The 54,261-nt window shown below is 74.6% G+C and carries 58 protein-coding genes and 1 other RNA gene (1 of these 59 only partly in view); 27 read left to right on the top strand and 32 right to left on the bottom strand.

Features of this window, described 5'->3' with window-relative positions; translation table 11 throughout:
• Positions 1–239, top strand: partial view of an ABC transporter permease gene (locus ACFYNO_RS34090; RefSeq protein ID WP_388021402.1) — the end only. The gene continues 580 nt to the left of window position 1, outside the view; the window shows 239 of its 819 coding nt (coding positions 581–819); its start codon lies off the left edge, out of view; it ends in the stop codon at positions 237–239.
• Between the two features lie 53 nt (positions 240–292).
• Here the strand turns inward: ACFYNO_RS34090 and ACFYNO_RS34085 are convergent, their stop codons facing one another.
• Positions 293–3,646, bottom strand: a complete 3,354-nt coding sequence (locus ACFYNO_RS34085) for an ATP-binding protein (protein WP_388021401.1) — start codon at positions 3,644–3,646, stop codon at positions 293–295.
• A 113-nt stretch (positions 3,647–3,759) separates the two neighbouring features.
• On the opposite strand from ACFYNO_RS34085, the gene ACFYNO_RS34080 reads away from it, so the two are divergent.
• Positions 3,760–4,572, top strand: a complete 813-nt coding sequence (locus ACFYNO_RS34080) for a site-2 protease family protein (protein ID WP_388021400.1) — start codon at positions 3,760–3,762, stop codon at positions 4,570–4,572.
• Positions 4,573–4,615: 43 nt separating this feature from the next.
• On the opposite strand, the gene ACFYNO_RS34075 is transcribed toward ACFYNO_RS34080, so the two are convergent.
• Both ACFYNO_RS34075 and npdG read right to left on the bottom strand, forming a co-directional pair.
• A complete protein-coding gene (locus ACFYNO_RS34075) occupies positions 4,616–4,804 on the bottom strand; it encodes a hypothetical protein (RefSeq protein WP_388021399.1) in 189 nt (62 codons plus the stop codon).
• A 141-nt stretch (positions 4,805–4,945) separates the two neighbouring features.
• Positions 4,946–5,629 (bottom strand): NADPH-dependent F420 reductase, encoded by a 684-nt coding sequence (gene npdG, locus ACFYNO_RS34070; protein ID WP_388021398.1) that lies wholly within the window; start codon positions 5,627–5,629, stop codon positions 4,946–4,948.
• Between the two features lie 45 nt (positions 5,630–5,674).
• Here npdG and ACFYNO_RS34065 point away from each other — a divergent pair, with 45 nt between their 5' ends.
• A complete protein-coding gene (locus tag ACFYNO_RS34065) occupies positions 5,675–6,238 on the top strand; it encodes a hypothetical protein (RefSeq protein WP_388021397.1) in 564 nt (187 codons plus the stop codon).
• A 7-nt stretch (positions 6,239–6,245) separates the two neighbouring features.
• Here ACFYNO_RS34065 and ACFYNO_RS34060 read toward each other — a convergent pair whose 3' ends face one another.
• A complete protein-coding gene (locus tag ACFYNO_RS34060) occupies positions 6,246–6,473 on the bottom strand; it encodes a hypothetical protein (protein ID WP_388021396.1) in 228 nt (75 codons plus the stop codon).
• Between the two features lie 96 nt (positions 6,474–6,569).
• Between ACFYNO_RS34060 and map the strand changes: the two genes are divergently transcribed.
• A complete protein-coding gene (map, locus tag ACFYNO_RS34055) occupies positions 6,570–7,418 on the top strand; it encodes a type I methionyl aminopeptidase (RefSeq protein ID WP_388021395.1) in 849 nt (282 codons plus the stop codon).
• Between the two features lie 22 nt (positions 7,419–7,440).
• Here map and ACFYNO_RS34050 read toward each other — a convergent pair whose 3' ends face one another.
• Entirely contained in the window at positions 7,441–8,142 is a 702-nt protein-coding gene (locus ACFYNO_RS34050; protein WP_388021394.1) for a bifunctional DNA primase/polymerase, read from the bottom strand.
• 306 nt (positions 8,143–8,448) lie between these two features.
• Between ACFYNO_RS34050 and ACFYNO_RS34045 the strand changes: the two genes are divergently transcribed.
• A complete protein-coding gene (locus ACFYNO_RS34045; RefSeq protein WP_388021393.1) occupies positions 8,449–8,670 on the top strand; it encodes a hypothetical protein in 222 nt (73 codons plus the stop codon).
• A 21-nt stretch (positions 8,671–8,691) separates the two neighbouring features.
• On the opposite strand, the gene ACFYNO_RS34040 is transcribed toward ACFYNO_RS34045, so the two are convergent.
• A complete protein-coding gene (locus ACFYNO_RS34040) occupies positions 8,692–9,345 on the bottom strand; it encodes a PadR family transcriptional regulator (RefSeq protein ID WP_388021392.1) in 654 nt (217 codons plus the stop codon).
• A gap of 257 nt (positions 9,346–9,602) precedes the next feature.
• On the opposite strand from ACFYNO_RS34040, the gene ACFYNO_RS34035 reads away from it, so the two are divergent.
• The 4 genes from ACFYNO_RS34035 (at position 9,603) to ACFYNO_RS34020 (ending at position 11,888) form a co-directional block, all read left to right on the top strand.
• Positions 9,603–10,415, top strand: coding sequence for a class I SAM-dependent methyltransferase (locus ACFYNO_RS34035; RefSeq protein ID WP_388021450.1), 813 nt, complete (start codon positions 9,603–9,605; stop codon positions 10,413–10,415).
• Positions 10,416–10,558: 143 nt separating this feature from the next.
• The gene (locus ACFYNO_RS34030) at positions 10,559–10,897 is read left to right on the top strand and encodes a hypothetical protein (protein ID WP_388021391.1); all 339 of its coding nucleotides are present in this window, start codon (positions 10,559–10,561) and stop codon (positions 10,895–10,897) included.
• 120 nt (positions 10,898–11,017) lie between these two features.
• Complete coding sequence (locus tag ACFYNO_RS34025; protein WP_388021390.1) at positions 11,018–11,407, top strand: hypothetical protein; 390 nt, start codon at positions 11,018–11,020, stop codon at positions 11,405–11,407.
• Between the two features lie 85 nt (positions 11,408–11,492).
• Positions 11,493–11,888, top strand: a complete 396-nt coding sequence (locus ACFYNO_RS34020) for an ACT domain-containing protein (protein ID WP_388021389.1) — start codon at positions 11,493–11,495, stop codon at positions 11,886–11,888.
• 8 nt (positions 11,889–11,896) lie between these two features.
• Here the strand turns inward: ACFYNO_RS34020 and ACFYNO_RS34015 are convergent, their stop codons facing one another.
• Positions 11,897–13,369 carry a DUF2079 domain-containing protein gene (locus ACFYNO_RS34015; RefSeq protein ID WP_388021388.1) on the bottom strand — a complete coding sequence of 491 codons (1,473 nt, stop codon included), beginning with the start codon at positions 13,367–13,369 and terminating at the stop codon, positions 11,897–11,899.
• 167 nt (positions 13,370–13,536) lie between these two features.
• On the opposite strand from ACFYNO_RS34015, the gene hemC reads away from it, so the two are divergent.
• Entirely contained in the window at positions 13,537–14,493 is a 957-nt protein-coding gene (gene hemC / locus ACFYNO_RS34010; protein WP_388021387.1) for a hydroxymethylbilane synthase, read from the top strand.
• A 148-nt stretch (positions 14,494–14,641) separates the two neighbouring features.
• Here hemC and ACFYNO_RS34005 read toward each other — a convergent pair whose 3' ends face one another.
• The 4 genes from ACFYNO_RS34005 to ACFYNO_RS33990 form a co-directional block, all read right to left on the bottom strand.
• Complete coding sequence (locus tag ACFYNO_RS34005) at positions 14,642–14,809, bottom strand: hypothetical protein (RefSeq protein ID WP_388021386.1); 168 nt, start codon at positions 14,807–14,809, stop codon at positions 14,642–14,644.
• 67 nt (positions 14,810–14,876) lie between these two features.
• Positions 14,877–15,200 carry an AzlD domain-containing protein gene (locus ACFYNO_RS34000; RefSeq protein WP_388021385.1) on the bottom strand — a complete coding sequence of 108 codons (324 nt, stop codon included), beginning with the start codon at positions 15,198–15,200 and terminating at the stop codon, positions 14,877–14,879.
• On the bottom strand, positions 15,197–15,925 hold the full coding sequence (locus ACFYNO_RS33995) for an AzlC family ABC transporter permease (RefSeq protein ID WP_388021384.1): 729 nt from the start codon (positions 15,923–15,925) through the stop codon (positions 15,197–15,199). The genes ACFYNO_RS34000 and ACFYNO_RS33995 overlap by 4 nt, the downstream gene beginning before the upstream one ends.
• A gap of 49 nt (positions 15,926–15,974) precedes the next feature.
• Positions 15,975–17,411 (bottom strand): purine-cytosine permease family protein, encoded by a 1,437-nt coding sequence (locus ACFYNO_RS33990; RefSeq protein ID WP_388021383.1) that lies wholly within the window; start codon positions 17,409–17,411, stop codon positions 15,975–15,977.
• 124 nt (positions 17,412–17,535) lie between these two features.
• Here ACFYNO_RS33990 and ACFYNO_RS33985 point away from each other — a divergent pair, with 124 nt between their 5' ends.
• Both ACFYNO_RS33985 and ACFYNO_RS33980 read left to right on the top strand, forming a co-directional pair.
• On the top strand, positions 17,536–18,171 hold the full coding sequence (locus ACFYNO_RS33985) for a TetR/AcrR family transcriptional regulator (protein WP_388021382.1): 636 nt from the start codon (positions 17,536–17,538) through the stop codon (positions 18,169–18,171).
• A 38-nt stretch (positions 18,172–18,209) separates the two neighbouring features.
• On the top strand, positions 18,210–19,829 hold the full coding sequence (locus ACFYNO_RS33980) for an amidohydrolase (RefSeq protein WP_388021381.1): 1,620 nt from the start codon (positions 18,210–18,212) through the stop codon (positions 19,827–19,829).
• A gap of 30 nt (positions 19,830–19,859) precedes the next feature.
• Here ACFYNO_RS33980 and ACFYNO_RS33975 read toward each other — a convergent pair whose 3' ends face one another.
• The 5 genes from ACFYNO_RS33975 to ACFYNO_RS33955 form a co-directional block, all read right to left on the bottom strand.
• On the bottom strand, positions 19,860–20,198 hold the full coding sequence (locus tag ACFYNO_RS33975) for a P-II family nitrogen regulator (RefSeq protein ID WP_388021380.1): 339 nt from the start codon (positions 20,196–20,198) through the stop codon (positions 19,860–19,862).
• Positions 20,195–21,514, bottom strand: coding sequence for an ammonium transporter (locus ACFYNO_RS33970; RefSeq protein WP_388021379.1), 1,320 nt, complete (start codon positions 21,512–21,514; stop codon positions 20,195–20,197). Before ACFYNO_RS33970 ends, ACFYNO_RS33975 begins: the two co-directional genes overlap by 4 nt.
• 111 nt (positions 21,515–21,625) lie before the next feature.
• An RNA gene (rnpB, locus tag ACFYNO_RS33965) (RNase P RNA component class A) lies at positions 21,626–22,020 on the bottom strand.
• 55 nt (positions 22,021–22,075) lie between these two features.
• The gene (locus ACFYNO_RS33960; RefSeq protein ID WP_388021378.1) at positions 22,076–23,530 is read right to left on the bottom strand and encodes an RNB domain-containing ribonuclease; all 1,455 of its coding nucleotides are present in this window, start codon (positions 23,528–23,530) and stop codon (positions 22,076–22,078) included.
• A gap of 19 nt (positions 23,531–23,549) precedes the next feature.
• The gene (locus ACFYNO_RS33955) at positions 23,550–23,984 is read right to left on the bottom strand and encodes an SRPBCC family protein (protein WP_388021377.1); all 435 of its coding nucleotides are present in this window, start codon (positions 23,982–23,984) and stop codon (positions 23,550–23,552) included.
• A gap of 103 nt (positions 23,985–24,087) precedes the next feature.
• On the opposite strand from ACFYNO_RS33955, the gene yaaA reads away from it, so the two are divergent.
• Positions 24,088–24,885, top strand: coding sequence for a peroxide stress protein YaaA (gene yaaA, locus ACFYNO_RS33950; RefSeq protein WP_388021376.1), 798 nt, complete (start codon positions 24,088–24,090; stop codon positions 24,883–24,885).
• A gap of 18 nt (positions 24,886–24,903) precedes the next feature.
• Here the strand turns inward: yaaA and ACFYNO_RS33945 are convergent, their stop codons facing one another.
• The 3 genes from ACFYNO_RS33945 to ACFYNO_RS33935 form a co-directional block, all read right to left on the bottom strand.
• Positions 24,904–26,034, bottom strand: a complete 1,131-nt coding sequence (locus ACFYNO_RS33945) for a bifunctional RNase H/acid phosphatase (RefSeq protein WP_388021375.1) — start codon at positions 26,032–26,034, stop codon at positions 24,904–24,906.
• An 11-nt stretch (positions 26,035–26,045) separates the two neighbouring features.
• The gene (locus ACFYNO_RS33940; RefSeq protein WP_388021374.1) at positions 26,046–26,789 is read right to left on the bottom strand and encodes a zinc ribbon domain-containing protein; all 744 of its coding nucleotides are present in this window, start codon (positions 26,787–26,789) and stop codon (positions 26,046–26,048) included.
• Positions 26,790–26,854: 65 nt separating this feature from the next.
• The gene (locus ACFYNO_RS33935; RefSeq protein WP_388021373.1) at positions 26,855–27,700 is read right to left on the bottom strand and encodes a Nif3-like dinuclear metal center hexameric protein; all 846 of its coding nucleotides are present in this window, start codon (positions 27,698–27,700) and stop codon (positions 26,855–26,857) included.
• Between the two features lie 434 nt (positions 27,701–28,134).
• Here ACFYNO_RS33935 and lanL point away from each other — a divergent pair, with 434 nt between their 5' ends.
• Both lanL and ACFYNO_RS33925 read left to right on the top strand, forming a co-directional pair.
• Positions 28,135–30,957, top strand: a complete 2,823-nt coding sequence (gene lanL / locus ACFYNO_RS33930; RefSeq protein ID WP_388021372.1) for a class IV lanthionine synthetase LanL — start codon at positions 28,135–28,137, stop codon at positions 30,955–30,957.
• A complete protein-coding gene (locus tag ACFYNO_RS33925) occupies positions 30,954–32,972 on the top strand; it encodes an alpha/beta hydrolase family protein (RefSeq protein ID WP_388021371.1) in 2,019 nt (672 codons plus the stop codon). The genes lanL and ACFYNO_RS33925 overlap by 4 nt, the downstream gene beginning before the upstream one ends.
• A 135-nt stretch (positions 32,973–33,107) precedes the next feature.
• Here ACFYNO_RS33925 and ACFYNO_RS33920 read toward each other — a convergent pair whose 3' ends face one another.
• From ACFYNO_RS33920 to ACFYNO_RS33905, 4 genes are all read right to left on the bottom strand, one after another.
• Positions 33,108–33,602 carry a GNAT family N-acetyltransferase gene (locus ACFYNO_RS33920; protein WP_388021370.1) on the bottom strand — a complete coding sequence of 165 codons (495 nt, stop codon included), beginning with the start codon at positions 33,600–33,602 and terminating at the stop codon, positions 33,108–33,110.
• A 26-nt stretch (positions 33,603–33,628) separates the two neighbouring features.
• A complete protein-coding gene (locus ACFYNO_RS33915; protein WP_388021369.1) occupies positions 33,629–34,081 on the bottom strand; it encodes a TetR-like C-terminal domain-containing protein in 453 nt (150 codons plus the stop codon).
• A gap of 101 nt (positions 34,082–34,182) precedes the next feature.
• Entirely contained in the window at positions 34,183–34,974 is a 792-nt protein-coding gene (locus ACFYNO_RS33910; protein WP_388021449.1) for a thioesterase family protein, read from the bottom strand.
• Positions 34,975–35,073: 99 nt separating this feature from the next.
• On the bottom strand, positions 35,074–35,727 hold the full coding sequence (locus ACFYNO_RS33905; RefSeq protein WP_388021368.1) for a DUF4232 domain-containing protein: 654 nt from the start codon (positions 35,725–35,727) through the stop codon (positions 35,074–35,076).
• Between the two features lie 172 nt (positions 35,728–35,899).
• Here ACFYNO_RS33905 and ACFYNO_RS33900 point away from each other — a divergent pair, with 172 nt between their 5' ends.
• Both ACFYNO_RS33900 and ACFYNO_RS33895 read left to right on the top strand, forming a co-directional pair.
• Complete coding sequence (locus ACFYNO_RS33900; RefSeq protein WP_388021367.1) at positions 35,900–38,050, top strand: McrB family protein; 2,151 nt, start codon at positions 35,900–35,902, stop codon at positions 38,048–38,050.
• Positions 38,043–39,305, top strand: a complete 1,263-nt coding sequence (locus ACFYNO_RS33895; RefSeq protein WP_388021366.1) for a PE-PGRS family protein — start codon at positions 38,043–38,045, stop codon at positions 39,303–39,305. The genes ACFYNO_RS33900 and ACFYNO_RS33895 overlap by 8 nt, the downstream gene beginning before the upstream one ends.
• A 298-nt stretch (positions 39,306–39,603) precedes the next feature.
• Here the strand turns inward: ACFYNO_RS33895 and ACFYNO_RS33890 are convergent, their stop codons facing one another.
• Positions 39,604–40,365, bottom strand: coding sequence for a group II truncated hemoglobin (locus ACFYNO_RS33890; protein ID WP_388021365.1), 762 nt, complete (start codon positions 40,363–40,365; stop codon positions 39,604–39,606).
• 73 nt (positions 40,366–40,438) lie between these two features.
• Here ACFYNO_RS33890 and ACFYNO_RS33885 point away from each other — a divergent pair, with 73 nt between their 5' ends.
• Positions 40,439–40,843, top strand: coding sequence for a winged helix-turn-helix transcriptional regulator (locus tag ACFYNO_RS33885; protein ID WP_388021364.1), 405 nt, complete (start codon positions 40,439–40,441; stop codon positions 40,841–40,843).
• On the opposite strand, the gene ACFYNO_RS33880 is transcribed toward ACFYNO_RS33885, so the two are convergent.
• Together ACFYNO_RS33880 and ACFYNO_RS33875 are read right to left on the bottom strand one after the other, a co-directional pair.
• A complete protein-coding gene (locus ACFYNO_RS33880; protein ID WP_388021363.1) occupies positions 40,791–41,678 on the bottom strand; it encodes an aldo/keto reductase in 888 nt (295 codons plus the stop codon). The genes ACFYNO_RS33885 and ACFYNO_RS33880 overlap by 53 nt on opposite strands.
• 13 nt (positions 41,679–41,691) lie before the next feature.
• Positions 41,692–42,630, bottom strand: a complete 939-nt coding sequence (locus ACFYNO_RS33875) for an NAD-dependent epimerase/dehydratase family protein (RefSeq protein ID WP_388021362.1) — start codon at positions 42,628–42,630, stop codon at positions 41,692–41,694.
• Positions 42,631–42,700: 70 nt separating this feature from the next.
• Between ACFYNO_RS33875 and ACFYNO_RS33870 the strand changes: the two genes are divergently transcribed.
• Positions 42,701–43,609, top strand: coding sequence for a LysR family transcriptional regulator (locus tag ACFYNO_RS33870; RefSeq protein ID WP_388021361.1), 909 nt, complete (start codon positions 42,701–42,703; stop codon positions 43,607–43,609).
• A 21-nt stretch (positions 43,610–43,630) separates the two neighbouring features.
• Here ACFYNO_RS33870 and ACFYNO_RS33865 read toward each other — a convergent pair whose 3' ends face one another.
• From ACFYNO_RS33865 to ACFYNO_RS33845, 5 genes are all read right to left on the bottom strand, one after another.
• Positions 43,631–44,422, bottom strand: coding sequence for a GNAT family N-acetyltransferase (locus tag ACFYNO_RS33865; protein ID WP_388021360.1), 792 nt, complete (start codon positions 44,420–44,422; stop codon positions 43,631–43,633).
• A gap of 377 nt (positions 44,423–44,799) precedes the next feature.
• Positions 44,800–45,216: a hypothetical protein gene (locus ACFYNO_RS33860; protein ID WP_388021359.1), complete on the bottom strand. Its 417-nt coding sequence runs from the start codon at positions 45,214–45,216 to the stop codon at positions 44,800–44,802.
• Between the two features lie 151 nt (positions 45,217–45,367).
• Positions 45,368–45,550 carry a hypothetical protein gene (locus ACFYNO_RS33855; RefSeq protein ID WP_388021358.1) on the bottom strand — a complete coding sequence of 61 codons (183 nt, stop codon included), beginning with the start codon at positions 45,548–45,550 and terminating at the stop codon, positions 45,368–45,370.
• Positions 45,547–45,768 (bottom strand): hypothetical protein, encoded by a 222-nt coding sequence (locus ACFYNO_RS33850; RefSeq protein ID WP_388021357.1) that lies wholly within the window; start codon positions 45,766–45,768, stop codon positions 45,547–45,549. The genes ACFYNO_RS33855 and ACFYNO_RS33850 overlap by 4 nt, the downstream gene beginning before the upstream one ends.
• Entirely contained in the window at positions 45,765–45,977 is a 213-nt protein-coding gene (locus tag ACFYNO_RS33845; RefSeq protein WP_388021356.1) for a hypothetical protein, read from the bottom strand. The genes ACFYNO_RS33850 and ACFYNO_RS33845 overlap by 4 nt, the downstream gene beginning before the upstream one ends.
• 118 nt (positions 45,978–46,095) lie before the next feature.
• On the opposite strand from ACFYNO_RS33845, the gene ACFYNO_RS33840 reads away from it, so the two are divergent.
• Complete coding sequence (locus ACFYNO_RS33840) at positions 46,096–46,947, top strand: Scr1 family TA system antitoxin-like transcriptional regulator (RefSeq protein ID WP_388021355.1); 852 nt, start codon at positions 46,096–46,098, stop codon at positions 46,945–46,947.
• Entirely contained in the window at positions 46,923–47,129 is a 207-nt protein-coding gene (locus ACFYNO_RS33835) for a DUF397 domain-containing protein (RefSeq protein ID WP_388021354.1), read from the top strand. Before ACFYNO_RS33840 ends, ACFYNO_RS33835 begins: the two co-directional genes overlap by 25 nt.
• 41 nt (positions 47,130–47,170) lie before the next feature.
• Here ACFYNO_RS33835 and ACFYNO_RS33830 read toward each other — a convergent pair whose 3' ends face one another.
• A complete protein-coding gene (locus tag ACFYNO_RS33830) occupies positions 47,171–48,037 on the bottom strand; it encodes a LysR family transcriptional regulator (RefSeq protein WP_388021353.1) in 867 nt (288 codons plus the stop codon).
• A gap of 101 nt (positions 48,038–48,138) precedes the next feature.
• Between ACFYNO_RS33830 and ACFYNO_RS33825 the strand changes: the two genes are divergently transcribed.
• From ACFYNO_RS33825 to ACFYNO_RS33800, 6 genes are all read left to right on the top strand, one after another.
• Complete coding sequence (locus tag ACFYNO_RS33825) at positions 48,139–49,152, top strand: NADP-dependent oxidoreductase (protein WP_388021352.1); 1,014 nt, start codon at positions 48,139–48,141, stop codon at positions 49,150–49,152.
• A gap of 276 nt (positions 49,153–49,428) precedes the next feature.
• Positions 49,429–49,584, top strand: a complete 156-nt coding sequence (locus tag ACFYNO_RS33820; RefSeq protein ID WP_388021351.1) for a hypothetical protein — start codon at positions 49,429–49,431, stop codon at positions 49,582–49,584.
• Positions 49,585–49,729: 145 nt separating this feature from the next.
• Positions 49,730–50,377 (top strand): class I SAM-dependent methyltransferase, encoded by a 648-nt coding sequence (locus ACFYNO_RS33815; RefSeq protein ID WP_388021350.1) that lies wholly within the window; start codon positions 49,730–49,732, stop codon positions 50,375–50,377.
• A 138-nt stretch (positions 50,378–50,515) separates the two neighbouring features.
• Entirely contained in the window at positions 50,516–51,841 is a 1,326-nt protein-coding gene (locus tag ACFYNO_RS33810; protein ID WP_388021349.1) for a hypothetical protein, read from the top strand.
• Between the two features lie 4 nt (positions 51,842–51,845).
• On the top strand, positions 51,846–52,883 hold the full coding sequence (locus tag ACFYNO_RS33805; RefSeq protein ID WP_388021348.1) for an N-acetylmuramoyl-L-alanine amidase: 1,038 nt from the start codon (positions 51,846–51,848) through the stop codon (positions 52,881–52,883).
• A gap of 88 nt (positions 52,884–52,971) precedes the next feature.
• Positions 52,972–54,156 carry a hypothetical protein gene (locus ACFYNO_RS33800; protein ID WP_388021347.1) on the top strand — a complete coding sequence of 395 codons (1,185 nt, stop codon included), beginning with the start codon at positions 52,972–52,974 and terminating at the stop codon, positions 54,154–54,156.
• The last annotated feature ends 105 nt before the right edge of the window (positions 54,157–54,261 follow it).

Genomic DNA, 54,261 nt, shown 5'->3' with positions numbered 1-54,261 from the left:
TGCTGGCGCTGATGCCGCTGCAGTTCGGCTCCTCGATCTTCGCCCCGACCAAGACCATGCCGGGCTGGCTGGCGAGCTTCGCGGCCAACAACCCGCTCTCCAACCTGGCCGACGCCTGCCGCGCCCTGATCAACGGCCACCCGGCCGGCCACTCGGTGCTGGTGGTGCTGATCTGGTCGGTCGGGATCACGGCGGTCACCGCGCCGCTCGCGGTGCGCCGGTTCATCCGCCGGACCTGAGGATGACGCGCCCGGCTGACGGACCGTCCGGGGGACGGCCCGTCAGCCCGCGTTCAGAGCAGTTCCCGCAGCTCGTCCAACAGGGCCGCGACCTCGTCCCAGCCGAGGTCGCGGCCCTGCTCCACGATCCGGGCGAACTCCTGCTCGCCGAGCAGCGCGGTCAGCAGGTCGGTCCGGCGCTGCCGCTCGATCCGCTCCAGGTAGTGGCTCTGCAGGCCCATCCGGCCGCCGTGCGCGCCGAGCAGCAGCACCGCCCGGCGGGCCGGCTCCGCCTCGCCCGAGTCGCGGGCCAGCTCGGCCAGCACGCTGGCCACCATCGGCAGCAGCTGCAGGGTGACCTGCTGGGCGAAGACGGTGGCCGTCTCCGGCACCTCGCGCAGCGTCCGCAGCCCGACCCGCAGCCGGGCCACGCCCTGCTCCAGCTGGCCGCAGCGGACCCGGACGGTGGCCTCCGCGCAGGCCACCAGGCCGCCGATCAGGGTGGGCAGGAACCGGGAGAGCTGGAGGTGCCGGTCGCGCAGCACGTCCAGCTCGGCCAGCGCCGCCGCCAGGTCGCCGCGGTGGGTGTAGAGGCCGGCCAGCATCAGGTGGCCGTAGAGCTGGGCGCCGTCGGCCTGCAGGCCGCGCCGGGCCGCGCCGGAGATGCCCTCGCGGATCTGCCGCTCGCCCTCCTCCGGCTGGTGCTCCAGCAGCGCCTCGCCGAGCCGCACCTGGAGCATCGGCACCTCCTGCGGGGCGCCGAGCTCCAGCGACAGCTCGATCGCCTGCCGGTAGCGGGCCACCGCGACCAGGCTGTCCCCGGAGAAGCCCGAGGTCTCGGCCTGTGCGGCCAGCGCCTCGACCATGCCCCAGGAGTCGCCGAGCCGGGTGTAGATCTCCATCGCCTCGTCGCCGTCCCGGCGGGCCCGCTCCAGGCCGTCCACCTGGTCGTTGGCCATCTTGGCGCGCAGTTGCAGGGCCCAGGCCAGCTCGCCCTCGCGGCCGAACCGCCGGCAGCCCTCGACCGTCTCGTCGATCATGTCCTGCATCTCGTCGGCCCGGCCGGCCAGGAAGCCGGCGAAGATCCGCAGCATCGCCAGGTAGGTGTGCGACTGCGGCAGGTCGGGGGTGTAGGCGGCCAGCATCCGCGGCGCCCGCTCGACCAGCAGGGGGTCACCGATCACGTCCATGGCGCCCTCGAAGCGGGAGACCATGTGGTAGATCCAGGCCTGCCGGCGGGCCTCCTGCAGCACCGGCTCCGGCCAGGGCAGCGGATGGGACAGCAGGTTCCCGGCCAGCGGGACGGGCGCGGGCGCGCCGGGCGCGAACGGGTCCTCCTGGAGCGCGCAGAGCTGGTCCACCGAGGCGCGGGCCTCGGCCCGGTAGTCACGCATCACCCAGAACCAGCTCAGGCCCAGCACCAGCACCAGCGCGTCCTGCTCGGACCGGGTGGCCAGCGCGTGCCGCAACGCGGTGCGGATGTTCTCGGTCTCGCGGTCCAGCAGGGCCAGCAGCGCGACCTGCCCGGGGCCGTGCAGCCGCTGGTCGGTGAGCCGGACCAGCTCCCGGAAGGCCTCCAGATGGCGGTCGGCGGTCTCCGGTTCGGCGGCCTCGGCGAACCGGTCGGCGGCGTACTCGTGGATCGTCTCCAGCATCCAGTAGCGCGGCTCACCCGGCTGGTTGAGGCCCGCCACCACCAGCGACTTGTCGACCAGCGAGGCCAGCAGCTCGGCCACCTGGGACTGGCGCACCAGCTCGCCGTCGGCGCAGACCTGCTCGGCGTGCTCCAGGGTCCAGCCGCCGGCGAAGACCGAGAGCCGGCGCAGCACCGCCCGCTCCCGGGCGTCCAGCAGCTCCCAGCTCCAGTCCACCACCGCGCGCAGGGTCTGCTGACGGGGCAGCAGCACCCGGCTGCCGCCGGTCAGCAGCGCGAACCGGTGGTCCAGCCGGTCGGCCAGCTGGCGCGGCGTCAGCAGCCGCAGCCGGGCGGCGGCCAGCTCGATCGCCAGCGGCAGGCCGTCCAGCCGGTGGCAGATCTCGGCGCAGGCCGCCGGGTCCTGCTCGACGGCGAAGCCGGGGCGGGCGGCGGCGCCGCGCTCGGCGAGCAGCCGCAGTGCTATCGGGTCGGGCAGCGGCTCGACCGGCAGCACCACCTCGCCGGGCACGCCCAGCGGCTCCCGGCTGGTGGCCAGCACGGTCAGCTGCGGGCACTCGGTCAGCAGCAGGTCGGCGAACTCGGCGACGGACTGGATCAGGTGCTCGCAGTTGTCGAGCAGCAGCAGCATCTTGGCCCGGCCGCAGTGCTCGACCACCCGGCGGACCGGGTCGGCGGCGACCTCGCCGACCGAGTGGTGCACCACGGTGCGCAGGCCCAGCGCGGAGAGCGCCGCGCCGGGCACCGCCGCCGGGTCCTCGATCGGGGCCAGCTCGATCTGCCAGACCCCGTCCGGCCAGGCCCCGGCGGCCTCGGCCTGCCGGCCGGCCTCCACCGAGAGCCGGGTCTTCCCGGAGCCGCCCGGACCGGTCAGGGTGACCAGCCGGGTGCCGCGCAGCAGGTCGGCGACGGCGGCCAGGTCCTGCTCGCGGCCGACGAAGCTGGTCAGCCGGGCCCGCAGGTTGCCCGCGGGGGCGAGCGGCGCGGCGGGTGCGGCCGGTTCGGCGGCGGGCGGGGCGGGCGGGGCAGGGCGCGCGGCGGGGGCCGCCGGGGCGTCCGGCTCCGGCTGCAGCAGCTCCTGGTGCAGCGCCCGCAGCTCGGCGCCCGGGTCGGCGCCCAACTGCTCGGCCAGGTCGCGGCGGACCCGCTCGTACCGCTCCAGCGCCTGCGCGGTGCGGCCGGCCTGGCGCAGCGCCCGGATGCCCAGCGCCTGCAGCGGCTCGTCCAGCGGGTGGTCGGCGCAGAGCCCGGCCAGCTCGGCCAGCAGCTCGGCGCCCCGGCCCAGCGCCAGCTCGGCGGCGATCCGGGCCCGGCGGACCTCGGCCCGCTGCTCCTCCAGCCGGACCGCGTCGCCGGAGCGGTCCGGCAGGTCGGCCAGCGCCGGGCCGCGCCAGAGCGCCAGCGCCTCGCGCAGCAGCGGGGCGGCCTCGGCGGGGGCGCCGTCGGCCAGCGCGGCGGTGCCGGCGGCGGCCAGCTCCTGGAACCGGGTGAGGTCGCTGCGGTCCCCGGTCAGCCAGTAGCCGCCGGGCCCGGAGCCGATCTCGGTGCGGCCGATGGTGCGGCGCAGCCGGCCGACCAGGGTCTGCAGCGCCGCGGAGGCGTCCTGCGGCTGTTCCTCGGCCCAGACCTCGGCCACCAGCGCCTCGGCGGGCGCCGGCCGGCCCTGGCGCAGCACCAGGGCGGCCAGCAGTGCGCGCAGCCGCGCACCGCCCAGCGGGATGGGCGTGCCGTCGTCCTGCCGGGCCGTGGTCGTTCCGAGGATGCCGTAGTGCACCGCACCATTCTGCTGCCTCGATGCCCGCCCCCGTTCCAGTGGCCCGCCCCGCCGGGTTTACACGCCCTATACCCTCCCTACGTGAAACTGGGGACGTTGATCAGGGAGCTGAGATGAGTTTTGCCGACGCCCGCCGCTCCGGCAGCGAGGAGCGCCGGATCAGCCCGGTCTTCTGGGTGCTGCTCGCGATACTCGGCACCTCGGGCTGGGCGGTCTGGGAGGGCTACGGGGCGCCCGGCTTCGGCGTCTTCCTGCTGGTGGTCGCGGGCTGGATGGTCTCGCTCTGCCTGCACGAGTTCGCGCACGCCCGCACCGCGCTGCACGGCGGCGACATCACCGTCGGTGCCAAGGGCTACCTGACGCTCAACCCGCTCAAGTACGCGAACGGGCTGACCAGCTTCGTGCTGCCGGTGGTCTTCGTGCTGCTCGGCGGCATCGGCCTGCCCGGCGGCGCGGTCTTCATCGAGCGGCACCGGATCCAGGGCCGGCTCAAGCACAGCCTGATCTCGGCGGCCGGGCCGCTGGTCAACGTGGTCTTCGCGATCGCCCTGATGGTGCCGGTCGGCCAGGGCTGGCTGGACGACACCCCCGGCACCACCACGGTCGGCGGCATGTACCAGGTGCACCTGTTCCCGGTGGCGCTGGCCTTCCTGGCGCTGCTGCAGGTGAGCGCGGCGCTGCTGAACCTGCTGCCGGTGCCGGGCCTGGACGGTTACGGGATCATCGAGCCCTGGCTCTCGCCGCAGACCCGGCGGGCCGTCCAGCCGTTCGCCCCGTACGGCCTGCTGGCGGTCTTCGTGGTGCTCTGGCAGTCGCAGGTGAACGGCTGGTTCTTCGACCAGGTCTACCGGATCATGGGCTGGTTCGGCGTGAACGAGTACTACACCTACTTCGGGCAGCACCTGTTCCGGTTCTGGAACCAGTGAGGCGCTGGGGGCCGTCCGGCGCGAACCGTCGGACAGCCCGCCCCTAGCCCTGCTGCTGCTCGGCGGCCCGGGCCAGCTTCTCCTTGCGCAGGTGGAACCAGGCGATGTTGCTGGAGACGCCGGCCAGCAGCACCCAGATCACGCCGAGCCAGTTGCCCTGCACGAAGGAGACCACCGCGGCGGCCACCGCGAGGACGAAGACGATCGAGGCGTAGAGGGCGTTGCGGGGCATCTGTCCGGCTTCCGGTCGGGTCGGCGCGGCCGGCCGCGGAGGACCGGGGCGCGCGTGGTCGCCGTCCATTCTCGCCGACGGTCCGGGCCCACCCGTCACAGGGTGGCCCGGACCGTCGGCGTGCGGGGCGCGGTGGGCGGCTCAGACGTCGGTGATCCGCAGGCCGGCGTGCGCCTTGTAGCGGCGGTTGACCGAGATCAGGTTGGCCACCAGCGACTCCACCTGGTGGGCGTTGCGCAGCCGGCCGGCGAAGACGCCGCGCATCCCGGGGATCCGGGAGGCGAGGGCCTGCACCAGCTCGGTGGCGGCCCGGTCCTCGCCGAGCACCATCACGTCGGTGTCGATCCGCTCCACCGCGGGGTCCTGCAGCAGCACCGCGGAGAGGTGGTGGAAGGCGGCGGTCACCCGGGAGTCGGGCAGCAGGGCGGCGGCCTGCTGGGCGGCGCTGCCCTCCTCGGGCACCAGGGCGTAGGCGCCCTGCTTGTCGAAGCCGAGCGGGTTGACGCAGTCCACCACGATCTTGCCGGCCAGCTCGGCCCGCAGGCCGGCCAGGGTCTCGCCGTGCCCGTCCCAGGGCACCGCGACGATCACGATGTCGCTCCCGGCGGCGCAGGCCGCGTTGTCGGCGCCGCGCACGCCGTGGCCGATCTCGGCCGCGGCGGCCTCGGCCCGTTCGGCGCTGCGGGAGCCGATGATCACCTGCTGGCCGGCCAGGGCCAGCCGGTAGGCCAGGCCGCGGCCCTGGTCGCCGGTGCCGCCGAGCACGCCGACCACCAGGCCGGCGACCTCGTTCCCGGCTTTGGTCGCTGAATCGAGGGAAGTCATACCGAGATCCTGCCAAAGCCGACCGCCCGGCTCCATGCTTCGGCCATGGACGTCTCCGGAGTATCCGAACTGCGCGCCGCGCTCGCCGGCTCCCCCCTGCTGGACGCCACCCGTTCGTTCGCCGGCGCGCTGCGCGGCGCGGTCACCCGGCGCACCGCGCGCGGACTGCTGCTGGTCGGCCCGGCCGCGCACGAGCCGTGGCACCTGGCCGCGCACCTGGCGGACGAGGCCGCCTGGTCCGAAGTGCCGCAGCTGGCGCCCTCGCTGATCCGCCACCAGCCGGACCGGCCGGGCGGCCTGGACCGGCTGTCGGCCGCCCGGCGGGGCGAGACGGTGCTGGTGGTCACCCCGGAGGCGAGCGGCGGGGCGCTGCTGGAGCGGGTCGCGGACGCCCGGCGGGGCGGGGCCGTGGTGCTGGCGCTGGAGGCGGGCGACCCGGAGCTGGCCGCGCTGGCGCACGACCGGCTGACCGTGGAGGACCAGGACGGGCCGGGCTTCGAACTGGTGCAGCACCTGGTCAGCGCGGCGGCCGGGGAGCGGGCCAGGGCCCGGACCCGGCTGGCGCGGCTGGTGCGGCAGCTCTCGGTGGAGCCGGCGAAGCGCTGGTGACGGCCGGTCAGCTCCGGTCGTCCTCCGGGCGCTCGTCGTTCCAGGCCGGGTCGTTGCGCCATTCGCGATTGCGCTCGGCGGCGGTCTCCAGGGCGTGCGCCGCCTCCTCGCGGGTCTGGTAGGGCCCCAGCCGGTCCTTGGCGGCGCACTGCGGACCCTCTTCGACGGTCTGGTGCTTGAGGCAGAAGAACCACTCACCGGGCTTGCCGGTGGGCTGGTGGTGGAAGAGCGGCATGGGACCTCCTCGGACGTGCTCTGACCGGATCCTGCCCGGGCCGCGCCTTCGCACACACAGCCGGGCCGGGCCGACCCCGCGGGATAGACTCCGCGCATGGCTCACCTCGTTCCCGGCACGCAGTCCCCCGTCCGCAAGGTACCGGCGCACATCGCTCGTCCGGAGTACGTCGGCAAGCCGATGCCGACCCCGTACACCGGCCCCGAGGTGCAGGACGCCGAGACGGTCGAGAAGATGCGGATCGCCGGCCGGATCGCCGCGCAGGCGATGGAGGCGGCGGCGGCGCTGATCGCGCCGGGGGTGACCACCGACCGGCTGGACGAGGTGGCGCACGAGTACATGTGCGACCACGGCGCCTACCCGTCGGACCTGGGCTACCGGGGCTTCCCGAAGTCGATCTGCACCTCCGTCAACGAGGTGATCTGCCACGGCATCCCGGACTCGACGGTGCTGCAGGACGGCGACATCGTCAACATCGACGCGACCGCCTTCATCCACGGCGTGCACGGCGACCTCAACGCCACGTACCTGGTCGGCGAGGTGGACGAGGAGTCCCGGCTGCTGGTCGAGCGGACCCGGGAGTCGCTCAACCGGGCGATCAAGGCGGTCAAGCCCGGGCGGCAGATCAACGTGATCGGCCGGGTGATCGAGTCCTACGCCAAGCGGTTCGACTACGGCGTGGTGCGGGACTTCACCGGGCACGGGATCAACACCTCGTTCCACTCCGGCCTGATCATCCCGCACTACGACAGCGACCGGGCCACCCAGGTGATCAAGCCCGGGATGACCTTCACCATCGAGCCGATGCTGACCCTGGGCACCTACGACTACGAGGTCTGGCCGGACGGCTGGACCGTGGTGACCAAGGACCGCAAGCGGACCGCGCAGTTCGAGCACACCCTGGTGGTCACGGCCGACGGCGCGGAGATCCTGACCCTGCCGTAGCAGCCGCGGCGGCGGTGGCGGCTCAGCCGATCAGCCACTGCTCCTCGGCGACCGCGCCGACCTCGGTGCAGGCGTCCGTGAGCACGTCGAGCACCCGCAGCGGATCGGGCAGCGGGTGCTCGGGGCCGCGCAGCCAGCAGACCTCGCTGCCGTCCGGCAGCGCGGCCGGCGGCAGCAGGGTGTAGGAGCCGCGGCAGTGCCAGCGCATGCCGGGGTGCTCGGAGGCCGAGTCCGGGTGGCTGTCCAGCTCGGAGGACCAGAACTCGTCCTCGTCCTCCGGGGTGCCGCGGGTGGCGGTGAAGAAGAGGTAGCGGTCCTCGCCGACCGAGGCCACCGGGCCCTCGATGCCGAGTTCGGTGAGCCGGGCCAGCGCCAGCCGGCCCGCCTCGGCCGGCACGTCCAGCACGTCGTGGGCGCGGCCGGTGGCGGTGATGAAGTTGGCCTGCGGGTCGCGGGAGAGCCAGCGGCTCAGCTGCTCGGCGTCGGTGGTGGCCTGGGACTGCCAGGCGAAGGAGACCGGGTGCCGGGCGGGTGCCGGACAGCCGACCCGGTCGCAGGAGCAGCGGTGGCCGGCCGGGTGCGCGGCGGGCGCCAGCGGGAAGCCGGCCTTGACCGAGGCGAGCAGCAGGTCCAGTCTGGCCTGCGGAGTTCCGGCGCCGGATGCCGGTCCGGTGCGCTCCCGATCGCGCCGCAACCACGCCGTCCACCTGCCGCTGGCTACCATCGGGCCCCTTCCGCACGGCTGTGACTGGTGTGCCACAGCGTTCGACGCAACAACCGACGCAACGCCGGGTGCGGCCCGCTGCTTCCCAGGTCCCGCCCCAGCCGTCCACCGGGCAGCCGGCACCGGGGTCACCGGTCGGCCCACGCCCTCCGGTCCACTCGGTTCCACTCGCAGGGGATCGCCAGGCCCGGAGGCGTACTGAGCAGGATAAGGGAGCGGCGGGGCTGCTCCGTCCCAGGGGGGTTTGGGAGCCGGGCCCAGCTGGTGCGAAGCTGGACGGACCGGGCACGAGGAAGGGCGGGAGCGATGCGCAGTGCGGACACCGAGTTCGTCGGCGGACCACTGGACGGGCGGGTGCTGCCGATCCTGCTGAGTCCGTTCAACGCGGTGCCCAAGGTGTACCGGGTGCCGGTGCCGGCCTACGGCAACCGCGCGGCCGAGACCCTGGTCTACGACCGGGCCAAGGTGCACGACGCCAAGGGGCGGCCGCGGTGGCGGTACGAGTACCGGCCGCCCCAGGGCGCGTGATCGGTCCCCCGTCCTCGGGGTTCACTCCTGCCCGGCGTCGGTGACGCTGCCCGCGTCGCCGTCGGCGTCGGCCAGGATCAGGTAGAGCCTCTTGCGGGCGTCGGTGAGCACGGCCAGGCCCTTGGCGCGCTGCTCCTCGGTGCCGGTGGCCATCACCTGGCGGACCGCGTGGTCCAGCGAGGCCAGCGCCTGGCCGACCTCCTGCACCGCGGCCCAGTCGACCCCGCGGCCGGCCTCCAGCCAGGGCTCGTCGGAGCCCTGCTCGGCCTCCGCACGGCCGGCCTCGGTGAGCGTGAAGAGCCGCTTGCCGCCCGACTCCTGAGCCTGGATCAGGCCCTCCTCCTCCAGCAGCTGGAGGGTCGGGTAGACCGAGCCCGGGCTGGGCCGCCAGGTGCCCGCGGTGCGCTCACCGATCTCGGTGATCATCTCGTAGCCGTGCATCGGCCGGTCCTTGAGCAGTGCCAGCAGCGAGGCGCGGACATCTCCGCGCCGGGCCCGGCCGCCGTGCCGGCCGCGACCGCGGTGCGGCCCGCCGAAGCCGAAGGGGCCGCCGCCCATCGGCGGGAACGGCGGGCGGGGCGGGCCGAACGCCCCCCGCCGGCCGTCGAACTCGCCGTTCGCACTGTCTTCGAAGCGGGACCAGGGCCCGCGGCGGTGTCGTCGTTCCGTACGCATGGCGTGCCTCCTGGGTGTCTTGTCGATCGAGCGTTCTGCCGATCGAGTGTTCTGTCGATCAGGTGTCTCATCGATATCGCCCGCGCCTTCCGCGAACGCTCTCGATGTCTCGACGATATATCGCTGACTGTCGAGCGTCAACGATATATCGGGATCTGTCGCCGATGGCCTCTGTCGGCGAATCCCATGGGGGCAGCTGCTCCTGCGCCTAGGCTGGCGCGGTGACTGATGAGCAGGAGCAGGTGAAGCCGTCGGGAGTGTGGGCCACGGCGGTGGGGGTGGCACGGGTACGGGCTCTTGAGACCGAGCGGGAGAACGCGCTGTTCCGCGACCCGCTGGCACAGGCCTTCGCGACGGCCGGCGGCCTGTGGCCCTCCTCGCCGCCGCCCGGTGACGAGGGCGCGCAGCGCCGCCGGACGGCGGTGGCGTTCTCCATCGTCATCAGGACGAAGTTCCTCGACGACCTGTTGCGGGAGGCCTCCGCCGCCGGGGTCCGGCAGGTCGTGCTGCTCGGCGCCGGCATGGACAGCCGGGCCTTCCGGATGGACTGGCCCGAGGGCACCCGGCTCTTCGAGGTCGACACCGCCGAGCCACTGGACTTCAAGGCATCGGTGCTGCGCCAGGAGCGGGCCGCCGCGCGCTGCGAGCGGATCACCGTCGCGGTGGATCTGCGCGAGGACTGGCCGGGCGCGCTGGCCGCCGCGGGGCACGACCCGGCGGCGCCGACCGTGTGGATCGCCGAAGGGCTGCTGATCTATCTGCCCGAGGATGCGGTGGAGCTGCTGCTGGCCCGGATCAGCGCGCAGTCGGCGCCGGGCAGTCGGATGGGGCTCACGTTGGGCTCCCGGGGCGTGATCGAGCGCTTCGGCGCGGACGCCGTGCCGGGATCGGCGGCCTCCATGTGGGTCTCGGAGATGCCCGACGACCCGGTTGGCTGGCTGGCCGGGCACGGCTGGGAGGCCGAGTGCCACACCCTGCGTGAGCGCGCTGCCGCCTACGGCCGCCCGAGCAGCACTCCGCCGCAGCGCGAGGAGGGGCCCGGCGGACTGGTGTCGGCGATCCGCCGGTAGCGCGGAAGGCCGGGTGTGAGGCCCGTGGCCGCAACCGGTGCCGGGGGCGGGAGCGTCCGGAAGCAGTGGATCACGGGCTTCGGGGGGATGGCATGCGGCAGGTGCGTTGGCGCGGGGTGCTCGGTGGCTCGGCGTGGGGGGTCGTGGCGTTCGTCCTGGCCACGGTCGGCTTGCTCGTCGGCATCGACCGCGTCGCTGCGAGGTGGCACTGGTGTCTCACCCAGGATCACGAGACGAATCCGGACCTGGTCAGGGGGAACCGGGCCGCGTGGGTGATCATGCTCATCGTGCTGCTGGTGCTCATCGTGCTGCTCCGGCCGCTGCCGAGGAGCAGCTGGTATCTGCTGCCGGTCCTGGTCGCCGCCACTGCCGCCCTGACCTGGCTCTACGTAGCGGGGATGGGGCAGCCGGCCCCGCTGCACCCCGGGGACGCACCGGAGGCCGGGTGCTGGAACATGCCGACCTTTCCCTTCACCGGCTGACCGCACCGGCCCCTGACCGGCAGTGATCCCTCCTCACTGTGACGGGACGGCCGACACTGCCCGCCGCGGCTGCCGGACCCCGCCTCGGCCGCGTTTGTCATGTGCTGCGAGAGTGGCCCGATGCTGCTGAGTCCGGAGAAGAGCCTGTTCGTCCGGGGCACCGTCCCTGCGCTGCTGCTGTCCGAGGCGCCGGTGCACGGAGTGCTGCCGCCCGTGGTCGCGCCGGACGGCGCGGTGCCCTGGTGCAAGGGGTGGAGCCTGATGCCGCTGGCCACCATGTGCGTGGTGGACGGGCCGGGCGAGTCCGGGGTTCTGGTGCAGGCCGCGCTGGCGCCGGTGGTGGACGGCACCGGGCTGGGCACGATGGCCGACTGGCGCGCGGACGCCGAACGGGCCGGCGGTGCCGTGGTGCTCTCGCTCGCCCGGCTGCCCGAGGTGCTGGACTGGCCGTACCTGCTCGGCTCCGGCACCTCGCACGGCGGGTTCGTGCCGCGGCTGCCGGTGGGGTGAGCTTTCGGCCGATCTGCCGAGTGCGCGTCGGATGAGTGCGCGTCAGAGGGGTCGCGAACCGGCTCCGGGGCGCTAGCGTGTCGCCATGGCTGAGAGAGATCTTCGGACGCTGCTGGCGGGGATGGACCCGGTGCTCAACCCCGGGCGGTATGTCTACTGCACCTTCCCCGGGCGGGTGCCGACCGGGCTGCGGCCGGTGGTGACGGTGGCCGAGGCGGAGGGCGTGACGGCCGTGGTGGAGCAGTCCGAGGCGGATGCGCTCGGACTCGCCTACACCTTCCCGTCCGCCTGGATCACGCTGCGGATCCACTCGGCCCTGGACGCCGTCGGCCTGACGGCGGCGGTGGCCGGGCGGCTCACCGAGCACGGCATCAGCTGCAACGTGGTGGCCGGATTCCACCACGACCACCTGTTCGTGGCCGCCGAGCACGCCGAGCAGGCGGTGAAGGCGCTCGGGGAGCTGGCGGCGGAGTCGGGCTGAGGCGCGGGCTACTGGCGCCGCAGCACGCTGACCTGGTCGCGGTCGAAGACCACCGCGTACCGGGCCCCCGGGTGCAGGGCGGCGCCGTAGGCCGGGAGGTCGGAGGGGCCGCCGTTCCAGCCCGCCGTGTCGATCACCAGGTAGTCCGGCGGCACCGGCTTGCTGCCGCCGAGCCAGTAGGCGTCGTCGCGGGCCGCCAGCCGGGAGAGCGGGCCGGTGGTGGACTCCACCCGCACCCCCTGCGGCACCGCGGCGACGGCGGCCCGCAGCGCGGCGGCGTGCGGGCCGCCGCTCCAGACGCCCGGGTCGGCCAGGCCGCCCAGGCCCACCGGCAGGCTGACCGTGCAGGCCACCGCGATCGCCGCCGAGGCCGGCACCATGCCCTCGGCGAAGCCCTTGAGCAGCGGGCGGCGGGAGCGGCGGGCCCGGGCCACCACGTCCACCAGGGCGAGGAAGAGGATCGGCATCAGGGTGGCGCTGTAGTGCCAGTCGGTGCCCCAGAACATCGGGTTGGCCGAGCCGAACCGCCAGGCCAGGGTGGGCAGCGCGAGCAGCACCAGCGGTGAGCGCAGGGCGAGGAAGCCGACGATGCCGAAGAGCCAGCCGCAGGTCTTCCAGACCGTCCAGCGGGTGAACGGGGCCAGCAGCAGGTGCCACAGCCGGGGGTGGCCGCCGTCCGGCAGCTTGCTCCAGTAGTCGTACTGGTGCTGCGGGTTGAAGTGCGGGATCAGCGCGCCCATGGTCAGCGCCATGCAGCCGAAGCCGAACAGCACCAGCACCGCGCCGGCGGCCCAGCGCCGGGCCATCACCATCAGCACCACGCCGACCGCCGTGACGGTCAGCCCCAGGTCCTCCTTGACCAGCACCAGCGGCATCGCCCACCAGGCCGCCCGGTCCCAGCGGCCCAGCAGCAGCTGGCGGCCGATGACGGCGAGCAGCGGCACGGCGAAGGCGATCTCGTGGAACTCGAAGTCCAGGGCGCGCTGCAGGCCCCAGGAGAGGCCGTAGGCCACGCCGATCAGCAGGCCCTTGCTGCGGCCGCCGAGCAGCCGCTCGGCGGTGTCCGAGACCACCCCGACCGACCAGGCGAACAGGCCCGCCTGGACCACCAGCAGCATCGCCGAGGAGGGCCAGAGCCACCAGAGGGGCGCCAGCAGCGCGACGATCGGCGACCAGTGGTCACCCAGCGCGTTGAAGCCCGGGCCCTTGATCGAGAGGATCGGCGCGCCGAAGTGCGCGTAGCCCTTGACCTCCTCGGTGAAGATGCCGAGGTCCCAGGAGGGGGCGCCGAAGCGCTGGTAGCGCAGCAGGGCGTCGAGCGAGAAGCCGATCAGGAAGACGGCGGCGAGGGCCAGGTGCGGGGCGAGCTCGCGCAGCCGGTCGACGTCGACGGCCCGGACGGCCTCGGCGGCGCGGGCGGCGAGCCGCCGGGACTGTTCGCGGCGCTGGGTCGGGATCGCGGTTTCGCGGGTCTCGGCCATCCGCGGGGCAGCCCTCTCGTCGGTTCCTGCTGGTTCGTTCGCATGCCTGGAGAAAATCGAATGCGTCGTACGAATGGTGCAGATTACCGTGCGTGCCGTTGACGCCGCCGGGAACGCCCGCGGCCGTTGCGCCGATCGGGCCGCCGCGGACCCCCTATCGTGGTGCCATGTCCACTGGTGCCGTGTCGCCCGCCCTGCCCGCCGTGCTGCGGATCGTCTCCCGCTCCTCCCCGATGGCGCTCGCCCAGGTCGACCGGGTACGGGCCGAACTGACCGCGCTGCACCCGGGCTTGCGGACCGAGGTGGTGCCGGTCACCACCTCGGGCGACCGCTGGACCGGCGCGCTCTCGGCGCTCGGCGGCAAGGGCGCGTTCACCAAGGAGGTGGACGCGGCCCTGCTGGCCGGCGAGGCCGACCTGGCGGTGCACTGCGTCAAGGACGTACCGGCCGACCGACCGCTGCCGGCGGGCACCGTGTTCGCCGCCTTCCTGCGCCGGGACGACGTGCGGGACGCGCTGGTGCACCCGGGCGGGCTGACCCTCGATCAGCTGCCGGGCGGGACCCGGATCGGCACCTCCTCGGTCCGGCGGATCGCCCAGCTCTCGCTCAGCCACCCCGAGCTGGTCTGCGTACCGATGCGGGGCAACGCCAACCGCCGCCTGGAGAAGCTCGCGGCCGGCGAGGCCGACGCCCTGCTGCTCGCCGCCGCCGGCCTGGAGCGGATCGGGGCGACCGACCGGATCACCGAGGTGCTCTCCACCGAGGTCATGTGCCCACCGGTCGGCGCCGGCGTGCTGGCCCTGCAGTGCCGCGAGGACGACGCCGCCACCATCGCGGCCGTCAGCGGCCTGGGCGACGAGAACGCCTGGCGCGAGACCACCGCCGAACGCATGCTGCTGCACGTGCTCCAGGGCCACTGCAACAGCCCCATCGCCGGCCTGGCCCGCGCCGAGCGCGACGGCCGGCTCTCGCTGCGCGGCCGGGTCTTCTCCCCCGACGGGAAGGTGGTCCTGGACGCCCACGAGTGGGCCGGGCCGCTGGACCCGGCGACGCTGGGGACGTCGGTGGCGGTGGCGCTGCTGCGGCAGGGGGCGCGGGATGTGATCGACAGCATTCCGCACTGAGGGGCGCGGGGGGAGCGGTGCTCACGAGCCGGAGCGGTGGTCGCCGACCAGAGCGGTGCTTGCCGACCAGAGCAGTGCTCGCGATCGAGAGCACTGCTCTTGGGTGAGAGCGGCGCCCTGCTGTGTGAGCACTGCTCTCACCCGCACATCACTCCCCCTCGCGGCGGCGCTCCTCGGCGGCCTCGGCCACGCCCGCCTCGTGGCCGGCCTGGTAGACGCGGCGGACGAACTCGGCGGCCTGCTCCTGGGTCAGGTCGCTGGTGAGCGTCATCAGTTCATCGGTGAAGCGGACCAACCAGTGCTGTCGATGTGCCATGGAATCCATGACACATCGTCAGGCTCCGGCCCGCGCGCGGAGGGCGGCCGTCCGAGCGGGGCGGCGCTCAGTGCACCCCCAGCAGCCGCAGCCCCGCCGCCGTGGCCGCGGCAGCCAGCACCACCAGCACGAACGGCACCTTCCGCCAGGCCAGCACCCCGCCGACCACCACCCCGGCGGGCCGCGCCCAGCCCGCCGCGCCGTGACCCTCGTACAGCGCGGTCGTGGCCACCAGCGCGGTGAGCAGCACCACGGAAGCGGTCTCCAGCAGCCGCTCCACCCGCGGCGGGAAGTCGACCCGGGCCCGCAGCAACGGTCCGGCGAGCCGGAACCCGAAGGTCCCGGCGGCCAGGGTGAGCGCCGCGACCAGCAGCACCATGTGGTGGCTCATTCCGTCCCCTCCCGTTCCTCTTCCTCTTCCCCGCCGTCCGTGCCCGCCTTCCCCGCCCCGCCGCCCCCGGGCACCGCCAACCCCACCAACCCCAGCAGCACCGGCAGCCCCGCCGGCAGGAACGGCGCCGTCGCCAGCGCCACCGCGGCACCCGTCAGCGCCGCCCGCCGCTTCGCCCCGTCCCGCAGCGCCGGCAGCACCAGCGCGAGCAGCACCGCGGGGAACATCGCGTCGAGCCCGAACGCATCGGTGTCGTGCACCGCCGAGCCGAGCACCGCGCCCAGCAGCGCGCCCGACGGCCAGCAGACCAGGATGCCCAGCCCGCAGAGCCAGTAGGCGGTCCGCCTGCGCACCGGGTCCCGTTCGGAGAGGGCGAAGACCACGCTCTCGTCGTTCATCACATGGCTGCCGAGCAGCCGGCGCCAGCCCTGTCCCAGCACGTCGGGCAGCGAGAGCCCGAACGGCAGGTGCCGGGCGTTGACCAGCAGCCCGGCCGCCACCGCCGCGAACGGGTTGCCGCCCGCCGCGACGATGCCCACGAAGAGGAACTCCGAGGCGCCCGCCAGCACCAGGCACCCCATCACCGCCGGCAGCCAGGCCGGCAGGTGGGAGGCCACCGCGATGGTCCCGTACGAGACCCCGATCACCCCGACCGCGAGGCAGACCAGCCCCACGTCCCGCGCCAGCGCGCGGTCGACGCCCCGCCATATCGCTATCGCTCTCATGCCCCCATCTCATCACCCGTCGCACGGGTGACCGCCGGGGAAACGGGCTTCAGCGGATCAACCAGCCCTTCCGCCCCCGCATCACCACCGCGTACACCCCTGCTCCCCCCAGCACCCCCACCGGCAGCGACAGGTCCACGCCGCCCAGCGCCCGCGCCACCGGCCCGGTGTACAGCGGGTTGTCGGCGCAGAGCGCCGCCGCGCCCGCGGCCGCCACCAGCGCCGCGATCCCGGCCGGGTTGACGCCCGCGCGGTACCAGAACGGACCGCCCGGCGCCTGGTCGCTGAGCTGCTGCCCGTCGTAGCGGTTGCGGCGCAGCAGGACGTCGGTCGCGTAGATCGCGAGGGTCGGTCCCATCAGCACCACCATCAGCTCCAGCACGCTGGTGACGGTGGCGAGGAAGTTGGAGACCAGCAGCGCGTACAGCGTGAGCGCGACGCCCACCGCGCCGTCCAGCGCGACGCTGCGCGAGCGCCGCAGCCGCAGCCCGACGGCCTGCAGGGCGAGGCCGGAACTGTAGGCGGTCATCGCGTTGTTGGCCATCGCGGAGAGCACCACGGCGAGCAGGAAGGCGGGCCGGAACCAGCCGGGCAGGATCGCCTCCAGGGCGTCCTGCGGGTCGGTCATGTCCAGCGCGGTGCCCGCCACCGCGCCGAGGAAGGTGAAGAGCACGCTGGGCAGGTAGGCGCCGAGCGCGGTCCAGCCGGCGACGGCGGCGGGGCGGGTGTCGCGGGGCAGGTAGCGGGCGAAGTCGGCGCTGTTGTTGTAGGAGAGCGGCGCGGAGGCGACCAGGGTGAGCGCGGCGGCCAGCGCGGCGGCCAGCGCGGTGCCGTGCAACGGCTGCTGCGGCCGGTAGTGCCAGTCGGCCCGGGTGAGCACGCAGCCCGTCAGCACCGCGAAGACGGCGGTGAGCAGCAGGGTGAAGGGCAGGTACAGGCGGACGATGGTGGCGTGCCCGTAGACGCTGATCGCCAGGGTGGCCGCGGCGACGGCGACGATCACCGCGACCTTGACCGGGGTGGAGGGGCGCAGTCCGGCCTCGTCGACCAGGGTGAAGGCGGCCAGCGAGCCCGCCGCCCAGTTGAGCGCCAGGTAGCAGACCGAGGCGAACCAGCCGGTGAGCAGGATGTTGCCCCGGTTGCCGCGGATGCCGAACGCCGCCCGCATGATCACCTCGCTCGGCGTGCCCGAGGCCGGGCCGCTGACCGCGACCAGGCCGACCAGCGCCCAGAACAGGTTGCCGGCCACGATCACGGCCAGCGCCTGCCAGAGGTCGAGGCCGAGCAGGATCAGCCCGCCGCCGACCACCAGGCTGAGGTAGCTGACGTTGGGCGCGGCCCAGACGGCGAACAGGTCCCGGGCCCGGCCGTGGCGTTCGGCGTCGGGGATCACGTCGATGCCGTGGGCCTCCACCGCGCCGGCTCGGTCCGCCCGGCCGGGTGTCTCGGGGCCGGCCGTCTGCGGGCCTGGGATCGTGGATGCCATGGAGTCCTCCGAATCAACGAGCACTGGGGGCGGCTTGTCGACAAGCGGCTCATCAACGGACGAGGTATCGACGAGCGGTGGGGGCGGCTTGCCTATTGGTCGCACATCCAATAGCGTGCCGGGCATGTCGTCAAGCGTCCGGCCGAAGCGGACCCGGAAGTCACCGCAGGAGCGGCGGGCCGAGATCGTCTCCGCCGCCTCGGCGATCGCGCTGGCCGAGGGGCTGGAGTGCCTCACCGTGCGGCGGGTCGCCGACGAGCTGGCGGTGCGCCCCGGGCTGATCAGCCACTACTTCCCGGTCGCCGAGGACCTGGTGGCCGAGGCGTTCGGCGTCGCGGCCGGCGGCGAGCTCGACGAGCTGCTGCCCGACCGCCCGGCCGAGCCGCCGCTGGACCGGCTGGCCCGGTTCCTCTCGCTCACCACCGGCGAGCGGTACGACGCGATGAGCCGGCTCTGGCTCAACGCCCGCCACCTCAGCCGCTACCGGCCGGCCCTGCGCGACCGGGTCGGCCACCAGGAGAGGCGCTGGCGCGACCGGCTCACCGAGCTGGTCGAACATGGCGTCGCCACCGGCGCGTTCCGCAGCACCGACCCGCCCGGCGCGGCCGTGCAGCTGCTGGTGGTGCTGGACGGCCTCGGCGCGCACGCCAACACCGAGCGCGGCGACCGCCCGCCGGTGGTCGCCACGCTGGCGGCCGCCACCGCCGAACGGGTGCTCGGCCTGACCGCCGGCACCCTGACCGACCCCGCGCGGAGCTGACCCCACGCGGAGCACCGCCCGTACCGAAGGAGCCGCCCGTGTCCCCCGATCTCGTCCTGCTCGCCGCCCGGTTGCTCGACCCCGGCAGCGGCGAGCTGCTGCCGCAGACCGCGCTGGCCGCAGCCGGCGGCCGGATCACCCGGCTCGGCGACGACCACGAGCTGCGGGCGCTGGCCGGCCCGGGTACCACGGTGATCGACCTGAAGGGCGCCGTGGTCACGGCCGGCTTCACCGACGGTCACCTGCACCCGGTCTCCGGCGCCGAACGCACCATGGGCGTCGACCTGTCCGGCTGCCGCGACCTGGCCGCCGTCCGCGCGGCGCTGGCCGCGGCGGCCGGCCGGCTCGCTCCCGGCGGCTGGCTGCGCGGCTGGGGCCTGGACCCCAACGCGTTCGGCGACCAGCCGGTGGCCGCCGCCTCGCTCGGCCCGGTGCTGGACGGCCTGCCGGCCCTGATCGACCTCTTCGACGCGCACTCCGCGCTGGCCAGTGCCCGTGCCCTGGAGCTCGCGGGGGTCGACGGGCCGCGCGAGTTCGCCCAGCGCTCCGAGATCGTCTGCGGCCCGGACGGCCGGCCCACCGGTCTGCTGCTCGAGGACGCGGCCTGCGAGCTGGTCGAGTCCGCCGCGCCCAAGCCCACCCGGGCCGAGGTGCTGGTCCGGGCCGCGGAGGTGCTGGACCAGATGGCCGCCGCCGGCCTGACCGCCGGCCACGCGATGGACGCCAACGGCGACAGCCCGGCCGTCTACGCCGCCCTGGAGGAGCGCGGCGAGCTGCCGCTGCGGCTGCGCGTCGCCCCCTGGTACCAGCCGGACGCCGGCCCGCAGGCGCTCGCCGAGCTGATCCGGCAGCAGGGCACGGGCGGGCGCCGCTGGCGGATCACGGGCGTGAAGATGTTCATGGACGGCACCATCGACAACGGCACCGCCTGGCTGGAGAAGCCCGACTGCCACGGCGAGTCCACCCACGCCTTCTGGCCCGACCCGGCCCGCTACACCGAGGTGGTCGCCGAACTGCACCGGGCCGGCGTACCGACCGCCACCCACGCGATCGGCGACGCGGCCGTGCGGCACGCGCTGGACGCCGTCGAACGGGCCCGGGCCACGGGCGGGGCGCAGGTCCGGCACCGGATCGAGCACATCGAGACCCTGCCGGACGACACCCTGGCCCGGTTCGCCCGCCTCGGCGTCACCGCCTCGATGCAGCCCACCCACTGCACCGAGTACACCCGGGCCGACCACACCGACAACTGGTCCCGCCGCCTCGGCGAACCACGCGCCTCCCGCGCCTTCCGCTGCGGCGACCTCTGGAACTCCGGCGCCACCGTGGTCCTCGGCTCCGACTGGCCGATCGCCCCCTTCCCGCCCCTGGCCGTGATGGCCGGCGCCCGCCACCGCCGCCCCAGCGACCTCTCCGGCCCGCCCCACGGCCCCGACCAGGCCCTCACCCCGCTCCAGGCCCTGCGCGGAGTCACCGTCAACCCGGCCTGGACCGCGGGCGAGGAGGCCGAATCCGGCCGGATCGCCGAGGGCTACCGGGCCGACCTGGTGGCGCTGGCGGCGAACCCGCTGGAGGTCCCGGACCTGCAACTGGCCGATCTGCCGGTGCTGTTGACGGTGGCGGGCGGCCGGGTGACGCACCGTCACCCGTCACTCTGACGCCGACTCGGCGCCGGAGTCCGATGGGGCTCAGACCGCGTCGGGCCCCCGCTCCCCCGTGCGGACGCGGACCAGGGTCTCCACCGGCACCGACCAGATCTTGCCGTCGCCGATCTTGCCGGTGCGGGCCGCGGTGGCCAGGGCGTCGATCACCCGCTCCGCGTCGGCGTCCTCGACGACCACCTCTATCCGGGCCTTGGGGACCAGGTCGACGCGGTACTCGGCGCCGCGGTAGACCTCGGTGTGGCCGTGCTGGCGGCCGTAGCCGCTGGCGTCGGTGACGGTCATGCCGTGGACGCCGAGCTCCTGGAGGGCGGTGCGCACCTCGTCCAGCTTGTAGGGCTTCACGATGGCGGTGATCAGCTTCATGCGGTGGTGGCCTTACCGGACGGGTGCGGCAGCCCGGGGGCGTGCAGGGCCGACCCGTGGCTCAGGACGCCGTGATCGTACGCGGTCTCGGCGTGGGCGGCGAGGTCCAGGCCGGTCCGCTCGTGGTCGGCCGGGGCGCGGAAGCCCATCAGGCGGTCGATCGCCTTGCCGATGCCGTAGGTGACGGCGAAGGCGTAGGCCGCCACCGCCAGCACGGCGACCAGTTGACGGCCCGTCTGGGCCAGGCCGCCGCCGTGCAGCAGGCCGGTCGCCCCGCCGGTCATGGTGGCGGTGGCGAAGACGCCGATCAGCACCGTGCCGATCACGCCGGCGACGAAGTGCACGCCGACCACGTCCAGGGAGTCGTCCAGGCCGACCTTCAGCTTCCAGCTCACCGCGTAGGAGCAGACCACGCCGGCCAGCAGGCCGATCACCAGCGCGCCGGGCAGGTCGACGGAGCCGCAGGACGGGGTGATCGCGACCAGTCCGGCCACCGCGCCGGAGGCCGCGCCGAGCGTGGTGGCGTGCCCGTCGCGCTTCTTCTCCACCAGCAGCCAGCCCAGCAGTCCCGTGCAGCCCGCCGCCTGGGTGTTCAGCAGCACCGCGGCCGCCACCCCGTTGGCGCCCAGCGCCGAGCCGGCGTTGAAGCCGAACCAGCCGAACCAGAGCAGGCCCGCGCCGAGCAGCACCAGCGGCAGGTTGTGCGGCCGCATCGCCTCCTTGCCGAAGCCCAGTCGGGGCCCGAGCACCAGCGCCAGGGCCAGTCCGCCGGCCCCGCAGTTGACCTCGACCACGGTGCCGCCCGCGTAGTCCAGCGCGCCCAGGTGGGCGGTGATCCAGCCGCCGGGCGCGAACACCCAGTGCGCCACCGGCACGTAGACCAGCACCGTCCAGACCGCGGTGAACAGCACCCAGGCGCCGAACTTGGCCCGGTCCGCGATGGCGCCGCTGATCAGCGCGGCGGTGATGATGGCGAAGGTCAGCTGGAAGGCGGCGAAGAGCAGGGTCGGCACGTGCCCGGTCAGCGAACCCGGCGTCACCCCGGCCATCCCCAGGTGCTCCAGGTCGCCGATCAGCCCCCAGCCCGCGTCGTCCCCGAAGGCGAGGGTGTAACCGACCGTCAGCCAGACCACGGTGACCACGGCGATCGAGACGAAGCTCATCATGATCATGTTGAGCACGCTCTTGCTGCGGACCATGCCGCCGTAGAAGAGCGCCAGCCCGGGCGTCATCAGCAGCACCAGGGCCGTGCTGGCCAGCAGCCAGGCGGTGTCGCCGGTGTCGAGCCCGGCGGGGGTGGAGGAGGCGAGGAGCATGCGGCAGTGTTGCCCGCCGCTGTTACTGCCGGCGGACAGCGGTGTTTCCCGCGTGTTTCGTGTTGCGGGGGCGTTTCCGGAAGCTCACCACCCCGCAGGGGTGGTGAGCGACGGACGAGTCGGCCATGTACGCCGGGTTCTGTCTCCCGGGTTGCTTGCGCGGCCCGGGGAGGCGGCCATCCATCTAGGGCTGCCGTTGCCGACAGCCTCGTGCGGTCTACCCGCGGACTCGGGCGAGCAGCCCTCAGGCATCCGCGCACGGGACCCGGGGGTCCCGATCTTGACCTTGCTCCAGGTGGGGTTTACCTAGCCGGCCGAGTCACCTCGGTCGCTGGTGGTCTCTTACACCACCGTTTCACCCTTACCTACCGAGGTAGGCGGTCTGTTTTCTGTGGCACTGTCCCGCGGGTCACCCCGGGTGGGCGTTACCCACCACCCTGCTCTGTGGAGCCCGGACGTTCCTCGGCGGGCCCCTGAGGACCCGTCGCGACCGCCCGGCCGGCTCGTCCGCCGTAGTGGTCATCGTAGCCGGTCGGGCGGGGCCCGCCGATCACCGGGCCGTCAGGCCGGGGCGAACCGGATGGTGCGGGTGACCGGGTCGGCCCGGGTGAGCCGGACCCGGATCCGCTCGCCCAGCGGCAGCCGCGCCCCGTCGCCGCCCTCGCAACGGGCCCGGACGGCGGGCTCGGTGAGCTGCACGGTGCCGTGCGCGGGGCGGCGCTCGTCCAGGTCGACCACCACCGCGTCGAAGTCCTCGCCCTCCCGGCCGCGCAGCAGCTCCGCCTCGACCAGCGCCACGCAGGCCCGCTCCACCTCGTGCGCCCGCCGTTCGCCGCCGGCCATCAGGCCGGGCACGGTGTCCAGCGCCTCGCGCACCCAGCCCGGCACCTCCTCCCCCGCGGCCACCGCCACGCAGATCTCCTGCACGAACCGGTCGGCCAGCCGGCGCAGCGGCGCGGTGCAGTGCGCGTACGGCGCGGCGAGCGCGGCGTGGCCCGGGTCGGCGGGCGGTAGCAGGCCGCGGCCGGTGTCGAAGGCGTGGTACCCGGCGCCGCGCAGCAGCCCGGTGCACTCGTTGAGGAAGGCGGCGTGGTGCGGCAGCAGCGGGTCCAGCGAGCGGATCAGCGCCGGGTAGCCGAGCTGCGGCGGCCAGGGCACGTAGAGCGCGTGGGCGCAGCGGCGCAGCCGGTCGTAGGCGGAGTCGGGGGCGGTGGGCAGGGTGCGCAGCAGGCCGACCCCGGCGTCGAGCATCAGCTCGGCGGCGGCCATGCCGGTGAGCAGCGAGATCTGCGCGTTCCAGCCGTCGGCCGGGCGGGGTGCACGGTAGCTGGGGCGGTAGCCGTGGCTGGTGGCCTCGATCTCCAGCTCGGGCAGCGGCAGGCTGACCCCGCCGCGGGCCTGCTCCTGCAGTTGGCGGGCCAGACCGATCTCGGCCAGCAGGGTCAGCTGCCCGTCCGGGTGGCCGCCCTCCACCTCGCGCTGCACGCCCGCGTAGTCCAGCCGGCGGCGGGAGCGGACCACGGCCCGGCGGACGTCGGCGATCACCGGCGAGCCGTCCGCGTCCAGGTCGATCCGCCAGAGCAGCGCCGGGCGCGGCCGGCCGGGCAGCAGGCTGGCGGCGCCCTCGGAGAGCACCGCCGGGTGCAGCGGGATCCGCTGGTCGGGGAAGTAGAGGGTCTGCACCCGGCGCCGGGCCTCGGTGTCGATCGCGCCGCCGGGCCGGACGAAGGCGGAGACGTCGGCGATCGCGTAGTGCACCCGGTAGCCGCCGCCGGGGCGGCGGGCCAGGTGCATGGCCTGGTCCAGGTCGAGCGAGCCGGGCGGGTCCAGGGTGAAGAACGGCAGGTCGGTGGCGTCCTCGGCGGGCAGCCGGGGTTCGGCGGCGGCCCGTTCGGCCTCGGCCAGCACGGCGGGCGGGAACTCTGCGGCGATCTCCATCCGGGCGCGCAGGCCGTCCAGCTCGGCGTTGATCCGGGTCGGGTCGGCGGCGCGCAGGCGCAGCAGGCGGCGGGGCATGGGCACCAGCGTAGGCGGGCTAGCGGGCCGGCGCCGGGCTCTCGCAGTGCGTCTTCAGGCCGCCGGCCTCCAGGGCCAGGTAGCGGCGGGCCAGCGGGCCGTAGAGCAGTGCGCCGAGCGGGGCCAGCGGTCCGGTCAGCCGGAGGTCCAGGGTGACCAGGGTGCCGCCGGGCACGGCGCGCAGCAGGTGGCCGGCCTCGGTGCGCAGGCCCGGCGCGGCGGTGTGCCAGCGGAACGAGCGCTCCGGCTCGCAGGCCGTCACCTCCCAGAGCGCCCGGCGCAGCCGGGGCTGGCTGATCCAGGCGCGGGTGCCGGTGCCGAACGGCCACTGCGGATCCTGACGCACGATCAGCCGGACGCTGGGCGTCCAGTAGTGCCAGTGCTCGATGTCGGCCAGCACCGCCCAGACGGCCGCCGGCGCGGCGGCGATCTCCACCTCGACGCGGTGGTGCACGGCCTCACCCCCTCGCCGCCATGGTAGGGAGCGGCCCGCCGGACCGGTAGATTGCCACGAACTGTTCAACCGTTCCGAAGCACCGCGAGGGGAAGTCGCCCGCATGCCGTTCCTGGTCCTGCTGCCGCCGTCCGAGGGCAAGGCCGAGGCGCCCGAGGGGGCGCCGGTCGAGCTGTCCGGGCTCTCACTGCCGGGGCTGACCCCGGCCCGTGAGCGGGTGCTCGACGCCCTGGTCGGGCTCTGCCGGGGCGACGAGGAGCAGGCCGCCGAGGTGCTGGGCCTGAGCAAGGGCCTGCGCGGCGAGGTGGCCCGCAACGCGGGCCTGCGCACGGCGGGCACCCTGCCGGCCGGCGAGCTCTACACCGGGGTGCTCTACGACGCGCTGGGGCTCGGCAAGCTGGACGAGGAGGCCTACCGGCGGGCCGAGCGCTCGCTGCTGGTCTTCTCGGGCCTGTGGGGCGCGGTGCGGATCGGTGACCGGATCCCCGCCTACCGCTGCTCGGGGGGTGTGAAGCTGCCGCCGCTGGGTGCGCTCGGCGGGTACTGGCGGCGCGAGATGGCCGAGGTGCTGCCGGCCGAGGCGGGGGCCGACTCGCTGGTGCTGGACCTGCGCAGTTCGGCCTACGCGGCCTCCTGGGCGCCGGCCGGCGAGGTGGCCGCCCGCACCGCGACCGTGCGGGTGCTGCAGGAGCGGGACGGCAAGCGGTCGGTGGTCAGCCACTTCAACAAGGCGACCAAGGGCCGGCTGGTCCGCGACCTGCTGAACTCGGGCGCCGAGCCGGCCACCCCCGGCGAGCTGTACGAGGTGCTGCTGGGCCTGGGCTACACCGTGGAGGTGGCGGCCGAGGGCACGGCGCGCAAGGCCTGGAAGCTCGACGTGGTGGTCACCGAGCTGCACTGAGCCGCGGCCGGCGCACCGTCAGCGCAGGTGCCCGGTGTCGTTGAGCAGCCGCAGCGAGGCGTTGCCGTCGCCGTAGTACTGCACGGCGCAGAACGAGGCGGCGGACAGCTCCATCCGGTACAGCGACTCCGGCGGCGCGCCGAGCGCCAGCCGGACCAGCGTCTTGATCGGGCTGACGTGCGAGACCACCAGCACCGTCTGCCCGGCGTACCGGGCCAGCACCTTGTCCCGGGCCGCCGCGACCCGCTGGGCGAGCGAGGCGAAGCTCTCGCTGCCGCCGGTCGGCCGCGCCCGGCTGGAGCCGAGCCAGGCGTCCAGGTCGGCCGGGTACCGCTGCTGCACCTCGGCGAAGGTCAGCCCCTCCCAGGCGCCGAAGTCGAGCTCGCGCAGCCCCTCCTCGACGTGGACCTCCAGGCCGAGCCGCACCGCGGCCGCCTCGGCGGTCTGCCGGGTGCGCAGCATCGGCGAGCAGACCACGGCCTGCACGGTGCCGCGCGCGGCCAGCGCCTCGGCGGCCCGCTCGGCCTGCCAGCGGCCCTTGTCGGAGAGCTCGGGGTCGCTGCCGGTGGAGCCGGAGAACCGCTTCTGCGGGGTGAGCGCCGTCTCACCGTGGCGCAGCAGCACCAGGGTGGTGGCGGTGAGCGGGTCGGCGCCCCAGCCGGCCTTGGGTGCGGCGGGCTCCTCCGGCTGCTCGGCGGCCGGCTCCCCCGCGGCCTTCGGCGCCCAGGCCCGGCCGGCCTGGCCCGCGTCCATCGCCTCGTTGGCCAGCCGGTCGGCGTCCTTGTTCCGCTCGCGCGGGATCCAGGCGTACTCGACCCGGCCGCGCGGGAAGAGCTCGCGGGCCTCGGCGGCCAGCGGCTGCATGTCCGGGTGCTTGATCTTCCAGCGCCCGGACATCTGCTCGACCACCAGCTTGGAGTCCATCCGGACCTCGACCAGCGCCTCCGGGTCCAGCTCGCGGGCGGCCCGCAGCCCGGCGATCAGGCCGCGGTACTCGGCCACGTTGTTGGTGACCCGGCCCAGGTACTCGGCCGTCTCGACCAGGATCCGGCCGCTGTCGGCCTCCCGGACCACGGCGCCGTAGCCGGCCGGCCCCGGGTTGCCCCGGGAGCCCCCGTCGGCCTCGACGACGAACCTGCGCTGGGTCATCCGACGGTCCCTCAGATGCCGGAGTCGGCGGTGCGGACCAGGATCCGCCCGCAGTTCTCGCAGCGCACCACGGTCTCGGCCGGCTGGGCCTTGATCTCGTTCAGGTCGGTGATCGCGAACTCCACCCGGCAGCCCTCGCAGCGGCGCTGGTAGAGCCGGGCCGCGCCGACGCCGCCCTGCTGCTCGCGCAGCCGGGTGTAGAGCTTGAGCAGGTCGGCCGGGATCACCGCGGCGACCGTCTCGCGGTCCCGGGCGACCTTGGCGGACTCCTCGTCCAGGCCGGCGAAGGCGGTGTCGCGGCGCTCGGTGGCCTCCTTCAGCACCACCTCGGCGTGCTCCAGGCGGCCGGACAGCTCGGTGACCCGGGTCTGGGCGGACTCGACCCGCTCCATCACCTCGAGGACCACGTCCTCCAGGTCGCTCTGGCGCTTGGCCAGCGACTCGTTCTCGTGCTGCAGGTTCTCCAGGTCGCGGGCGGAGCCGACCGCGCCGGAGTCCATCCGCTGCTGGTTGCGGGCGGCCCGGGCACGGACCTGCTCGACGTCCTGCTCGGCCTTGGTCAGCTCGCGGGCGGTGTCGCCCTGCTGGGCCTCGGCGGCCACCACGAGGTCCTTGAGCGCGGTGTGGTCGGCGGTGGCCTTCTCGATCTCGGCGTGCTCGGGCAGGGTGCGGCGCCGGTGGGCCAGCTGGTCCAGCTTGGAGTCGATGGCCTGCAGGTCGAGGAGGCGGATCTGGTCGGCGGGCGCGGCGTTCAAGCGGGGGGCTCCTGTTGGGACGTTGAGACGTGGAGAGGGGTCGGACGGATCGGTGCGCCCGGCACCTAGGGCTGCTGGGCGGGGGCGGGCATCGGCGCGTGCGCCGTCCACGGGTCGGTGACCAGGGTGGAGACCCGGGTCTCCAGCTCCCAGCCGTGCTTGGCGGCGGCCGCGCCGAGGTCGCGGGCGGCCAGGCCGAGCCAGGGCCACTCGGTGGCCCAGTGCGCGGCGTCGAGCAGGGCGACCGGGGCGGCCTCGGCCGCCTCCGAGGCCGGGTGGTGGCGCAGGTCGGCGGTGACGTAGGCGTCCACGCCGGCGGCCCGCACCTGGGCGAAGAAGCTGTCGCCGGAGCCGCCGCTGACGGCGACCCGGCGGATCACCGCCTCCGGCGCACCGGCCACCCGGACGCCGGCCGCGGTGGCGGGCAGCGCGCCGGCCACCCGGGCCGCGAAGGCGCTCAGCGGCTCCGGCTCGGGCAGTTCGCAGATCCGGCCGGTGCCGCGGCGGCCGGCCGGGTCGGTCGGGTCGGGCACCAGCGGGCCGAGCACGGTCAGGCCGATCGCCTCGGCCAGCGCGTCGGAGACGCCCGGGTCGGCGTGGTCGGCGTTGGTGTGTGCGACGTGCAGCGCCACTCCGGCCCGGATCAGCGAGTGCACCACGCGGCCCTTGGCGGAGGTCGCCGCGACGGTGGTGGTGCCGCGCAGGTAGAGGGGATGGTGAGTGACCAGCAGGTCGGCGCCCCAGGCGATGGCCTCCTCGGCCACCGCTCCCACCGGGTCGACGGCGAAGAGCACCCGGCGCACCTCGGCCCCGGGGTCGCCGCAGACCAGGCCGACGGCGTCCCAGGACTCGGCCCACTGGGGCGGGTACAGCTCTTCCAGCGCGGTGATGACCTCGGACAGTTTCGGCACCCGTTGAGACTACCGCCTAGCCGGGCGGGACCGGGGCGGACGGGGTTCGGGGCGGGGGCCGGCGGGGGTCCGGCGAGGGTCCGGCGGGGGCGTCAACGCCGTGCGCGGGGTCCGCCCGGCCGCATCACGGCGCCGGCGCTCCGGCCGCGCTTGGCAGAAGGAACCGCCCCCGCGACGGCCAAAACCAATTCAGATCACCCGTAAGAGTGAAGTGAACCGCTCCACGTTGAGCCACCCGGGCACCGAAAGTAACTTCTCTGGTGCACCGGGGAGTCAGCCCGGTCGGGGAGCCGGAAAGAATCGCGGAGAAACCTTCGGGCGAATGCCCGGGGGACCGCGGAACCGGATTGCTCCCACCGCTCCGAAAGTCCGCTCGCCGGACTTCCGGAGATCGAATCCGAACCACTGGTCGAGCAGAGGGGTGTGAAAGCAGCATGGGGACGGGCACACCGCTGCGCGCGGCCGGGGGGCCGGATTCGATGGCGGCCGCGTGGCGGTCCGGGGCACCCTCGGACGACACGCTGGTGGAGGTGGCACGGGCGGCCGTGACCGGCGCCGGAGCAGCAGACAGGGAGGGCGCCGCGGGTGGCTGGGGGGCCGCCTACGACGGGTTCTGGTGCACGGTCCGGCCGCCCGAGGGGGTGCCGGCGCCGCCGGAGCAGGGGTGGAAGCTCCATGTGAGCGCGGCCGGCACGGTGGCCGCGGAGGTGCTTTCCGCGGTGGCCACGGTGATTGCCGACGACCCCTGCGCATTCAAGTTCGCGATGGACCGGGAAGCCCTGCACCAGGTGAATTCGCGGAACAGCGACCGCGGCTCGGCGGGGAAGTTCATCACCGTCTACCCGGCCGATGACGAGCAGTTCCGGCGGCTCGCCGAGGAATTGCACCTGGCCACCGAGGGAATGCCCGGTCCGGTCGTGCTGTCGGACCGTCAGTTCGCGCCCGACAGCCGGGTGCATTATCGCTACGGGGCTTTTTCCCGGCGGGCCGAACTCGGCAATGACGGAGCTTATCGATCGATTCTGACCGGACCTGGCGGAGAGCGTTTCGAAGATGTCCGGGCGGCGAGCTACCGCTGCCCGCCCTGGGCGGTGGACCCGCTCCGGGGACCGGCACCGAAGGCATCCGCGGCGGAGGGGGGCGCGGTGGGCGGCGGTGATGGACGGGCCCCGGCGCCCCGCGCGCAGGGGAGCGGCGGCGTGCTGGTCGGCGGCCGGTACGCGCTGACCGCGGCGCTGCGGCACTCCACCAAGGGCGGTGTCTTCCTGGGCACCGACACCACCGACGGCAGCACCGTGGTGGTCAAGCAGGCCCGGGCCCACATCGAGGTGGACCGGACCGGCACCGAGGCCCGCGGCGCGCTGCGCCACGAGGCCCGGATGCTCGCCGAGCTGGCCGGCCTCGGGCTGACCGCCCGCCCGCTCGACCTGCTGGAGCTGCCGGACTCGATGCTGCTGGTGCAGCAGCACATCGACGGCCAGCCGCTGGGCAGTTGGGTCGCCGCCCAGCTGACCAGGGACGGCGCGCCGGACGTGCCCTGGGAGCGGGCCCAGCCGATGGCGCTGGCGCTGGTCGACCTGCTGGAGCGGGTGCACGCGGCCGGGGTGGTGCTCCGCGACCTCTCCCCCGGCAACGTGCTGGTCCGCGCCGGCGAGCCGGGCACGGAGGCGCTCTGCCTGGTCGACCTGGAGCTGGCCTGCCGCACCGGCACCCGGGCCGGCACCGCCGGCACCCCCGGCTACCGGGCCCCCGAGCAGCGCGGCCCCGCCGCCACCGCCGACCCGGCCGCCGACCGCTACGCCCTGGGCGGCCTGCTCTTCCTGCTCGCCACCGGCCACGACCCGGTGCTCCCCGAAGAGCTGCCCGGCGCCGACCCGGTCGCCGACCGCCTGGACCGCTGGCTCGCGCTGGCCGCCCGGACCGGCCGCACCGCCCGCCACCTGGCGCCGCTGATCCGCGCACTGCGCGCCCCGGACCCCGCCGCGCGCTGCTCGCTGGAGCGCGCCCGCGAGCTGCTCGGCGCGCCCGCCGGACCGCGCCCCGCCCCGGCCGCGCACCCGCGCGACCGGGTGCTGCGGGACGGCCTGCGCCGGCTCACCGAGACCGCCACCCCGCACCGGCCGGACCGGCTCTGGCCGACCGTGCCCAACGGACTGCTCACCGACCCGTGCAACGTGCAGCACGGCGCCGCCGGCGTGGTCGCCGTGCTGGCCCGCGGCCTGGCCGTGCATCCGGAGGCGGAGCCGACGCTGCGTCAGGCCGCGCACTGGATCGAGCGGCGCTGCGCCGCCGAACCGGTGGTGCTGCCCGGGCTGCACTTCGGCCGCTCGGGCGCCGCCTGGGCACTGCTGGACGCCGCCGAGGTGCTGGGCGACCGGGCCGCGGCCGACCGGGCCCGCCGGCTCGCCGAACCGGTCCCGGTGCGGTGGAGCAATCCGGACGTCTGCCACGGCGCGGCCGGCGCCGGCTTCCTGAGGCTGCGGCTCGGCGACCGGGCGGCCGCCCTGGCCGGTGCCGAGGCGCTGCTGGCGGCGGCCGTGGAGGAGCCGTACGGCACGGTCTGGCCGGTGCCCAGGTCCTTCGACTCCGCGCTGGCCGGGATCACCCACCTCGGCTTCGGGCACGGGGTCGCGGGCGTCGGCGCCTTCCTGCTGGCGGTGCACCGGGCGACCGGGGACGAGGCCGCGCTGGCCGGCGCCCGCCGGGCCGCCCGGACCCTGGCGGCGACGGTGCGCCGGGCACCGGGCAGCGGCGCCGCATGGTGGCCGCAGAGCGCGGGCGACCCGCCCGCCGTCCGGCTGGCGCACTGGTGCAACGGCTCCTCCGGGATCGGCAGCTTCCTGGTCCGGCTCTGGCAGGCCACCGGCGACGCCGCGGCGGGCGAGCTGGCGCTGGCCGCCGGGCAGGCCGTGCTGGACAACCGCTGGCACGCCGGCACCAGCGCCTGCCACGGGCTGGCCGGCGACGGCGAGTTCCTGCTCGACCTGGCCGGGGCCACCGGCGAGGCCCGGTTCCGCGAGGGCGCCGAGGAGTTCGCCGACCTGCTGGGCGCCCGGGCGGTGCCGCGCGACGGCCTGCTGGTGCTGCCGGACGAGACCGGCACCGGATGCGCCGCCGGCTACGGCACCGGCACGGCCGGCCCGCTCGCCTTCCTGCTGCGGCTGCGCGACGGCGGCCCGCGGCTCTGGGTGGACCCGGTCGGTCCGGTCGAAGGCTCCCTGCCCCTGCTCGACGACCTGACGGAGCCCACCGCGTGAACACCACCGTCCGCTCCCTGGCCCCCGCCCAGCGGCGGCTCAGCTTCACCTTCGCCGCCGACGGCTCGCACGCCGCCTGCCTGGCGGCCGGTCCGAACAGCGGCTGGTACGCCGAGAGTTGGCGCCTGCACCCGGAGCTGCCAGCGGAGCCGACCGCGCTGCCGCTGTCCGGCGGGCGCTCCGAGAGCCTGCGCACCCAGTTGCTCGCGCTGCCGGACGGCCGGGTGCTGGCCTGCCGGCACGACGGCGAGCGGCACGACCTGCTGCTGCTGGCCGCCGGCGAACCCGCCGTCGAGACCGCGCTGGCCACCCTCCGGATGCCCGGACTGCGGCTGCTGGCGATGCCCGCCGAGGGCGGCGCGGCCGACCCGGAGGCACCGGTCGCGGTCGCGCTCGGCACCGACACCACGCCGACCACCCACGCCTGGCTGGTGTTCACCGACGGGCGCCCGCCGCGCCAGGTCGCCGAGTTCCCCGGCCTGCACGGCGGCGGCGTCTGGCTGGACCGCACCGGCCGGCTGCTGGCGCTGGACCGGGTGAAGGCGGGCGTGGTGAAGACCGTCGTGCTCGACCTGCGCCTCGGCACGGTGACCCCGCTGTTGGAGATCGCCGAGCGGAGCAACGACCGGCTGGTGCTCTTCGACCCCGACACCCGCTTCCTGCTGCTGCGCAGCGACGCGCCCGGCGAGGACCGGCTCGGCTGGGGCGTGCTGGGCGGCGTGGCGCCGGTGCGGTTCCCGGAGTGCCTGCACGTGCCCGGGCTCTTCCTGCGCCCGGTGACGCTGGAGCCGGGGGCGGCCACCGCCGAGCGGACCAGAGTGGCGGTCCAGGTGGACCACGGTGCCTCCTCCGCGCTCGCCGTCTGGGAGCCGGCCGTCGGACGGCTGGAACCGCTCGCCGTGCCGCCCGGGCGGCTGGGCGCGATCGGCCACTGGTCGGCGGCGGGGCTGCGGATGCCGTACTCCGCGCCGGACCACCCGACCGCGCTGGCCACCCTGCGGGTGGACCGGCTGCGCGGGCCGCGGGCCGGGGCGACCACGGCGGGCGGCGGTGCGCTGCCGCTCACCCTGGCGCCGCTCTCCGGGCCGCGCCTGGTGCCCAACCCGGCCGCGCCGGGTGCGGGTTCGGGAGCCACCGGGCTGGAGCCCGCGCAGCTGACCGGGGCACCGCGCCCGCCGGTGCCCGGCTGGCGGCTGGACGGCAGCGCGCCGCCCACCGACGGCGGCCGCTGGCACGGTGCGCAGAACCTGGAGCTGGCCGGTCCGGTCGGACCGATCGAGGCGATCGTCTACGGCGGCGAGGCCTGGCTGAGCAGCCCGCACCTGGTGCTGGCGCTGCACGGCGGGCCGGCCGACGCCTGGCGGCTGGAGTTCGACCCGGCGCTGCAGCGGATGGCGGCCGAGGGCCTGGCGGTGGTCGCGCCCAACCAGCGCGGCTCCACGGGCTACGGCGACAGCCACGCGATGGCGATCAAGGGCGCCTGGGGCGGTCCCGACCTGGCCGACGTGCTCGGCCTGCTGGAGGGGCTGGCCGGGCAGCGGGCCGCGATCGGCCTGGAGCCGCCCGCGCTCTTCGGCGTCAGCTACGGCGCGTTCCTGGCCCTGCTGACGGCCGCCCACGCGCCCGCGGACCGGGTGTCGCGGTGCGCGGTGGTGGCCCCGTTCCTCTCCGGCGCGCGGCTGCTGGCCGAGGCGGCACCGCCGGTGCGGGCGCTCACCAGCCGGCTGGGCGGCGGGGAGCCGCTGCACGACGCGCTCGGTCCGCGCGATGTGCTCGCCCTCGCCGACCGGCTGACCGTGCCGCTGCTGATCGTGCACGGGGACCGCGACGAGGCCGTGCCGGTCAGCCAGTCCCGGGCACTGCGGCGCGAGTTGCTGCGGCTGGGGCGGGCCGAGGGCAGCGACTTCCGCTACGTGGAGGCGGCCGGCGCGGGCCACGAGGTGCTGGCGCAGGAGGGCGCGGCCGTGCTGCACGAGCTGCTGGCCGGCTTCCTGCGGACCGGGCGCCCGGTCTGACGAACCGTCATCTCCGAGACTTCCCCGCTGCGCGATCGCGACGCGGGACGGGGGGCTGCCCGGCCGCGGCGGCCCCGGCGGACCGGCCGGGCATCGGCCCCGGAGCGGACCCCGCTCCCCCGCGCGGGGGAGGTGTCAGTGGAGCCGGCGCCCCATCAGCACATCGTCCACGTACCGCCCGTCGATCAGGAACTCCTCCGGGCAGATGCCCTCCACCGCGAACCCGCACCGCTCGTAGAGCCGCCGGGCCGGGTGGTTGTGGCCGAGCACCCGCAGGGTCATCCGCCGTGCGCCCTCCGCGCGGGCCGCCGCGCAGGCCGCCTCCACCAGGGCCTGCCCGAGGCCGTAGCCGCGGGCCGACGGCTTGACGGCCAGGCCCTGGATCTGCCGGACGTGCCGGTTGCTGGCCAGCGGGGTGGGCGGCACCTGGCGGACGAACCCGGCCAGTCGGCCGCCGAGTTCGGCGATCAGGAACTGCTCGGGAGCCTGCCGTCCGTCGAAGACGGCGGCATCGGCGGCCGGCCACGGCGTGACATCGCTCAGCCGCGACCAGACCATGCTCCGCAGCGCGGCCAGCCGCTCCTCGTCCTCCAGGACGGCCTGTCTGATGATCAGATCGGCAAGGGACACCTCGCCATCGTAACCAGGGCTCCCGGTCAGCGGTTTCCGCCGAACCCGGCCAGCAGGCGGTCCACCTGGGCGGGCACCTCGGCCGGGTCGAGCGGGAGGTGCCGGACCAGCAGGCGGTACCAGAACGGGCCGAAGACCAGGTCCACGGCGTACTCCAGGTCCAGCCCGGCGGCCAGTTCGCCGCGGGCCACCCCGCGCGCCAGCAGCTCGGCCACCACCCGGCGCCGGCCCTGCACCCACTCGGTGAACCGGGGCGCGAACTCCGGGTCCAGCTGCGCCTCGGCGATCAGCCCGCGCAGCGCCTCGACCCGGGTCGGGTGGTCGACCACGGTGTACAGCCGGCCGAGGAAGAGCCGCAGGTCCTCGGCGCACTCCCCGGTGTCCGGCTCGGGCATCCGCTGGGCGACGCCGGGGCCGTAGGCGTCCATCACCAGCGCCGCCTTGGACTTCCACCACCGGTAGATGGTGCTCTTGGCCACGCCGGCCCTGGCCGCCTGCCCAACTGGACGCCGGACGACCTGCCGGACGCCGCCCTGCCGCAGGTCGGCGCCCTGGTCCGCGAACTGCTGGCCGGCTGACGCTACTTCGGCGGCAGCGGGCGGACCGTCAGGATCTGCTCGGCCCGGCCCACCGGCCCGTCGACGTCGTGCAGCGTGCTGCTGGTGACGCCGAGCCCGGCGGGGCCGAAGGTCACGGTGGTGTCCAACCCGGTCCAGTCGCCCTCGGGTTGGCGGTGGAAGTGGATGGTCAGATCGGTGTTGGGGAACATCCACTCGGTGGGCGGCTGTTGGACGGCGATGCCGTTGGCGGTGTCGACCAGCGCGACGAAGCGGGCCGCCGGGCTGCTCGGCTCGCCCGCGACCAGCTCGAGCGGCGTGCGCAGCCAGGCCGCGGACCGGCCGGGCCCGGCGGACCGGCGCCGGACCTCCACCGAGGCGATGAAGCCGCCGCCCCACAGCTCGCTCATCGCCCACGGCTCGAAGGCCTCCGGCCCGGCCTGCCGCTCACCCGGCACGGCGGCGACGGCCGCGGTGTCCAGCACCTCCAGCAGCCAGGCCCGGGCCCGCACCACGGCGCGCTCGCCGATCACCACCACGGCCTCGACCAGCTCGACGGTCCGCCCTGGCCGGATCGTCCGCACGGTGATCTCGCACTCCTCCAGCGCGATCAGCCCGAGGATGTCGAAGCTGATCCGGGCCAGCGCCAGCCCGTCGGCGGGCCGCCCGGCCCGGTACCGGTCGATCGCGTGCACGATCAGCCCGGCCAGCGGGCTGAAGTGCTGCTCCTCCGCGTGCCAGGCGCCGCTCGCCTGGGCGGTGGGCTTGTAGCGGTCCTCGCCGACGCGCTGGAAGTAACTGCCGGTCAAGGGGATCTCCTCGGACGGGGCGGACCGCTGCCGTCAAGATCGTAGGCAGCCGAACGTCCGTTCGCCACGAGGGGCCTGGTGATCCGCCCCACACGGACCGGCGGCTCAGGAGTTGAACAGCACCCCGACGGTGGGCTGCAGGGTGCCGATGGTGATGCCCGCCTTGGAAACCGTCAGCTGGATCACCTGCCTGTTGTCCAGGCCCTTGAGATCGGCGGTCAGCTGGGTGGTCTGGTCCGGCGGCGTGACGACCAGGCCGGCCAGCACGTGGCAGGTCTCGTCGCCCTTGTCGCAGGGCGCCCACTTCAGGCCGGCGAAGGCGTTGTCGCCGGGCTTGATCAGGTTCTGGGTGGTCGGCGGGAACGGGAACGGCACCCGGTTGGTGTCGAGCGACAGCTGGCTGTTGTCGGCCAGCAGCCCGCCGAGGCCCGCGTAACCGGTCAGGTCGCAGGTGCGGTTGCCGACGTTGGCGAGCTTCAGCAGCGCCGAGCTGTTGTTGCCGATCGGCGGCTCGATCTGGATCTCCGCTTTCAGCTCGTCGGTGCGGCAGCGGTTCCCGTTGGCGGCCGGCTTGGCCGTGCCGCTGCCGCCCTGGCCCGGCTGCGCGGTGGGCTTCGCGAGGGCGCTCGCCGCGGCGGAGTGCGAGGCGGCCGGCGGGTTGGCCGCGCCCGTGGAACCGTCGTCGTCGTTGCAGGCCACCGCCCCCATCGCCAGTGCCACCGTGGTCGCCGCTACCGCAACCGCCTTGCCGATCCTCATGACTGCTCCCCCTCCGGTACAGGTGCTCGCTCTACACCTCTGATCACGCGACCCGGGTGTCCGGCGGTTCGTGATCTGGTGTCGCAGCCACGTCACAGGGAAGTCGCCGTGCCGTCATGGAGCGGCCGCCCCGGCCCGTGGTCACGCAGCGTGGTCAGTCATGATGGCCGCCATGCGAACCGGTGAGGATGACGGCGGCAAGAGCCTCGCGCTGCGAGCCGAAGAGTTCGACCGCTCGGCCCTGGCCGAGCGGCTGGCGAACGCGGAAGCGGATCGGCGGCGGGTACGGTCCGAGTTCCCGCCCGACCGCTGGGACAGCATGCCGCTGCTCCGCTACGCCCTCGGCCCGGACTCGAACCACTTCGTCGCGCCGTCGTTCTGCCGGCTCATCGAGTTCGGCACCGACTCGCTCGGCAGCATCCGCGGCGGCAGCGCGGCCAAGCACATCATCTACCAGCACCGCAGCGGCGAATGGCGCTACCCCGCCAAGCTGGGCGAGCCGCAGCAGGCCTGGGAACGCATCCGGGCCGACTTCCTCGCGGCCTTCCAGGCGGCGGCCGGGCGCCAGTTCGACCGGATCGACGACTGCGAGACGCTCTCCTTCGGCCAGGCCCTGACCACCAAGGCGCTGGCCGCCTACTTCCCGGACGAGTTCATACCGATCTACGCCGCGCAGCACGTGCGGCACTTCATCGAGAAGCTGGGCGGCGAACCGGATCGCGCCTACGGCGAGGTGCGGACCTGGCGGGCCAACCGCAAGCTCCTCCAACTGGTGCGCGAGCGGCGGGAGTTCGCCGACTGGTCGCCCCACGAGGTGGCCGCCTTCCTCTATCAGGCCTACGACCCGCGCCCGCGGAACCGGCAGGCCTGGAAGATCGCCCCCGGCGACCGCGCCAGGCTCTGGGAGGACTGCCGGGCCGGCTCGTACATCTGCGTCGAGTGGGACGCGGTGGGCGACCTGTCCGCGTTCGAGAGCGACCTGGAGCTGAAGGACGCCCTGGACGACTACTGGCCGCAGTCACGCGGCGGGAACCTGGTGATGGCCCGGCAACTGCTGGCCTTCCGCGACCTGCAGCCGGGCGACCAGGTGATCGCCAACCGGGGCAAGTCCGAGGTGCTCGGGCTCGGCACGGTGACCACCGGCTACCGCTTCGACGCGGACCGCCCGGAGTTCCGGCACCTGGTCGGGGTCAGCTGGGACGAGTCCTACGCGCAGACCTTCGACGCCCCGGTGCACGCCTGGCAGCGCACCTTCGCCAAGGTGCCCGAGCGGCTGCTGCGGCAGATCCGGGCGGGCCGGGCCGCTCCGCCGGTACCCGCCGCGGCGCAGCAGCCGGTCGAACCCGAGCTGCCGGCCGCCGTCAGCCGCGTGCTGGAGGCCCTGGAGCGCAAGGGGCAGGTGATCCTCCAGGGCCCGCCCGGCACCGGGAAGACCCGCCTCGCGCTGAGCGCGGCGCTGGCCCTGACCGGGCGGGCGGAGCTGATCGAGGCGGCCGCCAAGGAGCGCCGCACCGCCGTCCGCGAGCTGCTGACCGTACCGCCGGGCGCGAAGGCCGCCCCCGTGACCATGGTGACCTTCCACCCCTCCTACGGCTACGAGGACTTCGTGGAGGGCTACCGCCCGGACACCGCCGGCGGCCAGGCCGGGCTCAAGCTGGAGCTGCGGCCGGGGCTCTTCCTGCGGCTCTGCGAGGCCGCCGAGGAGGACCCGGAGCAGACCTTCCTGCTGATCGTCGACGAGATCAACCGCGGCGACCTGCCCCGCATCCTGGGCGAGCTGGTCACCCAGCTGGAGGTGGACAAGCGCGGCATCCCGATCAGCCTGCCGACCAGCGGGCGGCAGGTGGCCGTCCCGCCGAACGTGCTGATCATCGGCACCATGAACACCGCCGACCGCAGCGTCGGCCACCTCGACGTGGCGATCCGCCGCCGGTTCGCCTTCATCGACGTGCCGCCGGACCTCGACGCCATCACCGGGGACGTCGGCGGGCTCGACCTCTCGCTCTTCCTGCAGAGCCTCAACTCCCGCCTGGACAAGGCCTTCGGCCCGGACCACCAGATCGGCCAGTCCTGCCTGCTGCACGAGGACGAGCCGCTCGGCACCGCCGAGGAGCTGTCCGCCGCCTTCCACCACGACATCGTCCCGCTGATCAACGACCACTGCCTGGGCCGGCCCGAGCTGCTGCGGGAGGTGCTCGGCGCGCTGGTCGACCCCGGCACCGGCCGGATCGCCCAGATCAGCCCGCAGGACCTCCCCGCGAAGCTGGCCGCCGTCTTCGGCGGCGCCGGCGAGTCCGACGAAGCCGACGGCCTCGATGCCTGAGCGGCCGACGCCCGAGATCAGCGTCGCGGAGCACCAGCACACCGTGCTGACCCGCGATCAGCTGACCGAAGCCGACCTGCGCCGGCTGCGCATCCTGCAGGACCGCGGCCGGCTCAGGCTGCGGCAGGTCGGCTCGAGCTGGCGGGTGGAGGTGAAGTCCGCCGCCGGGGTCCTGGTGCTCGACCGGGTCCGGCTGCTGCTCCGCCCCAAACTGCCCATCCACGGCAGCCGGTTGATCGAATGGCTCTGCTACGCCCAGGGCGTGCCGGTACCGCACGAACAGACGCTCCGCCAGTGGCAGACCGGCAGCCTCGGCTACGCGGGCGTGGTGCTGCCGGCCCTGCTGCTGGAGTGCCGGCAGCTGCTCAACCGGGGCCTGCACCGCGACTACCGGCCGCGCGAACGGGTCGAGACGGCGCTGCGCGGCCGGCTGGACGTGCGGGCCCAGGCCGTCCGCCGCTTCGGCACGGTCGACCGGCTGCACGTACGGACCTTCGAGCGCGAGGTGGAGACCTGGGAGAACCTGGTCTGCGGCGCCGCGCTGGCCGCCGCCACCACCATGGCCGACCAGCCGGCCCTGGCCCGCGCGCTCCAGGACACCGCGGCGGCCTTCCCCCGCCCGCGCCTGCCCTACACGGCCGAACGCCACCTGGACCGCGCCCGGTACACCCGCCTGAACGCGCACTACCGGCCCGCCCACACCTGGTCCCGCCTGGTCCTGGGCGGCGGCGGGGTCGACGACCTGCTGCTCGACCGGGGCACCCGGGCCGGGAGCGTGGTGCTGCACCTCGACAACCTCTGGGAACGCGTGGTCCGCCAGATGGCCGCGGAGGCGGCGGCCGAGACGGGCGGCCGGCTCGCCGGCGCCACCGAGGGCCGGATCGTGACCGACGGCGAACCCGGCCTGAGCCGCAGCTCCTTCCGGCCGGACGTCCTGCTCGCCTTCGACTCCGCCGCCGGGCCCTCCCGGCTGCTGGCCCTGGACGCCAAGTACAAGGGCTACCAGGGCAAGCGCGTCAGCGCCGCCGACCGCCACCAACTGCTCACCTACATCGCGGGCTACACCACCCCCGCGTCGCCCCTGGCCGTGATCGTCCACCCTGAGGGCCCGAGCCGGTACACCCTGACGGTCGACAGCCCCCGGGGACCGCTCGGCCGGATCGAGGTACTGGGCCTGGACCCGGCCCTGCCGCCCCGCCAGGCGGCCGAGCCGCTGCGCCGGGTGATCGCGGAGTTCGCGGCGGCCACCGGGTAGCACCCCTGGTTCCAGGGCTTGCGCCACACCAGCGTGTACCGCCAGAACAACCGCCTCCGCAGCCATACACCGGGGAGCAGGCGGTGCGCCTCGCGGACCAGCTCGACGTAGGCGGTCTCGGGCGGCCGGGTCCGCGCCGTCATCGCGACGGGCCGGGGCGCCGGGCGGCCGCCGTTCCGCAGCAAGCCGACCACGGGGTTGAGGGCCAGTGGGCGTTGTGGTCCCACGGGTAGGCGGCGTTGATGCGGTGGAGGCGGTCGATGAGCGTCGGCACGACCCCAGCCGACCGCACCGCGGCTCACCCCCGGTACGGCGGGGTGATCCCCCAGTCCCAGCGCGGCATCGGGGCCTCCGGCAGCGGGGGCGGGTTGGGGCCCGCGTACAGCACGGCCATCCGGGTGCCCCACTCCAGGTAGTAGGCGAGCACGGCGCGGAACTCGGGGTCGGCGGGCAGGCCGACCTCGTCGGCGGTCTCCAGCAGCAGGGCGACCCAGCGGCGGCGCTGCTGCTCGTCGATGCCGCGGCCGAGGTGCTGGGAGGCCATGTGGCGGTGGCCGCCGTGGTCGGCGCTGTAGGTGTGCGGGCCGCCGAAGACCTCGCCGAGCCAGGCGGCCACGTGCTTGGCGTGCTCGGGGTGCTTGGCGGCGAAGAGCGGGGCGAGCAGCGGGTCCTGGTCGACGTGCTCGTAGAAGCGGGTGAAGAGCCGTTCCAGCGCCTCGCGCCCACCGGCCCACTCGTAGAGGGTGGGGTGGGCGCCGCCGCGGCCCGCGACGGCCGTGACCTCGTAGTGCCGCATCTCCTGGATGTCCGTCACATAGGGCTTGATCGCGGCGAAGAACGCGCCGAACTGCTCGCCCTTGCGGAAGCCCTGGAGGTGGTCCTCGGTGGAGGTCCACCGGATGCGCAGCACGTAGGCCTCCGGCTCCTCCGTGCACCGGCTCAGTTCGAAGTCCAGGCACTGCTCGGCGGCGGTCAGCGCCTCGGCCGCCCGGGCGTAGGCCTCCTCGAAGGCGGTGCGCCGGGGCTCGTCGATCCGGTAGCGGATGTATTCGACAATCATGGTCCCGAGCCAACCGCAGGTCGGGGCCCGGGACAAGAACTGACTTCGCGGTAAGCACCTGGACGGGGGAGCCATGACGGACGATCAGTCGTACAACTGCGCGGTCGAGTTGACGCTGAGCGTGATCGGCGGCAAGTGGGCGGTGGTCGTCCTCGCGCTCCTGAAGGAGGGCGTGCACCGCTACGGCGCGCTGCGGAGGAGGATGCCGGCGGTCAGCGAGAAGGTGCTGGTCCAGCGCCTGCGCGGCCTGGAGGCGAGCGGGCTGGTCTCCCGCCACTCGGACGGCGGCAGCCCTCCGGCGGTGGAGTACCGGCTGACGCCGGAGGGCGAGAGCCTGATCCCGATCCTCGACGCGCTGTACGCCTGGGGCGTGCAGCGCGCCGCCCGCACGGGGGCCGTGATCCTCCCGCCGGCACCGGACCGCCTCACGCCGGCCGGGCCTCCTCCAGCTGCGCCAGCTCCTCCGGGCTCAGCCTGAGCTCCGCCGCGGCCGCCGAATCCGTGATGGAAGCCGGGCGGCTGGCCCCCGGCACCGGGAGCACCGCCGGGGAACGGGCGAGCAACCACGCCAGCGCGATCTGCTGCGGGCTGACGCCGCGTCCGGCCGCGATGCGGTGGAAGGCCGTTCCCGTTGAGGACGGACCACCCGGCGGACCGTCCAGGGCACTGCGGGAGATGCCGCCCAACGGGCTCCACGGCAGGAAGGCCAGTCCCATCCGCGCGCACAGCCGCAGTTCGGGCTCGGCGGCACGCAGGGCGGGCGAGTACCGGTTCTGCACGGAGACGAGCCCGTCGCCGAGGATCTCCCGCGCCTGGTGGATCTGCGCGGCGGTGACGTTGGAGATCCCGGCCGCGCGGATCGTGCCGGCGTCGAGCAGCTCGCGCAGGGCGCCGACGGATTCGGCCCAGGGCACCCCCGGGTCCGGCTTGTGCAGCTGGTACAGGCCGATGGCCTCGACGCCCAGGCGCCTGGCGGAGGCCCCCGCGGCGCGCTTGAGGTGGGCGGGGCTGCCGTTGACGGTCCAACTGCCGTCGCCGGGGCGGCCGCGGCCGCCCTTGGTGGCGACCAGGACCCCGGAGGTGTCGCCGCCGTAGGTCGCCAGGGCCCGGGCGATCAGCAGCTCGTTGTGGCCCGCCTCGTCGGCGTGCCAGTGGTAGCTGTCGGCGGTGTCGATGAGCGTGATGCCGGCGTCGAGGGCGGCGTGGACGGTGGCGACGGCCCGGGCCTCGTCCGGGCGGTGCTCGATGGAGAGCGGCATGGCGCCCAGTCCGATGACGCTCACGGCCGTGTTGGCGACGGTGCGGTACCGCATGGCGACTCGCTCCTCAGGGGGTGGGTGACGGTGCGGCGGCGAGGGCTTCGGCGACGGCGCCGGGCAGCCAGTCGGCGGTGCGGGAGAAGCGGAAGCCCAGCTCCTTCGCACGGGCGTTGCTCATGGCGTAGTGGCGGTCGTAGGAGAACGGTGAGGCCTCCTCGCCGGGCTGGACGGTCCGCAGCACGGGTTCCCGGCCGACCCGCGCGGCGACGGCCGCGACGAGCCCGTGCGCATCGAGCAGGCCGTCGGAGCAGGCGTTGACCGGGCCGGTGAAGTCGGCGGCGGCCGCCCACAGCAGCAGCTCCGCCAGTTCCTCGTGGTGGATGAAGACGGTGGGCAGCGCGCCCGGATGCACGCTGATCGGCCGGCCCTCGGCGATGCGCTCGGTGTAGTGCGCCAGCCGGCCGGTGAACTCCCTTGCGCCGCCGCCCAGTACGTGCGCGCTGCGGACGGCGGTGAAGGCCACGCCGCCGGCTCGGGTGAGGACGGCCTCGGCCTGCCGCTTGCCCTCGGCGTAGTGCGCCGCCCGGTACCCGTCGTCGTGCCAGGGCAGGTCCAGGGACACCTGCCAGCCGGCCGGGTCCACGGTCCCCTCCGGCACCGGCGTGCCCATCGGCACGGTCGGCAGCGTGGCGGTGGCGGGGTCGTAGACCTCGATCGTGGAGGTCATGACGTAGCGCCGGGTGCGGCCGGCGAAGGCCCGGGCGGCGATCGCGGCCTGCGCCGGGGTGTAGCAGACCTGGTCCACGACGGTGTCGAAGCCGCGGGAGCCGAGCGCGGCCGTCAGGGCGGCCTCGTCGTTCCGGTCGGCGACCAGGTGCTCGACGCCGGCCGGGGGCGGGGCGGAACCCCGGTTGACCACCGTGACCCGGTGGCCGGCCGCCTGCAGGCGCTCCACCAGGAGCTTTCCGAAGTACCGGCTTCCGCCGATGACGCAGATCCTTTGCATGCGCCCATCCTGGGAGCCTAGGGTCATCAGCAGAAGTCACCACTTGCTTGACGGGTGTGAAGGAGAACTGTTGATCGACGTGCAGCGGCTCCGCGTCCTGCGGGCGGTGGCGGAGCACGGCAGCTTCAACCGGGCGGCCACAGCACTGCGCCTCACCCCGTCCGCGGTCTCCCAGCACGTGGCCGCCCTGGAGCGCAGCCTGGGCACGCAGGTGGTAGCCCGCAGCACCCGCGGCGCCACCCTCACCGAGGCCGGCCGGATCATGGTCGGCGCCGCCGACTCCGTCACCGCCGAACTCGCGCACGCGCAACGGCAGGTGGCGCAGCTCAGCACCGGGCGCGCCCTGCTCACCGTCGCCACCTTCACCAGCGGCGGCCGGCTCCTGCTGCCCGGCGCCCTCGCCCGGCTGATGGCGGCGCACCCCGGCACCGTGGTCCACATCAGGGAGGGCGAGGCCGAGGACACCCTCCCGCTGGTGCGCCAGGGTGCCGTGGACCTCGCCCTCGCCTACCACTTCGACGGCCCGCTCCCCGTCGGACCGGGCCCCGGCACCGGCCTGGAGTGGACACCGCTGCTGGAGGACCCCTTGCACGTCGTCCTGCCGCAGAGCCACCGCCTCGCCGGCCGGGACCAGCTCGACCTCGCCGAACTGGCCGCCGACCCCTGGGTACTCGGCTGCCTGAAGACCGAGGCCTACCTGCGCCGCTACGCCGAGCGCGCCGGCTTCGAACCGGACGTGCGCGGCACCACCACCGACTACTTCTTCGCCCGTTCGCTGGTCGCGGCGGGCACGGGGATCTCGCTGGTCCCGTCCATCGCCCTCACCCCGGAGATCCCCGGGCTGCGCACCGTCCCGGTCAGGCCGCCCGGCCCGGTCCGGCACATCGGCATCGCCACGAGGGGCCGGGGCGAGGGGGCTCTCGCCGCGACGCTCGTCGAGGCCCTTCGCGAGCAGGCGAGGTCCCTGCCGCGGCCGTAGCGGGTGGCGGACTGGGCCGACTCACAGGTCCTTGCGGAAGACGGTCGAGCTGTGCCGGACCGTCATCCCGACGCGCAGGTACAGATCCAGCGCGCCCGTCTCCGAGTGCGTACCGAGGGTGCAGGCGCGCCGGCCGCGCTGGTGGAAGGCGTGGAAGACGGTGTGGAGCAGGAGCCGGGCGATGCCCCGGTTGCGGTGGTCGGGGCGCACCGCGACCTGCTCGATGTAGCCCTCGTCGGTGTCCGGGTGGTCCAGCGAGATGGCGGCGCCCACCAGTTGGCCGTCGGCGAAGGCCAGCGCCGACATCGCGGGGGCGAAGGCGGGGCGTTCGACGGTGTGCCGGGCCCACTCCCGGTAGCTCTTGCGCCGCTGCTGCCATTCGTCGAAGGCGTCCTCGATCAGCTGGTGCGCCTCGTGTTCGTCGCCGGGCCGGAACGCTCGCACCGTGATGCCGGTCGGCGGTTCGGGCACGGCCGGCTCCTCCGGCATGCGGAACTCCAGCAGCCATTCGGTCACCATCGGCTCGAACCCGCGCGAGCGGAGCAGGGCGACGGCGTCGGTGTCCCCGTCCGCGACGGTCTGGACGATGCGCGCGCTGCCCGCCTCCCGGGCCCTGGCCTCGGCCCAGGCCAGCAGTGCGCTGCCCAGGCCACGGCCCCGGTCGCGGGGGTGGACGTCCACCGCACTGCGCCGGTCCACCCAGGCGCGGGCGGCCAACCCGCCCGCCTGGTCATGGATCAGGCAGGTGTCCAGCTCGGGGTTCAGCTGAGGTCTGGCGAACTCGGCGGCAATGGCGCCGATATCGGTGTGCACCTGCCCGAGGAGGTCGCGCTCGCAGGCCTCGACCAGGCGATGGATGTCACCGGTGTCCTCCTGATCGGCAGGCCGGGCTCGATACCCCGGCGGAAGCGCCGGAAGTAGTTGTGACAACGGAGGACACTCCCAGGGTCGCGGTGTCGACTACGGGCATGGCGCCGTGGCAGTGTGCCGTCGCGCGCCCTCAGGATCAACCGAATAACCCCGAGGTGGGAGATCGAAGGGCTTCCGCTGCACCACGCCCAACGACTGCGACTCCAGCACTACTTCGAACATCGGGCGATGCCGTACCTGGGATGGACACCGAGCAGAACGGTCGCCGGCCCGGCTCCGCTCCGGCAGATCCGAAGCGGAGCCGGGCCCACGACGGCGGGTCAGTGGATGTTCGTGTCGTTGCCGTAGGCGGTGCACGAGATCGGCGTGGTCGTGAGGGACTTGGTGGCGCAGAGGTAGACGGTGCTCACGACCGCGGTGGGCACGGTCTGGTTGACGGGCACGCTGCCGGGGCCGCAGATGCCCGCGGCATCGACGTAGCCGTAGAAGAACCCGCCGAGCGAGTTCGTGACCTCCAGCTCGTAACAGCCGGAACCCGTGTTGGTCAGGGTCCCCTTGACGACGAGGGTCGTGGTTCCGTTGACGGTGGTAGCCGTGACCGTCCCCGAGGCGGAAGCCGTCTGGAAGCTGTTCGCCCACGGGGCGGTGGTGACGGTGTCAGCGGAAGCCGCCGGGGCGAAGGCGATGGCGGCAGCTGCGAGGGCAGCGGTGACGACGCCGAGCGAGCGAATTCGCATGAGAACTCCATAGCTGTCGGTTTCGTGGTTACCCGTTCAGGATGAGCAAGAAATCGGCTTCGGCTCAATGGAATTGGCGCTCATGCCTGTCAACTGCCTGGGAATCGGGCGGTCCTGTCGACTGGACGCCGTCGGTGCGGTAGATGCAGCGTCAGGTGGTGGCGAGGTGGTCGTTGACGGCTTTGTGGAGGGCTTTCATGCGGGCGAGGGTGGTTTCGATCTCCTGGTGGTGGGCGGAGGTCATGGCGTTGAGCTTGCGGCCGAGGGCGTAGAGCTCGGCGAGGGCGGCCTGGCGGTCGAAGGGGAGGGTGGTGAGGGGGTCGGGGGTGGTCATGCGTGGAGGTTCCTCTCGGCGGCGTGGGCGGCGCGGATGGCGGCGCGGTGGAGCATGCGGTTGGCGCGTTCGAAGCCGGCCAGGCACCAGGGGATGGTGATCCGCAGGCCGGTCGCGGTGGTGATGACGGGACCGGGGGCGACCAGGGCGGGTCGCTGGCAGCAGTGGCAGCGCCCGAGGACGAAGGCGGCCGGGGGCGGGACGGGGATGGCCGTCACGGGGCGGGGGTGGCGGGTTCGATGGAGTAGGCGCAGGCCTCCCACTCGCAACCACCGCACCGGGGGCGGAGGTAGACGGTGGGCTCCTTGCCGAAGCCGGGGGCCATGTAGATGCCGGTGAGGCCGGTGGTGAGGTCCCGGACGAGTTCGCCGGGGGTGGGGGCGTACAGCGTCCGCTGGGGGTGCGAGGGGTACGTGCGCGCGCTCACGGCCGCTCCTTTCCGTAGTCGTTCCACTACAGGATTCGTCATTCGGAGCTACCGTCGGAAGGGGGTCGCACTCGACAATTGAGCCTGGTAGGACTCAGCGACGGAGGATCGAACAGTCGTGCGCAAGACAACACTTGATCCATCGCTATCTCCCGGAGCCGCCTTCGGCGTGCAGCTCCGCAGGCTACGAGAGGCGTTGGGCCTGACACAGCGGGAGCTCGGCGTCCTGATCGGGTTCAGCAACGCGTGGGTGAGTTGCATCGAAAGAGCGACACGCATTCCTACCTACGACTTCGCCGTGCGGTGTGACACCGCCCTGGCCACCGGCGGGACGCTCGAGCTGATGTGGTGGGGGCTCAAGCACAGCAGCTTCATCGAGGGATTCGCGGAGTACGCGGTGCTGGCGGCCAAGGCCATCGCCATCCGCCTCTTCGAACTGAGCGTGATCCCCGGCCTGTTGCAGACCGAGGAGTACGCGGCGGTGCTCGCGGCGGCGGAGGTCAAGCGCGGGAACATCAGCGAGGAGCAGGCGAGTGAGCGGGTCAGCTTCCTGATGGCACGCCAGAAGCAACTCCTCGACCGCACACCCGCGCTGGTCTTCCATGCCGTCCTGGACGAGAGCTGCCTCCGCTGCGGGGTCGGCGGCCCGGCCGTCATGGCCCGGCAGTTCGACCACCTGGAGGCCATCGCCTCCCGGCCCGGTATCACGCTCCAGATCGCGCCGTCCTCCCTGGGCGCGGCACGGCCGTTCGTCCTGCCGGTCACGATCCTCACCATGCCCGACCGGTCGCTGGTCGGGTACACCGAGACCGTGAAGCGGGGCTTCCTGGAGCGGGACAGCACCACCGTCGCGGCCTGGCTGAGGGGCTACGATCAACTTCAGATCGAATCGCTCTCCCAGAGCGCCTCCCTGAGCCCCATCCGCGCAGTACGGAAGGAACTTCAATGGACGGACAACTCCCTGACCTGACCGCCGCGTCCTGGACCAAGTCCTCCCACAGCGCCAATGGCGGGCAGTGCGTCGAGGTCGCCTGGGGCTTCCCTGGCATCGTCCCCGTCCGTGACTCCAAGGACCCCGAGGGAGGCGCCCTGGTGTTCGGCGCCAGCGCGTTCGGTGCCTTCATCGACGGCGTGAAGAACGGCGCCTTCTGAACCACCCGCACCACGATGGCCCGTCCACCCCGGACGGGCCATCACGCTTTCCGCCCCGCCCTCAACTCCCGCACCACCGCCCGCACCGCCGCCGTCCCCGCCAGCTCCGGCGTCGTCACGTACCCCACCTGCCGCACCGGACGCCCCTCCCCCAGGTCCGCGACCTCCACGCCCCCCGGCGCCCCCGTCAACGACAGCTCCGGCATGATCGCCATCCCGTGCCCGCCCGCCACCAGCGCCAGCACCGCCCCGTCGTCCTCCGCCTGCACGGTCGCCGCCGGGATCCAGTCCTGCGCCTTCCACCAACTCCTCGTATAAGAGCCGCAGTTCTCATCCCAATCGATCAACGGCAGCGCACGCGGCTCCGCATGCCCGACCGGGTGCACCAGCGCATACGGCTCCTCCGCCAGCACCCCCGACACCAGCCCGCCCGGCAGCGGCGTCGATCCCCCCAAGGTCGCGATCCCCAGCTCCGCCCGCCCGTCCACCACCTCGCCCGCCGTCCCCCGCCCCAACTCCCGCACGATCCGCACCCGGACCTCCAGCTCCGGGTACCGCGCCCGCAACCGTTCCAGCACCGGCGGCAGCAGGTACAGCGCCGCGCTCCGGAACGCCGCGATCCGCACGACTCCGGCCACCGCCCCGGGGACCCGCGCCTCCGCCACCATCACCTCCAGCAGCCGCAGCACCCGCCGCGCGTGCCCCACCACCCGCTCGCCGGCCGCCGTCGGCTTGGCCCCCGCCCGCCCCCGCTCGAACAGCACCGCCCCGACCTTCCCCTCACTCCCCCGCACCGAGTGCGACACCGCACTCTGCGTCAGCCCCAGCTCCACCCCCGCCGCCGAGAACCCACCCCGCTCGGCAACGGCCACCAGCACCCGCAGTTCCTGCGGAAGGAGATCAGCCACAGCTCCCCCACCTCGTTCTATGAGCAGCATTCATGGAACCGCACGACAGATGAACGGAACCAGCTGCCGACCCTCCCCATTCCCGACCTACCGTCCACCCCATGACCGAGACCGCCCGCACCGTCCAGCAGACCGCCCGCCCGCACGGCTTCCCCACCCCCGCCCACTTCGCCGTCACCGAACACGACCTCCCCACCCCCGCCCCGGGCACCGCACTGCTCGAGAACCTCTACTGGTCCGTCGACCCGTACCACCGCGAGATGATGGACGACGTACCCGGCGGCTTCGACCTGAACGCCCCCCTCGAAGGCCGCTCCATCGGCCGCGTCATCGACTCCCGCACCCCCGCCTACCGCGAGGGCGACCTGGTCCTCCACCGCCACGGCTGGCGCACCCACGCCACGGTGACGCCCGCCGAGTCCCGCAAGCTGCCGCACTTCGACGGCGTCCCGCTGAGCACCCATCTGAGCCTGCTCGGCGGCACCGGCCTGACGGCCTACGTCGGCCTGACCCGGATCGCCCGGCTCCAGCCCTCCGACGACCTCTTCGTCACCGGCGCTGCCGGCGGCGTCGGCACGGCGACGGCCCGCTTCGCCCGCCTGCTGGGCGCCGGCCGTCTGGTGGGCAGCGCGGGCTCGCCCGCCAAGGTCGCCCACCTGCTCGGCTCGGTGGGCTACGACGCCGCCTTCGACTACCACGACGGCCCCGCCGCCGAACTGCTCGCCGCAGCCGCCCCCGACGGCGTCGACCTCGTCATCGACAACGTCGGCGGCGAACAACTCGCCGCAGCGATAGCCTCGTTGCGCGAGTTCGGCCGGATCGTCCGGATCGGCACGATCAGCCAGTACAACACCCCCGAGGCCCCGGCCCCCCGCATCCACTACCCGGACATCGTCGAGAAGAGCCTGCGCATGGAGGGCTTCCTGGTGAGCAACTACCGGGAGGTCCAGGAGGAGTTGTACGAGTTCGCCGTCCCGCACCTGCAGTCCGGCGCCCTCACCGCCGACGAGACGGTGGTGGACGGCTTCGACAACCTGGTGCCCGCCTTCCTGGGCATGCTGCGCGGCGAGAACACCGGCAAGATCATCATCAGGGATCCGGCCGCCGCCCGCTGACTCCCCGCGGCTCCCCCGCGCCGTTCTCCGGAACGAAGCCGAGCCTTGGCCAAACCGTTGCCGACAGGCCGCGGGGCCTGACCATCCCTCGAGCGGACGGGTCGTTAGGGTGTCCGAGTCCGCCACTAAAGTGACGGACCAACGGGGAGAGATCGTTCGGGCGGGGTGGCGGGTGACCGCGCCGCGCCGAATGGCGTTTCCCCGGGTGAGACCGGTCCCGGCCGGAGCTGCCACGCGGCACCACAGACCCGACCCACGCACGGAGAAGACGAGACGATGTCCGAAAACCTCAACGAGACCAGCGACCGCGGCGCCGAGGACTCCGGCACCGATGACGCCACGCGAGGCCGGCACCGCGGAGTGCTCGCCACCGACGACACCAGCGAGGCCAGCCCGCACGGCCGCCACCGGCTGGACGCGGCGGCCTACTGACCCGTCGGCCGACTCGAGCGGCATCCCGAGGGGCCCGGTTCCGCGGCAGCGGAGCCGGGCCTCTTGCTACCCGCGGGTAATCGCCGGCCGTCGCCGGTGCGAGGATGGAAGCCCTACCGGAAACCCACGCCAGGGAGCACCGCCGATGACCCAGACCCAGCCCGCCCCCGCCCCCGAGGTGCTGGCGGCCTTCGAGGCGGCGGACGGCTTCATGCCGGTGGACGAGGGACTGGCACTGTACGCGGCGGCGGTGGAGGCGGCGGAGCGGACCGGGCTGCCGGTGCTGGAGATCGGCACCTACTGCGGCCGGTCGGCGATCCTGCTCGCCGACGCCGCCCGGCGCACCGGCACGGTGGCGCTCACCGTGGACCACCACCGCGGCTCGGAGGAGCAGCAGCCGGGCTGGGAGTACCACGACACCACCCTGGTCGACCCGGAGGTCGGCCTGATGGACACCCTCCCCCGGTTCCGCCGCACCCTGCACCGGGCCGGGCTGGAGCAGCACGTGATCGCCCTGGTCGGCCGGTCCCCGCAGGTGGCGGCGGTCTGGGGCGGCCGGCTGGCGCTGGTCTTCATCGACGGCGGGCACACCGACGAGCACGCCACCGGCGACTACGAAGGGTGGGCGCCGCACCTGGCGGACGGCGGCCTGCTGGTGGTGCACGACGTCTTCCCGGACCCGGCGGACGGCGGCCAGGCCCCGTACCGGGTCTACCTGCGGGCGCTCGCGGAGGGCTTCGAGGAGGTGGCGGTCACCGGATCCCTGCGCGTGCTGCGCCGCGCGGTGCGGTGACCCCGGGTGGTCCGCCGCGGTACATCGGCGCGATTTTACGGAGCCGACGCCCTCCCGCCCGGCCACGGCCGGTACGGTGACGACGGGCAGAAGCGGACCCGGCGCAACCGACGGACCTGAAGGCGGGGGCCACCGAGCATGACGGACCAGGGCGACATGACACCTGCGGTCTGGGACCCGACCGCCAACGGCGGCGCGGGCGGCTGGGTGCGCCGTCCGGTCCCGGGCGCGCCGCGGCCCGCCGCCGCGCCGCCCGTCCCGCCGGCTCCCCCCGGCCCGCCCGGCTCGGCACCCGGCCGGCCCCCCGGCCCGCCGCCCGGCATGCCCCCGGCCCGCCCGGCCGGACCGCCGACCGCCGGCGCGCCCGGTGCCGTGGGCGACCAGGGCCCGCCGCTGGGCGCCCGCCCCTACCTGCCGCCGGGCCAGCCGCCCGGCCCGCCCGCGCCCGCCGGCTACGGCTTCCCGCCGCCGCAGGGCCCGGGCGCCGCCGCGCCGACCCAGTCGCTGCCGCCGGTGCGGGCCCCCCTCGCCAAGCAGCCCGGCCCGTTCCAGCAGCCCGCCCCGGGCTACCCCCCGCAGCCCGCCCCCGGCTACTCCGGGCCCCCCGGCTACCAGCCCGCCCCCGGCTACCCGCCCCAGCGGCCGCAGCAGCCCGGCCCGTTCCAGCAGCCCCCGGCCGGCTACCCGCAGCCGGGCGGCGGCCTCGACCTCCCCGGCCGGTACGAGGAGGACGAGTACGACGAGGACGAGGACCGCCCGGCCCGCCGCGCCCCGCTGCTGATCGGCGCCGGCCTGGTGCTGCTGCTCGCGGTCGGCGGCGGCGCCGTGGTGGCGATGCAGAACTCCGGCTCGGACAAGGCAGCCGGCAAGCCGGCCCCGCCCGCCGCCACCTCCCCCGCCGCCCAGCCGAGCGCGAGCGCCGCCGCCCCCTCGGGCGGCCCGGCGTCGGGCAGCCCGTCCGCCCCGGCCAGTGCGAGCGCCAGTGCCGGCGCCGGTCCGAACGCGCAGAACGAGGCCAAGTCGCTGGACGACCTGCTGAACCGCGGCGAGTCGGCGAAGGCGCCGATCGGCAGCGCGGTGGCCAAGGTGGCCAGCTGCCCGGCCAAGGCGGACATCGACAGCGCCGCCCAGGTCTTCGACAGCGGCGCCCAGCAGCGCGACCAGCTGCTGGCCGACCTCGGCCAGCTCAACCTGGCCGATGTGCCCGGCGGCGCCGACGCCGTCCAGAGCCTGAAGTCGGCCTGGCAGACCTCCGCCGACATCGACCGCGCCTACGCGGCCTGGGCCCGCTCGGTGAGCGCCAGCGGCTGCGGCGGCGGCAAGACCGCGCCCAGCACGCCCGACAAGCAGAAGGCCGACCAGCTCAACCCGCAAGCCACCCAGGCGAAGCAGGACTTCGTCGCCAAGTGGAACGCGCTGGCCGGGAGCTACGGCCTGGCCAGCCGGACCTGGGACAGGATCTGAATCCGTGAACCGAAGCACCACCGCACCGACCGCCGACACCTCCCGGAGCGGTGCGCCCCGGCGCGCCGCGGGCTTCCGCCGGGCGGGTGCGGCGGTGCTCGGCAGCGTGCTGCTGGGCTGCGCGCTGGCCGGCTGCGGCGGCACCAGCGCCGCCTCCAGCCCGGCGGCCGCCCTGCCGCTGCCCGCCCAGCAGCAGGACTACGCGACGGCCGGCGCCCCGTCCTCCTGGCCGACCGCCGCCGCCCAGCCCTCCGGCGCCGGCGGCACGACGGCCGCCGCCGTGCCGCCGGCCGGGCCGGGCAGCGCCTCGCCGGGCGACCCCAAGCCGCTGAGCGGGCGCACCATCGTGGTCGATCCCGGCCACAACCCGAACAACACCGCGCACCCCACCGAGATCAACCGCCAGGTGGACGTGGGCAACGGCCACAAGGAGTGCGACACCACCGGCACCGAGACCAACGCCGGCTATACCGAGGCCGCCTACTCCCTGGACGTCTCGCACCGGCTGCGCGACCTGCTGCAGGGCCTGGGCGCCACGGTGGTCCTGACCCAGGACGGCGACCGCGGCTTCGGACCCTGCGTGGACGAGCGGGCGGCGATCGGCAACAAGGCGCACGCGGACGCGGCGATCTCGATCCACGGCGACGGCGGGCCGGCCTCCGGCAGCGGCTTCCACGTGATCATGCCGGCCAAGGTGGTGGCCGGGAAGGCGGACAACAGCGCCGTCGTCGCCCCGTCGCACACCTTCGGGCTGCTGCTGCGCGACGCCTTCCACCAGGCCACCGGGGAGCCGTTCGCGGACTACGTCGCCGATCAGGGCCTGGACACCCGGGACGACCTGGGCGGCCTCAACCTCTCCACCGTGCCCAAGGTCTTCATCGAGACGGGGAACATGCGCAACAGCGGGGACGCCCAGCGGATGACCGATCCGCAGTGGCGCCAGCGCGCCGCCCAGGGGATCGCGGACGCCTTCACCGCCTTCCTCACCGGCGGCTCGAACGGCTCCGGAACCAAGCCCGGTCCGGCCTCCGTCCCGTCCTGAGGGCACCACGGGCTGACCTGTCCGACGCGGGATCAGTAGACTCACTGCCCGTTACGCCGACACGACACACCAGCGAGGGGACCGAACAGTGAATCTGCGCGCTCTCACCAGGGGAGATGCCGCCATCGCCGGTGCGGCCGTCCTCCTCTTCATCTCATCCTTCCTGCCGTGGTACTCGATCACGGTCGACTGCCCGCCGTCCGACTGCGGCCGGTACGCCATGTCGCACACGGACTCGACGAGTGCCTGGAACACCGACCTGTTCCCGGTGCTGCCCTCGATCTTCCTGCTGGGCATCGCCGCCGCGGCGCTGATCCTGCTGCAGCGGTTCCAGGGCGAGGCGGCCAAGACCCGCCAGATCCTCGGCCTGCGGCTGGACCAGTGGGGCATCGCCTTCGCGGTGGTCTCGCTCTGGACCGCCGTCTGGTCGCTGGGCGCCGGCACGGACCACTCCTGGGGCGCCTACCTCGGCCTGCTCTCCGCCCTGGTGCTGGCGGGCGCGGCCGCGGCCGGTCCGCTGGTGCCCGCGCTGCAGGCGCCGCTGGTGGTCGACAAGCCGGCCCACCCGCTGCCGGCCCAGGGCGGCTACCCCGGCCCGAACTTCCAGCAGCCCGGTGGCGGCTACGGCTACCCGGGCCAGCCCAACGCCTTCGGCCAGCCCGGCCAGCCGCAGCAGGGCGGCTACGGGTACCCGGCGCCGGACGCGGGCCAGGTCGGCCTCGGCCAGCCCGGTCCGGGTCAGCCGGGTGTGGGCCAGCCCACCTTCGGCGGCCAGCCGGGCCAGCCGCAGTTCGGCGGCCAGCCGGCGGCCGGTGAGCCCGGCCCGTTCGGCCAGCCCGCCCCGTCGCAGCCGGGCGGCGGCACCTTCGGCAACGCCGCCCCGGTCGCGCCGCAGGACCCCTTCGCCCCGGCCGCCCCGGCCGCCCCGCAGGACGCCTTCGCCCCGGTGACGCCCGCCGCGGCGGCGCCGGAGTCGGCCGCCGAGCAGACCGCGGTGCTGCCGCCCACCCTGGGCACCGACCCGTCCCCGGCGGCCGCCGCCGCGCCGATCCCGGCCCCGGCGCCGGCCGCCGACTTCGCCCCGTTCTGGTTCGCCGTGCCGGCCCCGCGCCCGCTGGCGCCCAAGGACGGCCCGGCCGGCCCGCCGGTCGGCCAGCTGGTGCCAGGCACCTGGTACCTGGCGGTGGAGCAGCGCGGCGCCGCGCTGGTCGCCCAGCTGCAGGACGGCACCCAGGGCGTGCTGCACGACGTCAACGGCATCCAGCGCGGCTGAGCCCACGGTTCGTGGGGGAGGGGGGGGGGGGGGGGGGGGGGGGGGGGGGGGGGGGGGGGGGGGGGGCGGGGGGGGGGGGGGGGGGGGGGGCGGGGGCCGCGGGGC

Source organism: Kitasatospora sp. NPDC006697 (assembly GCF_042869935.1).
GTDB lineage: Bacteria > Actinomycetota > Actinomycetes > Streptomycetales > Streptomycetaceae > Kitasatospora.
This window is presented reverse-complemented; position numbering and strand designations above follow the sequence as displayed.

Coding starts and splice junctions, on each gene's coding strand:
- ACFYNO_RS34080 (WP_388021400.1), top strand. CDS start 3,760: ATGAGTTTTGCCGACGCCCGCCGCTCCGGCAGCGAGGAGCGCCGGATC.
- ACFYNO_RS34075 (WP_388021399.1), bottom strand. CDS start 4,804: ATGCCCCGCAACGCCCTCTACGCCTCGATCGTCTTCGTCCTCGCGGTG.
- npdG (WP_388021398.1), bottom strand. CDS start 5,629: ATGACTTCCCTCGATTCAGCGACCAAAGCCGGGAACGAGGTCGCCGGC.
- ACFYNO_RS34065 (WP_388021397.1), top strand. CDS start 5,675: ATGGACGTCTCCGGAGTATCCGAACTGCGCGCCGCGCTCGCCGGCTCC.
- ACFYNO_RS34060 (WP_388021396.1), bottom strand. CDS start 6,473: ATGCCGCTCTTCCACCACCAGCCCACCGGCAAGCCCGGTGAGTGGTTC.
- map (WP_388021395.1), top strand. CDS start 6,570: ATGGCTCACCTCGTTCCCGGCACGCAGTCCCCCGTCCGCAAGGTACCG.
- ACFYNO_RS34050 (WP_388021394.1), bottom strand. CDS start 8,142: ATGGTAGCCAGCGGCAGGTGGACGGCGTGGTTGCGGCGCGATCGGGAG.
- ACFYNO_RS34045 (WP_388021393.1), top strand. CDS start 8,449: ATGCGCAGTGCGGACACCGAGTTCGTCGGCGGACCACTGGACGGGCGG.
- ACFYNO_RS34040 (WP_388021392.1), bottom strand. CDS start 9,345: ATGCGTACGGAACGACGACACCGCCGCGGGCCCTGGTCCCGCTTCGAA.
- ACFYNO_RS34025 (WP_388021390.1), top strand. CDS start 11,018: ATGCTGCTGAGTCCGGAGAAGAGCCTGTTCGTCCGGGGCACCGTCCCT.
- ACFYNO_RS34020 (WP_388021389.1), top strand. CDS start 11,493: ATGGCTGAGAGAGATCTTCGGACGCTGCTGGCGGGGATGGACCCGGTG.
- ACFYNO_RS34015 (WP_388021388.1), bottom strand. CDS start 13,369: ATGGCCGAGACCCGCGAAACCGCGATCCCGACCCAGCGCCGCGAACAG.
- hemC (WP_388021387.1), top strand. CDS start 13,537: ATGTCCACTGGTGCCGTGTCGCCCGCCCTGCCCGCCGTGCTGCGGATC.
- ACFYNO_RS34005 (WP_388021386.1), bottom strand. CDS start 14,809: ATGGCACATCGACAGCACTGGTTGGTCCGCTTCACCGATGAACTGATG.
- ACFYNO_RS34000 (WP_388021385.1), bottom strand. CDS start 15,200: ATGAGCCACCACATGGTGCTGCTGGTCGCGGCGCTCACCCTGGCCGCC.
- ACFYNO_RS33995 (WP_388021384.1), bottom strand. CDS start 15,925: ATGAGAGCGATAGCGATATGGCGGGGCGTCGACCGCGCGCTGGCGCGG.
- ACFYNO_RS33990 (WP_388021383.1), bottom strand. CDS start 17,411: ATGGCATCCACGATCCCAGGCCCGCAGACGGCCGGCCCCGAGACACCC.
- ACFYNO_RS33985 (WP_388021382.1), top strand. CDS start 17,536: ATGTCGTCAAGCGTCCGGCCGAAGCGGACCCGGAAGTCACCGCAGGAG.
- ACFYNO_RS33975 (WP_388021380.1), bottom strand. CDS start 20,198: ATGAAGCTGATCACCGCCATCGTGAAGCCCTACAAGCTGGACGAGGTG.
- ACFYNO_RS33970 (WP_388021379.1), bottom strand. CDS start 21,514: ATGCTCCTCGCCTCCTCCACCCCCGCCGGGCTCGACACCGGCGACACC.
- ACFYNO_RS33960 (WP_388021378.1), bottom strand. CDS start 23,530: ATGCCCCGCCGCCTGCTGCGCCTGCGCGCCGCCGACCCGACCCGGATC.
- yaaA (WP_388021376.1), top strand. CDS start 24,088: ATGCCGTTCCTGGTCCTGCTGCCGCCGTCCGAGGGCAAGGCCGAGGCG.
- ACFYNO_RS33945 (WP_388021375.1), bottom strand. CDS start 26,034: ATGACCCAGCGCAGGTTCGTCGTCGAGGCCGACGGGGGCTCCCGGGGC.
- lanL (WP_388021372.1), top strand. CDS start 28,135: ATGGGGACGGGCACACCGCTGCGCGCGGCCGGGGGGCCGGATTCGATG.
- ACFYNO_RS33905 (WP_388021368.1), bottom strand. CDS start 35,727: ATGAGGATCGGCAAGGCGGTTGCGGTAGCGGCGACCACGGTGGCACTG.
- ACFYNO_RS33900 (WP_388021367.1), top strand. CDS start 35,900: ATGCGAACCGGTGAGGATGACGGCGGCAAGAGCCTCGCGCTGCGAGCC.
- ACFYNO_RS33895 (WP_388021366.1), top strand. CDS start 38,043: ATGCCTGAGCGGCCGACGCCCGAGATCAGCGTCGCGGAGCACCAGCAC.
- ACFYNO_RS33890 (WP_388021365.1), bottom strand. CDS start 40,365: ATGATTGTCGAATACATCCGCTACCGGATCGACGAGCCCCGGCGCACC.
- ACFYNO_RS33885 (WP_388021364.1), top strand. CDS start 40,439: ATGACGGACGATCAGTCGTACAACTGCGCGGTCGAGTTGACGCTGAGC.
- ACFYNO_RS33880 (WP_388021363.1), bottom strand. CDS start 41,678: ATGCGGTACCGCACCGTCGCCAACACGGCCGTGAGCGTCATCGGACTG.
- ACFYNO_RS33875 (WP_388021362.1), bottom strand. CDS start 42,630: ATGCAAAGGATCTGCGTCATCGGCGGAAGCCGGTACTTCGGAAAGCTC.
- ACFYNO_RS33860 (WP_388021359.1), bottom strand. CDS start 45,216: ATGCGAATTCGCTCGCTCGGCGTCGTCACCGCTGCCCTCGCAGCTGCC.
- ACFYNO_RS33855 (WP_388021358.1), bottom strand. CDS start 45,550: ATGACCACCCCCGACCCCCTCACCACCCTCCCCTTCGACCGCCAGGCC.
- ACFYNO_RS33835 (WP_388021354.1), top strand. CDS start 46,923: ATGGACGGACAACTCCCTGACCTGACCGCCGCGTCCTGGACCAAGTCC.
- ACFYNO_RS33825 (WP_388021352.1), top strand. CDS start 48,139: ATGACCGAGACCGCCCGCACCGTCCAGCAGACCGCCCGCCCGCACGGC.
- ACFYNO_RS33820 (WP_388021351.1), top strand. CDS start 49,429: ATGTCCGAAAACCTCAACGAGACCAGCGACCGCGGCGCCGAGGACTCC.
- ACFYNO_RS33815 (WP_388021350.1), top strand. CDS start 49,730: ATGACCCAGACCCAGCCCGCCCCCGCCCCCGAGGTGCTGGCGGCCTTC.
- ACFYNO_RS33810 (WP_388021349.1), top strand. CDS start 50,516: ATGACGGACCAGGGCGACATGACACCTGCGGTCTGGGACCCGACCGCC.